Source organism: Dactylosporangium thailandense, assembly GCF_059739745.1.
The window spans coordinates 2,049,359-2,107,029 of sequence record NZ_AP029195.1 but is presented as its reverse complement, the minus strand read 5'-3'; the positions used below and the strand labels follow the sequence as shown (position 1 = coordinate 2,107,029).

The following is a 57,671-nucleotide window of genomic DNA, read 5'->3' as shown; positions in this document are numbered from 1 at the left end:
CGCACGTGGCGAGGGCGGAGCTGCCGTGGCTCGACACGCGGCACGGCGAGCTCGTGGCCCGGGGCATGCGCGTCCTTCCGCCCGCTACGATGTCGGCCTGATGAGAATTCTGGTCACCGGGTCGACGGACGGCATCGGGCTGCAGACGGCCCGCACCCTGCAGGAGCTCGGGCACGACGTGGTCTTCCACGCCCGCAGCGAGCAACGCGCCGCGGCGCTCGACGGTTCGCCGGAGGTGCTCGTCGGCGACCTCGCGGACCTGGAGCAGACCCGCGCGATTGGCCGGGCGGCCGGCGCGTTCGACGTGGTGATCCACAACGCCGGGATCGGCGGGCAGGACGAGCGCCGCGAGACCGGCGACGGGATCGAGCGCATCTTCCAGGTCAACGTGCTCGCGCCCTACGTGCTCACCGCGCTCATGCCCCGTCCCCGGCGCATCGTGTACCTCACCAGCGGCCTCGAGTCCGTGGGCGTGGCCGACCTCGAGGACCTGCAGTACGAGCGCAAGCCGTGGCACGGGATGCAGGCGTACAGCGACTCCAAGCTGCACGACGTGGCCCTCGCGTTCGCGGTCGCCCGGCGGTGGCCCGAGGTCTGCTCCAACGCCGTCGACCCCGGCTGGATCCGCACGAAGCTCGGCGGCCCCAACGCGACCGACGACCTGCCCGAGGGCGCCGAGACGCAGGTGTGGCTGGCCACCGGGGACGGCGACGCGCTCGTCACCGGGCGATACTTCAAGCGCCGCCAGGACCTCAAGCCCAACGCGGCCGCGCGGGACGTGCGCTACCAGGACGGGCTGCTCGCCGCGTGCGCCCGGCTGAGCGGCGTGGAACTGCCCGGCTAGTGCTCTGACCGGATACTATGAGCGTCGCTCGTTGGCTGATCATTGCCGGCATGGTTCTCGGGATCCTCGTCGGCGCGATGATCGGGCTCGGGGCGCTGTTTCTGGCGCAGGATCGGGCGCGGGAGGCGCAGGCGTTCCCCGGGTGTTTCCAGCGGGCCGCGTTCGATGCGTTCGTCCAGGGGCTGCCGGCGCCGCGCGGCGGGGAGGACCTGTTCGAACCGGTCACGGTGCCCAACCTGATCGGAGCGTGCAAGATCGGCAGTGCGTACGCCGTCGACGGCGGCTACATCTTCTACGCCGGCGAATACGAGACGCTGCTGGGCTTCGACGATGTCGGCTGGGGGTACTTCCCCGGCGGCTTCGGCACCGGGCTTGGCAACGGCGCCTGGGAGGGGCCGCGGTTCCGGATGCTCGACGGACCCTGGTACACCTGGTCCGCGAGCTGGTAAGTCCGCTCAGCACCAGAGGCGTACGCGTTCTGGTGAACGTCCTGGTCTACGTTCCCGGTCTGCCGTCCGGCGGGGTTCACGCTGTTGGGATGGCGGAACCTGTGCGTGCCCGTCGGCTCAGTGATGACGAGGGCCGGCGACTCCAGATCGTGCGGCGCGGGACCGGGTCGCCGATCCGAGCACTAGTGTTCGGCGGCGGCGTCGCCCCGCTTGAGGCCGGCGATCAGCCTGGCGCACGCGAGCCACTTGCCCGCGCGGGCCAGGCGGGTGGCCTCGTCGTGCGCCTCGGCCTGGCGGTTCGTCCTGGCGAGGATGAAGCCCAGCGCCCCATAGGCGCGCAGCTCGCCGTCGGCGATCGCGGTCCGGGTCTCGTGGATCGCCTCGTCCACACGGCCCTGATCGAGCAGCAGCCGCGCCAGCCGGGCACGGACGTGGGTCTCGCCGGCCGCCACGGACGCGCGATAGACCTCGAGGGCCTCGCCGGGGCGGCCGTGCCGCTCCAGCAGCTCGCCTAGGGGCCAGGACGACGCCGCCCGCTCGCCGAGCACCGCGCGGAGCTCCGCGACGGCCTCGTCGACCCGGCCCGCTTCGGCCAGGCGGTCGGCGCGGTCGAGGAGGTCGTCGGTCACGCCGTGACTCTAGGCGTTCGCGGCGCGGCGGGCGCGGTACGACGCGGCCTTCACGCGGTTGCCGCACTCCTCCATGCCGCACCAGGTGCGGTTGCCCGCGCGCGAGCGGTCCACGAACAGGCGGGTGCAGTCCTCGCCCGCGCACTCGCGGATCGGCGGGCGGGACTCCAGCAGGGTCAGGGCCGCGCCCGCGATCGCGGCGGCCAGGGCGGACGCGTCGCCGGTGCGGCGCACGCCGTCGGAGGTCAGGGACGGGCGGGGGCCGGGGTGGGCCGCGGCCCGGTTCAGCACGCGCACGTCGGACGGGCGGGGCGGGGCCGCGTCCGGGTGCAGCAGCCGGTAGACGGACTCACGCAGGGTGAGCAGGTCGCGCAGGTCCTCGGGGCCGACGCGCGGCGGGCGGGTCAGCACGCCCGCCTCGACGGACCAGCGAGCCAGGTCGGCGCCGGTCGGCAGCAGCTCGTCGGGGTCGGGGCGGCGGCGCCACTTGCGGGTCGCGGCGAAGTCCAGCGCGAGGTCGCCGCTCACGAACACGAAGCTCACGTCACCACCTTGACAGGGTCGCGGCGAAGTCCAGGGCCAGGTCGCCGCTCACGAACACAAAAGCTCACGTCACCACCTTGACAGGTGATGACAGGTCGGCGCAAGCTTCCCCCGTCACCGGCTCAGACGGTGACGCAGGAGAAGGGGGCGGCCGTGATCACCGTCGGGGAATATCTGGGCGCGACCGGGCGGGCGCTCGACGGCATGGCCGGGATCGTGGCCGGGCTCGGGGACGAGCTGGCCAACGTGCGGCCGCCCGTGCAGGGGGCCAGCTCGCCGTACGCGCTGCTGACGCACTGTCTCGGCGTGGTCGGGTACTGGGCCGGCGGGCTCGTCGCCGGGCGGGTCGTCGAGCGGGACCGCGAGGCCGAGTTCACCAGCTCGGGGCCGGTCGCGCCGCTGCTCGAACGGGTCCGGCAGGCCCGGGAACAGCTCGCGGCCGACGTGCGCGGCGCCGACTTCGCGGGGCCGTTGCGCACGACGCCGGACCCGGACTTTCTCGGGCCCGCCGGGATCGCGACGCAGGGGGCGGCGCTGCTGCACGTGTACGAGGAGCTGGCGCAGCACCACGGGCAGATGGAGATCCTGCGCGACCTGCTGCGGCCCAAGGAGGGCATCCGGCGCGGCACCGGGGTCAAGTGGGGCGCGGTCGGGCCGGACACGATCGGGGCCTGGGTCGCGGACATGGATCTCGGCGTGGCGCCGGCCGTCCGGCACGCCCTGCTCGACGCCGTGGACCGCGAGGACTTCGGGTATCCGCACTGGCCCGGCGGCGACCCGGTGCCGGCCGCGTTCGAGGCGTGGATGGCCGAGCGGCACGGGTGGGAGCCCAGCGCCGGGCACACCCGCGTCTTCACCGACGTGCTGCAGATCCTGCAGGTCGTGATCGAGCAGACCACCCGGCCCGGCGACGGGGTGGCGATCCACGTGCCGGCCTATCCCCCGTTCCTGGCCGCGATCCGGCGCAGCGGGCGGCGGATCGTCCCCATCGGACGGTCCCCGATGGACGGTGTACGGCTCCTGGTGCTCGTCAACCCGCAGAACCCGAGCGGGCGGGTGTTCCGGCGCGCGGAGCTGGAGGCGCTGCTGGAGCTGGCCGAGCGGCACGACCTGCCGGTGCTGGCGGACGAGATCCACGCCGACCTGGTGTACGCCCCGCACCGGCACATCCCGTTCGCGTCGCTCGGTTCGCGGGCGGCCCGCCGTACCATCACCGCCACCTCGGCGACGAAGGCCTTCAACCTCGCCGGGCTGCGCTGCGCGGTCGCGCACGTGGGGCCGGCGGACCTGCGCGCGAGGCTGGACGCGATGCCGCCGGACATCTTCGGCACCCCGAGCACGCTCGGCCGCCTCGCGACGGTGGCCGCGTGGCGCGACGGCGCCGGCTGGCTGGAGGGGCTGCGGGCCACGCTCACCGCGAACCGGGCCGCGATCGGCGCCTGGGCGACCGGGATGCCGCTGCGGTACCGCGAGCCGGAGGGCACCTACCTCGCCTGGCTCGGCGGCCTGCGGGGGCCCGAGCCGGCGGCCCGGCTGGAGCGGACCGCTCTGGTGCGGCTCAGCGAGGGGGCGGAGTTCTCCGAGGGGACCGACGTGGAGACCGGCGACTGCGTGCGCCTGAACTTCGCGACCAGCCCCGCGGTGCTGGCCGAGATCCTCCGGCGCCTCACCCCGCGGCTTGGCTAGGGGGAGCGTCCAGTGCGGTGCCGTGCCCTGGACGCTCCCGCACGTGACACTGTACGGTTACCCGCCGGTCAGCGCAGCACCCGGCTCATCCACACGGAGTCCTCGGCCGCGAACCCGTGCCGCGCGTAGAAGCCGCGGACGCGCTCGTTGTGCGCCTCGGTCTCCAGGAACATGACCGCGGCGCCCGCCTCGGCCGCGGCCGCGACCACCCGCCGCAGCAGGTGCGCCCCGGTGCCGTTGCCGCGCTCGCGCACGTAGATCTCGTCGAGCAGCGCCTCGCGGCCGCCCGACTCGAGGCTCCACCCCCACGTGACGACGGCGTACCCGGCCGCCTCCGCGGCCAGCCACACCTGGCCGTGCTCGTCGTCGCGCAGCAGCGGCACGAGCGCGCGGGTGACCCGCGCCTCGTCGAAGTCATGCCCGTCCTCGGCGCAGAACTCCACCACGAGCGGGAGGATCGCCGGGAGGTCGGCGGGCTCGGCGCGGTACACCCGGATGTCGGCCACGGCGGCCAGACTACGCGTGGGAGACTCGTCCGGTGCCCGCACCACTGATCGTGGCCCTGGTCATCGCCTTCGCGTACGCGGGGCTGATCGCCGCGCACGCCCGGCTCATCCGCCGCGACCGGCGCCACGGCGCCTACGAGCCGCGGGCCGCGCTCTGGCTCGCGTCCCGGTTCGGCCCGCTGCCGCCGCCGCGCTCCCCCGACGCCCTCGACCGTCTCGAGGCCGAGGCGATCGAGCGGCTGCTGCGCGGGGAGCTCGAGCCGGCGGCGTACCGCGCGACGATGGCCGACGTCGCCGCCCGCGCCGCCCGCTAGCCGCCCTGGAGGGCGCCCTCGATCCAGGAGCGCAGGGCGGCCGCCGAGGCGGCCCCGGCCTGGCGCGCGATCACCGTGCCGTCCCGCACGATCAGCAGCGTCGGGACCGCGCGCACGTCGAAGCGGCGCTGCAGGCCGGGCGCGTCGTCGATGTTGACCTTCACGAGCTTGACGGCGCCGGCCAGCTCGCCCGCGACCTGCTCCAGGGCCGGGCCGACCATCCGGCACGGGCCGCACCACGGCGCCCACAGGTCCACCAGAACCGGGGTCGAGGAGCGCTCGGCCACCTCGCCGAAGTCGGCCTCGCCGGCGTCGACGATCCACGGCACCGCCGCGCGGCACTTGCCGCACACCGGCTTCCCGCTCGCCGCGGCGGGCACGCGGTTGCGCTGCCCGCACTGGACACAGGACACGATCCGCGAACTCATGCCGAGTACGACGCCGCGGTGCGCCCGGGCATTCCCGGCCGGCGTGCGTCCGGGGTGAGTACGGCCGGGTCAGAGGCGCGCGGGGTCGACGCTCAGGGCCACCCCGCGGCGCGCGATCGCGGCGGTCAGGGCCGACGCGATGCCAAGGGGCTGGCCCATCGAGCGCAGGCGGGCCAGCTCGCGCAGGGCCGGCACGGTGCTGAACCGCTCCAGGGCGTGAATGCCCGCGTGCGCGATCATCTGGCTGCGGGGGCCGTGGCCGGGGACCTTCTCCGCGCAGTGCTGGACCAGCCGGCCCACGGCCGCGGTGTCGTCGTCGTGCGGCGGGGTCACGGCGAGCAGGTACAGCAGCCCGCGCAGGGCCCGCGCGTTGTACGCGTCCGGGATCTCGTTCGGGTCCCAACGATCGTCGAGCGGGCGCAGCGCGATGGTGCGGGGGTGCGGGACGAGGGCGAACCAGCCGCGGATCAGGGCACGGGTCTCGTCGCCGCCGAGCTCGGGCAGCAGCGCGCGGGCCCGCCGGGTCCAGCGCGACGCGGGCTTGGCGCCGGACGCGGCGAGGGCGTGGGCGAGCAGCGCCGGGCCGGGCGTCGCGGCGTTCGCGGCCTCGGCCCACGGCTCGCCGACGTTGAGCCGTCCGGCGGCGCGGTCGAGCCAGGGCTGGATCGGGGCGCGGTACCAGGCCGGCCAGTGCTTGTCGCCCTCGTGGGCGGTGCGCCGCATGACCGCGAGCAGCGCGGGCGGGCACTCGCCGGTCTCGCGCTCGGCGACGGCGGCCAGCACGGCGAGGGTCTCGGGGGCGGCGGCGACCCGGGTGGAGGCGGCGTCGATGAGGTACCGGCCGGCCCGCCAGGACACCGCGTCGGCCGGGAGGCCCTCCAGCAGGTGCAGCAGCAGCGCCTCGGGCGGGGCCGGGGCGCGCTCGATCAGGCGCAGGATCAGGGCGCAGCGGCGGCCGTCGGGCAGAGCCTGCAGTGCCTGCAGCGCCTGCAGTTCCTTCAAGGCCTGCGGCTCCGTGCGCACCTCGGCGCCGTCGTAGCGCCAGACGTCGCCGTTGACCGCCGCGAGCTCGACCAGCTCGCCGGTGAGGCCGTCGTCGTCGCCCGCCTCGACCAGGCCGTGGATGCGGGCGACGCGGTGCGGATACGAGTCCCGGGACGCCAGGGGCCTGTCGAGCATGGCGGCAAGCATAAGCCTCGTAAGCGTCGATGTACTGGGCCGAACAGCGCCGAACCGTCCCACTGTCGGATCAAATTTGGTTACGTTTCGTACATCTGATCGAAGCTCTACGGTATCGTGCTGACATGACGAGCCCGCGCCAGCAGAGCATCCTGACGGTGATCCGCGAGTCGATCGAGAAGCGTGGCTATCCGCCGACGGTGCGGGAGATCGGCGCGGCGATCGGGCTCGGGTCGCCGTCCTCCGTCGCCCACCACCTCAAGGCGATGGAGAAGAGCGGGCTCATCCGCCGCGACGCGCACGGGCCGCGGGCGGTCGACATCCGCGGGCCCTACGACGGCGCCGGGCGCGGGGCCGACCCGGGCGTGCCGGTGCCGCTGGTCGGCACGATCGCCGCCGGTGGGCCGATCCTGGCCGAGCAGCAGGTGCCCGACGACGAGCTGACGCTGCCGACGACGCTGGTCGGGCACGGCACGCTCTTCGCCCTCAACGTCAAGGGCGACTCGATGATCGAGGCGGCGATCTGCGACGGCGACATCGTGGTCGTGCGCCAGCAGCAGGTGGCCGAGAACGGCGACATCGTCGCGGCGATGCTCGACGGCGAGGCGACCGTGAAGGCCTACCGCAACCGCGACGGGCACGTGGAGCTCGTGCCGCGCAACCCGGCCTACCAGGTCATCCCCGGCGACGACGCCACGATCCTCGGCAAGGTCGTGGCCGTCCTGCGCCGCGTCTGAACAAGCAGGACAAGCCGCGTCTGAACAAGCAGGACAACCGGCCGGCATGATCCGGCGTCTTGTGTGCACCCACATCCCCCGAGAGGGAAAGGAGCACACGCCATGCGCCGATCACTGCTCGCCGCGGCGGCCTGCGCCGGGCTGGTGGTGGCCCTGCCGGTCGCCGCCCAGGCCGCGGACCTGCCCGCCCCGACGAGCACCTCCCCCATCGCCGGCGACCCGTCCGGCTCCGGCCGACCGGTGCTGACCGGCATCCGCACCGGACGGCACGACGAGTACGACCGCACCGTCTTCGACTTCAGCGGCGGCACGCCCGGCTGGCGGGTCGCGTACGCCCCGCTGGTCGAGCAGGGCCGCGGGAACACCATCCCCGTCGCGGGCGCGGCGACCCTGCTCGTCGTGTTCACCGACGCGGGCACGCCGGCGGTCGACCTCGGCACCGTGTACGACGTGAACCTGCCCACGCTGCGGCAGATCAAGTCCGGCGGCTTCTTCGAGGGCCGCGCGAGCTTCGGCCTCGGCGTGCGCGACCGGACCGGGTTCCGGGTGCTGGTGCTGCACGGGCCCGATCGCATCGCCGTGGACGTGGCCCACCAGCCCACCCAGGCGTTCACCGCCGAGCCGTTCTCCCACACCGGCGACGCCTCCGGCACCGTCGTGCGGGCCGTGCGGGCGGGCGGCCACCCCGGCTACGACCGGATCGTCTTCGACCTGGCCGGGACCGGATGGCCGACGCTGGAGGCGGCGTACCTCGGCTCCGGCCCGACGATCCGGGTCCGCTTCACCGGCACCGAGCGCGCCGCGGGCGTCCCGGCGGCGATCACGTTCGGCCGGCCCGCGCTGCGATCGGTCACCGTCGGCCGGGACGGCGCGACGACTACCCCGGACATCATGACCGCGGACATCACGACGGCGTACGCGCGGGGCTTCCGGGTGATGCTCCTGGACAGCCCGGCCCGCGTGGTCGTGGACGTCGCCTCCTGATGTGCACGGCCCCCGCCCGGCAGGACGGGGGGCCGTGGTCCGAATGCCTCAGTTCCCGGCGGAGAAGAAGCCGGAGACCTCCGACGCCGACAGGGCGCGACTGTAGAGCCGGACGCTGTCGATGGCGCCCTTGAGGTACGGGTCGGCGTACTGCGAGCGGCCGAGCCAGTTCTGCGTGGTGTTGCCCAGGCTCGACGGGCTCAGGGTCATGGCGGTGTTGCGGGCGACCTCGGCGCCGTTGACGTACAGGATGCCGAGGTTGCCGCTGCGGGTCACGGCGACGTGGGTCCAGGCGCCGGCCGGCAGGGCCGCGGGGGCGTCGATGCGCTGCTCGCCGCCGGAGCCGCCGGTGGTGATGGCGAATCGGGCGGTGCCGCTGCCCGACTGCGGGGTGAGGAACATGTTGACGCCGGTGCCGGTGCCGAAGTCGAAGACCCGGGTCCAGGCGGCGAGGGTGTCGACGCGGACCCACAGCGCGATGGAGAACGCGGTGGCGCCGTTGAGGATCCCGGCCGGCAGCGACACGTATCCGTTGGTGCCGTTGAGGCTCACGGCGGAGCCGGTGCGGCCGGTGACATAGCTGGTGCCGGACAGCGTCGCCGTTTTGCCGTTGCCGGTGGCGTCGGCGGGGCTGTTGTCGAAGGGGTAGTGGGCGACGAACGCGGGCAGGGTCTGGCCGCCGGTGACGGACCAGTAGACCGAGTACCGCTGGCCGTGCACCTTGTAGAAGGGCTGGAGGGTCACGCCGTTCGCGGTGTACTGCAGCGGCGTGCTCGTCGCCGTGAGCGTCGCGGGGTCGAGCACGGGCAGGGCGGAGAGGTTGCTGGAGCCGAACAGCCCGCCGAGCACGATCGGGCCGACCTTCACGGCCTGCACGGTGCTGTTGTCGTTGGCGGACTCGCGGGTCAGGGCCATCGGCAGCGTCACGTTCACGACGTCGCCGGAGGCCCAGGTGCGGCTGATGGTGGCGTAGGTGCCGGGCTGCGGCGCGGCCTGGGCCGTGCCGTTCACCGTGATCGCGGCGCCGGTGGCCCAGGCCGGGATGCGCACCTTGACCGTGAACGTTCCCGCGCCGGTCACGGTGAGCTTGGTGGCGCCCGCGTCCGGGAACGTGGTGTCCTGGCGGACGGTGACGCCGCGGGCGGACCAGGTCAGCACGGACGGGATGAACAGATTGACGTACAGCGTGCTGCCGCCGTCGTGGAAGTAGATGGAGTCGCCGTACTTGGTGTTGCTCTCCATCCCGGTGCCGTGGCAGCACACGAAGCTGTTGTAGTCGTTGCTGTACGTCTTGATGCCGCCCGCCCGCAGGGGCACGTAGTAGCACTGGAACCCGTGCGCGGAGTTCGGGTCCTGGGAGGCGAGCGTGTGGTTGTAGAGCGCCTTCTCGTAGAAGTCCATGTAGTCGGCGCGGGCGGGGTTGGTGAGGAACAGCTGGCGGGTGAGCTTGAGCATGTTGTAGGTGTTGCAGCACTCCGCGGTCGTGTCCGACAGCTCGCTGGCGATGCGGTCGGGGGCCTTGAAGTACTCGCCGTTGGAGTTGCCGCCGATCGCGTACGTGTGGTGCCGGGTGACGATGTCCCAGAAGTTCACGGCGATGTCGCGGTAGCGGGTCGTGCCGGTGGCGTGGTACTCGCGGATCGCCCCGATGATCTTCGGGATCTGGGTGTTGGCGTGGTAGTTGTTCAGCGCGTCGGTGTTGCTCGCCAGCGGGTCGAAGATCTCGGCGTGGTCGAACTGCTGGGCGGCGGCGAGGTGGTTGGCGTCGCCGGTGAGCTGGTACAGGTTGGTGAGCACCTCGTTCATGCCGCCGAACTCGGTGTCGAGCATGTTCTGGCGCTGGGTCTGCGTCAGCCGGTCGTTGCGGAACTTGACCCAGGACGCCATGCCGGTCAGCACGGTGAGCGCCTGCGCGTTGCCCGCGAGCAGGTGCATGTCGAGCAGCCCGGCCATGATCTTGTGCAGGGTGTAGTACGGCGCCCAGACGGACTGCCGCGCCTCGACCCGGTCGATGAAGCTCTCCGGGAACGCGCTGAGGTAGCCGGTGTTGAAGCCCGCTGTGGCGGCGCGGGCCTGGCACTGGGCGAGCACGGTCACGAGCGCGTCGCCCTTGGTCTTGAACGCGGTGTTGCCCGAGCTTGCGTACGCCTGGGCGAGGGCGCTGAGCAGGTGGCCGGTCGAGTGCCCGCGCAGCTCGGTGGTCGGGGACTCCCAGCCGCCACAGGCGGTGGCGCCGGAGCTGAGCCCGACGTTGAGCCGGAACGTGTGCAGCATCCGGTCGTTGTCGAGGAACAGCAGGTAGGACTGCGTGCGTGCGGTGTTGGCGGTGAACGGGCTGGACACCAGTTGGACCGCGGACAGTGGGAAGGCGTAGGCCGAGACTCCGGTGTCCGGCCTGGACGCCGCCTGGGCCAGACCAGGCTTCACCAGTGCGATGGCGGTCGCACCGGCCGAGGCCGCGAGGATGGTGCGGCGGGTGGGCATAGCTCCTCCAAGACCAGGTCAGCCGCGCAGCGCCCCCGACATGAAGCCGCGGACGTAGCTGCGCTGCAGGATGAGGAACAGCACCAGACAAGGCACCGCCATGAACGTGACGCCGGCCTCCAATGCGGCGTAGTCGATGGCTCCGAACGTGGCGGTGCGCATGTTCACCACGGCGAGCATCATGGTGAACTTGTCGGTCGAATTGAGCAGGATCAGTGGGGCGAAGAACTCGCTCCACGAGGTGAGAAAGGCGAAGAGCCCGACGGTGATGAGGCCCGGCTGCACCGCGGGCAGCATGATGCGGGTCAGGGCGCGGAAGCTGCCGCAGCCGTCGAGCAGCGCGGCCTCCTCGAGCTCCTTGGGCACCGCCTCGAACGAGTTGCGCATCATGAACACCGAGAACGGCAGCTGGAACATGATGAGTACCAGGCTGAGCCCGATGATCGAGTCCTGCAGGCCGATCCAGCCCAGCAGGACGTACAGCGCGATGAGAATGGTCGCGTAGGGCACCATGAGGATCGCGAGCGTGAGCAGGAACAACGCGTTCTTGCCCGGGAACTCGAAGCGGCCGAAGGCGTAGCCGCCGAGGGTGCTCACGAGCAGTGTCCCGCCGACGGTGAGCAGGCTGACCGCGATGGAGTTGAACACGTGCTCGGCATGGATGCCGTTGTCGGAGGTGAACAGCCGCGCGTAGTTCTCCAGCCCGAACCCGCTCTTCGTGCGCACGGAGGCGAACGCGCTCCAGGCGAGCGGGAACAGGAACAGGATCGCCAGGGCGGCGCCGGTGAGCCGTCGCATGTCAGCCCCTTCTGCGCAGCATGCCGAGCTGCACCACGTTGAACACGATGAGGACGAAGAGGAGCACGACCGAGATCGCCGCGGCCGAGCCGAGGTCGAGCTCGATGAACGCCTTGCGGTAGATGACCATCACCAGCGAGGTGGTGCTGTTGTCGGGGCCACCGCGGGTGAGGATCCAGAACTGGTCGAAGGCGAGCAGCGAGCCGGTAACCATCAGGGTGAGCACGAGCGCGAGGGTGGGGCGCATCAGCGGCACGGTGATCCGGCGGAACGTCTGCCAGCGGCCGGCGCCGTCGAGGCGGGCGGCCTCGTACACCTCGACCGGGATCGACTGCAGCCCGGTGAGCAGGATGAGCATGTTGAAGCCGGCGAAGCGCCACAGCACGAGCCCGACCGCGGAGCCCAGGGCGGTGTCGGGGCTGCCGCTGGTGAACGACACGTAGCCGTCGACGATCCCCAGCGAGCGCAGGATGTCGTTGACCGGCCCGATCTCGTCGCTGAGCATGCCCAGGAACAGCAGCGAGGCGCTGGCGAAGCCGACCGCGGCGGGGATGAAGTACGCGGTGCGCAGCAGGCCGATGCCGCGGCCGGGGTGTTGCACGAGCAGTGCCAGCCCGAACGACAGCGCGAAGAGCAGGACCGTGACCACGACGGTGTACTTGAGCGTGAACCAGGCCGCGGTGGCGAGCAGCTCGTCGTCGGCCATGCCGGCGTAGTTCTCCGGCGCGTTGATCTCCGGTGCGCCGAGCAGCGGCCAGTGGTGCAGCGACATGTACGCGACCAGGCCCAGCGGGACGAGGAAGAACAGGCCGACCATGAACGCGGTGGGTGCGGCGTAGAGCGCGCCCACCCAGCGGCGGGCGCGCCGGCGGGGCCGGGCGGCCGGCGGGGTGACCGCCGGCCGCTCGTCGAGGAGCAGGGTCATCGTGTCTCTTATTTCTTCAGCGAGGCCGTCAGCGCGGTGGCGCCGTCGTCGAGGGACTTCTTCGCGTCGCCGTACAGCGCGCCGCGGAAGGCGGTCACCCACGGGCTCTGGGGGTCGTTGTAGGTGGCGTTGAAGTTCTTGGCGTAGGGGGTCTTGCCCTTGCCCATCAGGCTGTTGATCTTCACGACGCGGGGGTCGGCGGAGGAGTACTTGTTCTCCGCCAGGTCGGTGCGCACCGGCACGCCCTTGCCCTTGGCGATGACCTCGACCTGGGCCTCGTCGCCGAGGGTCCAGGACAGGAAGTCCCACGCCTCGGTGGCGTGCTTGGTGGTGGCGCCGATGCCGATCGCGTCGCCGCCGACGAAGGTCGACTCGCCGCCGTTGAGGCCGCTGATCGGGGCCACGCCGAGCTTGAAGCTGGCCTTCTCCTCGATCAGGCCGAGCCACGCGGCCGGGCCGGGGGCGATGCCGATCTTGCCGCTCTGCAGGGCGCCGAGCCAGGTCGGGCCGGCCTCGTCCTTGGACGCGGGGGCGGCCACGCCCTCCTCGTAGAGCTTGCGGTACAGCGCGAAGACGTCCGACATCTCCTTGCCGTTGATGCTGCTGGTGGTGCCGTCCTCGTTCATGACGTCGCCGCCCGCGGCCCACACCGACGGCCACAGGGTGAACACGTTGCAGCCGCCGCAGTTGCCGCCGAAGTAGGTGCCGTTGATGTCCCCGCCGAGCTTGTCCACGGCGCGGGCGTCGTCGGCGAACTCCTGCAGCGTCGTCGGCGGCTTCTCCGGGTCGAGGCCGGCCTTGGTGAACAGGTCCTTGTTGTAGAGCATCACCGACATGTCGATGGTGTGCGGGACCGCGTAGACCTTCTTGTTCCAGGTGCCGTTGCGCACGTGCGCGGGGGCGACCTTGTCCTTGAACGGCAGCGCGTTGAACTTGTCGGTGATGTCGGTCCACAGGCCCTGGGAGGCGTACTGCGGCGCGAAGACGACGTCCGAGGCGAACAGGTCCGGCAGGGCCTTGGCGCCCGCGGCGGAGGCGAGCTTGGCCGGGTACTCCTCGTTCGGGTACGCGGTGACCTGGACCTGGTTCTTGTGCGTGGCGTTGTACGCGGCCGCGTAGGCCTTCGACTGGGTCTCGGTGGCGGCGCGCGTCCAGAGGGTGAGCGTTGCCCCACTGTCCGCAGTGGCCGGGGTGTCGGCCGCCTTGTCCTCGCCGCACGCGGCGGCGCCGAGCACTAACGTCGCAGCGACGATGCTGCCCATCCAGCGTTTCACGATCATTCCTTCCCTAGGCCATTCATTGTTTGTGAGCGTTCTCAAGAAGCAAGGGGTGTCGCGGTGGAACTGCGCACGATCAGGCTCGGCGCCGAGCGGAACTGCTCGCCGCCGCGGGAGCCTGTCGAGATCTGGTCGACGAGCAGGGCCAGGCTGTGCCGGCCCAGCTCGGCGAAGTCCTGCCGCACGGTGGTCAGCGGCGGCAGGAGGTAGGGCGCCTCGGGCACGTCGTCGAAGCCCACGACGCTGACGTCGCGGGGCACCTGGCGACCGGCCTCATGCAGGGCGCGCAGCACCCCGATCGCCATCTGGTCGTTGGCGCAGAACACGGCGGTCACCTCGGGCTGCTGGGCGAGGGTGAGCCCGGCGGCGTACCCGGCCGCCGCGCTCCAGTCCCCGGCCAGCGGCGCGGGGGCCGGGCGCCCCGCGTCCTCCAGCGCGGCCCGCCACCCGGCCTGCCGCTCGCGGGCCTCCGGCCAGTTGGCCGGGCCGGCGACGTGGTGCACCGTGCGGTGCCCCAGCTGCAGCAGGTGCCGGGTGGCCAGGGCCGCGCCGGCGGCGTTGTCGATCGCGACCATCGGCACGTCGGCCTCCTCGCCGTCGACGCCGACGATGCCGAGCCCGACGATCGGCACGTCGAGCGGCTCCTGGCGCAGCGCCGTCCAGGCCGCCGCGACCGGCGTGAGCGTCACGATGCCCTCGACGGCCTGCTCGCGCAGGCGCCGGATGGCGTCGCGGACCTGTGGCACATCGGGCTCCCGGGCGCTGGCGATGCTGACGAAGTAGCCGGCCTCCCGGGCCGCCCGCTCGATGGCATGCACCATGAACGAGGGCCCGAAGAGGGTGGTGTCGAACGTGACGAGGCCGACCGTCTGGCTCCGGTTGGTGGCCAGGGTCCGGGCCGCGACGTTGGGCTGGTAGTCCAGCGCCCGCATCGCGGCCAGCACCCTGGCCCGGGTCTCCGACCGGACGTTGGGGTGGTCGTTGACCACCCGCGAGACGGTCTGGTGGGAGACCCCGGCGAGGTGGGCGACGTCCCGCATCGCCGGTGGTCTCCGCACGGTGTGCATGATCAGCGCCGCACCTTCATCAACCCAGCGCCTTGACCTCGAGCAGCCCCAGGGAGGCGGTGCCCGTCGCGGTCAGCGAGACCCGCAGCCGGGTCGTGGAGACCCCGGTGAAGGTGACGGTGTTGTACGCGTTCTTCGTCAGCGTGTACGAGCTCGCGCCCGGCACGTCGACGTAGGCGGAGCCGTTCCAGTACTGCAGCTTCCACGCCGAGGGCATGTCGATGCCGCCCTCGTCGTCGAAGAAGTACACCTGCGCCTTGTTGACCGACTGCGCCGTCGACCACTGCAGCTCGGCGGTCTGGGTGCCGGTCTGCGGCCAGGTGCCCCAGCGGGAACCGTCGTTCGCGGCGCCGATGTTCGAGCTCGCCGGCTCGTCACCGTTGTTGATCGCGGCGCAGCTCTCCCACGAGGACGTGAAGGAGCACACCGGGGTCGCGCTCAGGGCGAGGTTGGTCACCGGGGGCGGCTGGGTGCCGCCGCGGTTGTAGACCTTCACCTCGGTGAGCCCGGTCTTGGCCCCGGAGGCGTTGGTGGCCAGCACCCGGACCCGCTGGGCGCTCACCGCCGGGAACGTGACGAGGTTGTAGTTGCCCCTCGGGGTGCTCGGGTTCTTCGCCTGGCTGGCGACGCTGACCCAGGTGCTGCCGTTGTAGTACTGGATGTCGTACGACGACGGCGCCCGGTACGTGGCCGAGGCCGGGCGGCTGTCCTTGAAGTACAGCCGGACCTCGTTGAACGTGCGGGCCTGGCCGAAGTTGACCTCGTACCAGTCCTGGGCGTTCGGCGACCCGCCGGCGCCCCAGAAGGGCTCGTTGGTCGGGTAGCCGTCGACCGCGCCGCCGGTGGACGAGCCGGAGCCGGTGTAGGACGCGGAGACGGTCGCCCCGGCGGCGAGGTTGGTCGGCGCGCTGGTGGCGTCGTCCACGCCGGCCTTGGCCATGATGTCCACGACCCGGCTGTCGGTCTGCACGACCTGGGTGGGCGCCTGCAGTCCGGCGTAGGCCTGGCTGTAGGCGACCGTGCCGGTGGTGGTGACCGTGCCGGTGGCGGGGTCCCAGGTGAACGGCACGAGCGAGTTGACGGTGGCCACCCGCGTGCCGTTGATGAAGATGGAGTACCCCTGGGGCACGCCCGGGTAGCGGGTCACGCCGTCGGCCGGGTCGTCCCACACGATGGTCAGGTCGGCGTTGCGGTACCGCAGGTTGTTGACGGTGAAGTGGTCCCACCCGATGTTGATCGGGGACAGCTCGACCTTGGCGTCGTTGCGCGGCCGCAGCCCGGCGACGTCCTCGATGACGGTCCAGTTGCTGCTGCCCAGGATGTTGTGGTGGATCCACGAGCGGTACGTGATCGACGAGCCGTTCCAGTTCGCCCAGAACTCGTTGGCGTCGGGGTAGGCGACGTTGCCGTTGACGTACTGCGCCCAGGCGTTCCAGTACAGCAGCTTCTTGTACCAGTCGTTGGTGAGGTACGTGGTCGGGTAGTTGCGCAGGGCCGAGCTCAGCAGCCGGAACTGCACCGTGGAGTTGATGGTCGAGAAGTTGTTGCTGCCGGTGCCCGAGGCCGCCTTGTCCGCCTGGTTGGCGGTGTAGAAGGGGAAGATCGGGTACTGCGCCGGGTCGTCGAACAGCCGCAGCGCCTGCTTGTACTGCGTGGTGTTCGGGATGGCGCCCACCGCGAACGGGTAGTAGATGTTGATCTCTTTCCAGGGGTTGAACGCCCCGTCGGAGGCCATCCGGTTCTCGAACAGGTTGTGGCTGGGGTTCCACAGCACGCTGACGATCGCGTTGCCGATCTGGTCGGCGAGCGCGTTCATCTCGTTCGCCTTGGCCGTGTTGCCCACCGCCGCGTACGCCTGGGCCGCCGCCCGGGCCCCGCTGTACTGGTAGGCCGCCTCGCCGCGGTCCATCTTGCCGGCCCGCCAGTGGAAGGACACCGCGTCGGCGTCGTTGCCGGTGAGCGCGCCCCAGTCGTACTCGATGAGCTTGTTGTTGTTGCTGTCGTACGTCGCGAGCTGGCCCTTGACGTCGCCCTCGGCGTACTTCGCGAGGTTGGCCGCGAGCGCCGGCTGGCCGCCGTGGATCTGGTAGCTGCGCCAGGCCGCCTCGGCGATGTACTGGGTGTAGCTGTTCGACCAGTTCTCCGGGTCGCCGGGGTTGTCGACGAACCGGCCGTTCTTGGACACCTGCCCGACGGAGAGCCAGTCGCCGTACGCGTACAGCGGCGTGCGCAGGTACTTCAGGTCGTCGATGTGCATGGGCTGGGTCAGCGCGATGGCGTTGTTGTAGCCGAGCGCGCCCTCGACGGAGGTCGGGAACTGGTACGTCTGCCCGGGCATGTTCGCGTCGAGGTTGTTGAACCGCATGAGCCACCAGCGGTAGAAGTAGTTCTTCGTCAGCGCCGGCTCGGGCGAGTCGAAGAACGGGATGTTGTCCGCCCACCACTTGTTGTAGGCGCGCACGTGGGTGGCGAAGGCGGTCGCGTTGTCGTAGCCGGCGTACGCCGAGTACTCCGTCGAGGACTCCGGGAGCTCGGCGGCGATGAAGCCCATGACGACCTTCGCCGTGGCGGTGGCGCCGGCCGCGATGGTGATCGACCGGTTCAGCCCGCCGGAGGAGACGCTGAACCCGTCGCCGGAGAGCTTGGTCGTGAGCGTGGTGAGGCCGTTCTTGACCCCGGTCGAGCCGGTCAGCTCGTTGCCGCTGCCGCTGGTCGCGTAGGGCGAGACGGCCCGCAGCGAGATCGTGGTCGACGCGGTGCCGTTGTTCTTGATGGACAGGTTCGTCACCGCGACGTTGTTGTTGGTGATGAACTTCTGCTGCGTGATCGCGACCGAGCCGCTGCTGAACACGCTCTTGGCGTAGGAGGGCGCCTGGAAGCGCTGCGAGGGCTGCTCGGTGAACGTGCCGGGGCTCGCCGTGATCGAGTACGCGTTCGCGTCGCTGATGCTCTCCCAGTAGGCCACGTGCCCGGCGAATCCGAGCACGCCGGGGTTGTACGTCTTCATGAACACCGCCCGGCCGCGGGTCATGAGGATGGCGCCGTCGGCGTCGGCGGGGTCGCTGGCGCCGCTGCGGCCGAGCATGCGGTCGACCCAGAAGTCGGTGCCGCCGCTCTCCGCGTTGTAGATCGTCTGCATCATGTTGCCGGTGGTGTAGCCGACCGGCGCGGCCGGGACCGAGCCGGTGAACGTGGGGTAGCCGATGGTCTGGGCCGCTGCCGCCGGCGTGGCGGTCGTGACGGCAACGGCGCCGGACGCGGTCAGTGCGGTCGTCAACGCGAGTGCCAGCCTGGATTTCCAGCGGGGGTGTGGCATCGCGTCACCTCCAATGCGGTCGGTGTTACGACGGTGTGGTGGGCAGCCAGACCCGCATGGTGGACGGGCCGCGGCGGGCCCAGCGGTGGTACGGCACGAGCGGCACGACGATCGGCTCGGGGCGCTCGGTCGTCGTGGTGCGGTCGCGGTACGGCCAGGCGTGCTCGACCGGCCGGATGGCGCGTCCCTTCACCGCGCCGGACTCGGGGGCGACCGCCGTGTCGACCTGCAGCTCGTCGAGGTTGACGCCGTCTTCCTGGTCGATCGACTCGGCGCACATGACGACCGGGCCGACCTCGACGGCGGCACACCCGCGCACGGCGTCGACGCGCGGGTCGGGGAACGTCCAGCGGGGGCGCACGGGCAGGTCGAGGCGGATCTGCTCGCCGGCGGCGAAGACCCGCCGCTCGGTGTGCCGCCCGCCGCCGGCCCATCCGGGCACGCGCAGGGTGATGGTGCGCTCCCCCGCCGGGGCTTGCAGGACGGTGACGGTGACGGCGCCGTCCTCGGGGTAGGCGGTGGCGACCTCGAGGCGTAAGCCGGCGGCCTCGATGGTCATCGGGGCGTACTGGTGGATCTGGACACCCTCGTCGTCCTCGGTGACGAAGTAGGTGCCCAGGGACGCGACGAGCCGGGCGACGTTGTTGAGGCAGCACGACACCTCGAACCAGGGCGCGCGCTGGCCGCCGCCGAAGCGCAGCTGCTCGTGCTCGGCCGGGGGCACCTCGGCGCGGGTGCGCTGGTGCAGGGTGTGCGCGTAGAAGAAGGCGCGGCCGTCGTCGGCGACCGCGGCCGCGACGACGTTGTGCAGCACCCGGTCGACGATGTCGCCGTAGCGGATGTCGCCGGTGGCGAGCAGGAGCCGGTGGGCGAGCATGACGGTGGCCACGCCGGCGCAGGTCTCGGAGTAGGCGCGGTCCGGCGGGAGGGCGAAGTCGTCGCCGAAGGCCTCGTCGAGGTGGCGCGAGCCCATGCCGCCGGTGATGTAGGTGCGCCGGGCGAGGGTCCGGTCGAACTGCCGGACGATGGCCGCGAGCAGCTCCTCGTCGCCGGTCTCCACCGCCACGTCGACGGCGCCGCAGGCCAGGTAGAGCGCGCGGACCGCGTGGCCGCCGAACACCTCGGCGTCGCGGATCGGGGTGTCGTCCTGGAAGTACCGCCACCCGAACTCGTGCTCGGGCAGGCTGCGGTGCCCGCGCCGGTCGATGAAGGCCGCGGCCATCTCGAGGTACCGGCGCTCGCCGGTGAGCCGGTACAGCTCGACGAGCCCGGGCTCGACCTCGGGGTGGCCGTCGAAGCCCTCCGCCGCGAAACGTTCACAGACGTGGTCGGCGACCCGGCGGGCGACCGGCAGCAGCCCGGGGGCGGCGCCGGTGCGGGCGCCGGCCACGGCGGCCTGCAGCAGGTGCCCGGCGCAGTAGAGGTCGTGGCCGAAGTTGAGGTCGCCGTAGCGCTCCGGCTGCCCCGGCCGCCCGTAGGCGGTGTGCAGGTAGCCGTCGGCGTCCTGGGCCCCGGCGATCAGCTCGGTGAGCTCGGCCAGCAGCGCGGTGTGGTCGGTGCCGCCGGGCCGGGCGGACTCCCAGCTCGCGGCCTCGGCGAGCTTGTAGACCTCGGAGTCGGAGAACTCGCGGCCGCGGCGGCGCAGCGCGGCCTCGGGGTCGCGGAAGTTGCCCGTCCAGCCGAGCCGGTCCAGCCAGAACTTCGAGTGCTCGATGGTGGCGGTGCCGTTGACCGCCTGGCGCTGTCCCCAGAACCCGCCGGTGAGCCGCACCTGGTGCGTTCCGACGGGCCGCAGCGCCCCGCGCGCGGGCGCGACAGGTCCCGGATGGACTGTCACGGCCACCACCTTTCTCGACAATCTCGAAAACCTTTTCGGGAATGGTGGCAGCAGGTTACAGACCTGTCAACGGTCTATTTCCCGTGCTCGCATCTGTGTGACAGTTGTGACGACGTCCACTCGTTCGCTATAGTCTTCGAAAAGTTTTCGAGAGGATGCGTCTGACGTGGGCAGAAAGCGCGCGCAGGTCACCCTGACCGACGTCGCCAAGCGGGCCGGGGTGTCGATCGCGACGGCGTCGAAGGCGCTCAACTCGCGCGGCGAGGTGGCCCCGGCGACCCGCCGGAGGGTGCAGCAGGCCGCCGAGGAGCTGTCGTTCCAGCCCAACGTGCTGGCACGCGGCCTGATCTCGGGCAACACCCGCACCATCGGGCTGCTCACCGACGAGCTGTCCGCGGCCCGCTTCGCCATCCCCGTGCTGCTCGGCGCCGAGAACGCGCTGGGCAACGAGCAGATGAGCGTGCTGCTGTGCGACGCCCGCGGCGACGCGATCCGCCGCCGGCACTACATCCGCACGCTGCTGGCCCGGCAGGTGGACGGCTTCATCATCCTCGGCGACGCCAACGACCTGCGCCCGTCGCTGACCCGCGACATCCCGGTGCCGGTCGTGTACGCGTACTGCGAGTCCGACGACCCCAATGACATCTCGGTCATCGCCGACGACGCCGGCGGCGCCCGCCTGGCCGCCGAGCACCTCGTGTCGCTGGGCCGCAAGCGGATCGCCCACATCACCGGCGACCCCGGCTACCGGGCCGCCCGCGACCGCGCCGCCGCGTTCGCCGAGGTCCTGGACGCGGCCGGGCTCGCCCCGGCCGGGGAGCCACTGTTCGGGCAGTGGTCACAGCGCTGGGGCCGCCACGCGGGCGCCCGGCTGCTGGCCGCCCACCCGGACGTCGACGCGATCTTCTGCGGCAACGACCAGATCGCCTCGGGCGTCGCCGAGGCGCTGCGCGAGCTGGGCCGCTCGGTCCCCGACGACGTGGCCCTCGTCGGCTACGACAACTGGGAGGTCTTCGCGACCGAGTGCCGGCCGCCGCTGACCACAGTGGACCTGAACCTGGAGCAGCTGGGGGCGCAGGCGGTGCAGCACCTGTTCGCGGTGCTGGACGGCGAGCAGCATTCGGGTGTCGTACGCCAGCCGGGCCGGCTCGTGGTCCGCGAGTCGACGGGTGTGGCGCCGGCCCGCTGAAAACTTTTCGGTCGTTTCAGGGCTTCGAATCGAGGTAGGCGAGGACGGCCAGGACCCGGCGATGGGTGTCCGGGGACTGGTCGAGCCCGAGCTTCGCGAAGATCTGCGTCGTGTACTTGCTCACCGAGCCCTCGCTCAGGAACAGCCGCCGGCCGATGACCGCGTTGGACAGCCCCTGCGCCATGAGCGCGAGGACGTCCAGCTCCCGCTCGGTCAGGCCGGCCGGGGCACGCCCGGGCGCGAGCAGCTTCGCGATGACGTCGGGGTCGACGGCCGTCCCGCCCGCGGCCACGCGCCGCAGCGCGTCCACGAACTCGTCGGTGTCGGACACACGGTCCTTGAGCAGGTAGCCGACGCCACCACCGCCGGCGAGCAGCTCGCGCGCGTACAGCTGCTGCACGTATTGCGACAGGATCAGCACCGGCAGCCCGGGCACCTCGCGGCGGGCGGCGAGCGCGGCCCGCAGCCCCTCGTCGGTGTTGGTCGGGGGCAGCCGCACGTCGACGACGGCGACGTCGGGCCGGTGCTCCAGCAGGGCCGCGAGCAGGTCCGGGCCGTTGTCGACGGCGGCGACGACCTCGAACCCGTAGGCGGTCAGCATCCGCTCGATGCCGGTCCTCAGCAGGTAGAGGTCCTCGGCGAGGACAACACGCACGGCACCTCCAGGGTCGCGCTCGTGGGACCACCGGGCGGACTGTCGACGGTGAGCGTACCGTCGAACGGCCGCAGCCGCCGCCGCACGCCCTCCAGCCCCGTGCCGCCCGCCGGATCCGCGCCGCCGATCCCGTCGTCGGACACGGCGAGCCGCAACGTCCCTCCACTGTGGACCAAAGACAGCGCCACGGTACCGGCCCGCGCGTGCTTGGCCACGTTGGTGAGCAGTTCCGCGGCGGCGAAGTACACCGCGGACTCCAGCGGCGGGGCGGGCCGTCCGGGCAGGTCCGCGGTCACCGTCACCGCGCCCGGGTGCTCCAGCGCCAGCAGCCGCAGGGCGTCGACCAGGCCGCGCTCGGTCAGCACCGGCGGGCGGATCCCGTGCACGAGGTCACGCAGCTGCCGTACCGCCTCCGCCGCCGTCTCCCGCGCCTCGCGCACGAGCTCGTCGGCGCCGTCGGGGTCCTCCCGCAGCCGCCGCCGGGCCAGGCCCAGCGTGAGCTGGATGGCCACGAGCCGCGCCTGGGCCCCGTCGTGCAGGTCGCGCTCGATGCGCTCGAGCTCGGCGGCCTGCGCGTCGAGGGCCTCGGCGCGGGTGTCGGTGAGCTGCCGCACGCGCGCGCTGAGCCGGGCGCTGCCGGCCGGGGCGAGCAGCGCCCTCGTCCACGCCGCGTGCGCCTTCAGCCCGGCCGGCAGCAGCACGGTGCCGATCACGGGGTCCGCCGCGAGCCACAGCAGGTCGCGCCACGTCGCCGGGTCGCGCCCGACCCAGTTGAACCACAGGCTCACCACGGCCATCGGGCGCCGGCGGTGGTAGTCGTAGCCGGTCCAGTACCAGCCTTGCTCGGTCCGCTCGACGACGGGCCGCGGCGGGTAGGGCCGCTCGATGTCCGTGCCGGTCCAGCGCCGGTGCAGGACCCGGCTCACGTCGGCGAGGCGGCGGGAGCCGGCGACGAGCACGACGAGCGCGGGAAACGACAGCGCGGCGTAGAAGTGGGTGAAGGCGAGCGGCGGCACGGCCAGCAGCGCCACCGCGGGCACCTTGAGGCCCAGCAGGGCGAGGCTCACCCGAACGCGCCGCACGCCGCCACCCCGACTCGCCGCCGACCGGTCGACCGACCTTCGCCACCACCGTACGGCGCCCAGAACCGCCCTGCGCGCCGCCGATCGGCCGAAGCGATTCCGGCACGGGCCGACCTACGATCCTCCTTGTGGGGCTGATCACAGATTCCTGTCACGGCCACCACGCTCCGTCGATACCTGTCGCTTCCCGGCATCTGCCCAGCTCCGCCGGTGGCCAGGCCTGGCCCGCCCGGCGTACTCGGCTGTGAACGTACCGGACCGAGCGACGGAGCGAACGGTGATCGGATACCTCGGCGCAGCCGCCGTCGCGGTGTGCCTCAGTGAACTGATGTTCGAGCCGCAGGACACCGCGTACTGGCGGCTCTGGCTCGGCCGGCGCCGCTACTACGCCCGCCGGCTGGCCCTCAGCGCGGTCCCGGTGCTGGCCGGCCTGCTCGCGGCCTGGCCGGTCGTGACCGGCACGACGGTCATCGAGCAGCTCGGCCAGGGCATGCTGGCCGGGGTGGCCGCGGCCGCGCTGCTGCGGGCCCGGGTCGGCCGCACGCACCTGCGCCCCGGGCCGCCGCGCGAGCGCGACTCCACCGGCGGCTCGGCCCGCGTCGACTCGGCGCTGGCGTGGGTGTACGAGCGGATGTGCCGGCGCATGGACGCGGAGTCCGCCCAGCGCATCCATGCCGAGCTCAGACGGCTCAAGCTGGACCCGTCCGGATACCCCCGGCTGCTGGCCAGCGCCGAGGAGCTCGCCGTGGTCCTCGGCCGGGAGTCGCGCAACGGCGCCCGCAAGACGCAGAAGGATCACGCGCTGGACTGCCTGACCGAGCTGCGCCGGGGCATGGACGTCGTCACCGACCGGCTGGCCACGACGCACCAGCGGCAGGTCGCGGCCTACGAGGTCGCCGAGATCCTGACGGTGGAGTTCGAACGGCGGCGCTGGGACCGGCACACCAAGGTTGATCGAGGGAAGGGGCCCACGTGACCGCGGCCGACAGGAAGACCGGCTTCACGGAGCAGTGCGTGACGCTGGTGCGGCTGATTCTCGAGCAGGACCGGCATCGGCTCGACGCCGAGCAGGAGGAGCAGTACGCGGCCGCTCTCCGGTCCGTCACCGACGGCCTGCCCCGGCTCATCCGCCGGGACGACCGTCCCGGCCTGGAGCCCGAGGACATCGCCCAGCAGGCGCTGCTGAAGTTCATCAACGCGATCCGGTCCGGCCGGGTCGACCCGGACCGCTCGCCGTCCGGCTACCTGCTCAAGATCGCCACGACCGTGGCGAGCGACCTGAAACGCCCCGGGCTGCCGCCGTCGCCGATCCCCGACGCCGATCTCGAGCGGATCTGGTCGGGCGTCGGCGACGACGAGGCCGATCGCCTGATCGAGCAGCTCGCCTCCGAGGGCCAGGTGCGCTCGGCGCTCGCGCTGGCCGTGCAACGCCGGGACATGTCGGTCGTGAACGTCGTGCACGAGTGGTTGAACCAGGCGCGCCGGACCGACGCCGACGCCACCCAGCGCGCCGTCGCGGAGGCGGTCGGGATGAGCAAGAGCGCGGTCGGCAAGTGCCTGGCCCGGCTCGAGCAGTACCTCGTCGAGGTCGCGTGAGCCGGCGATGAACATTTTTTCCGCGCACCGGCGGTGGCCACGGAGGTCCACGCATGCGTACTAGGGGAAGAGAGGCGCGGCCCAACTCAGCGCCGCGCACCGACCGCAATGACAAGGTGTCGCACATGACTGGTCGCGATCACTTCGGTGAGTCGGCGTCGAGCATGCCGGAGGAGAACGCCGCCGTCCTGGCCGCGCTCCCCGGTTCACTGGCCCAGTTCCTGGCCCGGCTGGATCTGCTGTCGCCGGCCGGGCAGAGCATCGCCCTGGAGGGTGTCGGTCCCGGCTCGCGGCTGCTGCTGGAGGCCCTGAAGGTGCTCGAGCACAACCGGCCCGCGCTGACCGAGCTGGGGTTGCAGATCGTCCGGCGGCTCGCCGAGGACGAAGCCGCCGAGGACGCGCCGTCCGCGAGCATCATCCAGTTCCGGCCGCGGGCCCGGCCCGTCGACCGGATCGTCACCGTTGCCTACGACGACGACACGCGCGCGCTCGTCGCGTCCGTCGCCACCCAGCAGCAGCACATCGCCCGCTACAACCTGCTGGAGGACGCCGCCCCGGCCGCACGCATCGAGGTCGCCCGGGCCCGCGGCCGGCTCCGGCTGTGGCAGCTGCCCGGAATCGGCAAGGCCACCGTCGTCTTCCACCCGACCATGGAGCCGCTGCCGATGCTGGGCGAGCCCGAGCTGGCGGTGCCCAACCCGGACGGGCTGCCGCCGTCGGCCCTGCTGCGCGACGTGCTCTGGCTGGTCGACGACACCGGCGCCGGCGAGCACTCCGAGCCGCACGAGGGCCGGGACCATGAGTAGGTCCGCGCCGCGGCCGGCCTGCCCTTCGGCGCTGCGCCTGCAGGCCGCGCTGCTCGACCTCGACCAGCGGGTCCGCCACGCCGCGCCGGACGCCCAGCCGGCCGCCCTGGCCGAGAAGGTCCGCGCCTGCCTCGACGCGGTGTACAACGAGCTGCAGACCGCGCTCCTCGACGAGGATCCGGCCGCCCCGAACCGGCTGCCGGCGTGGCTGCAGCCGGGCAATCCCGAGGCCGGCCTGGGGCTGCTGCGCGGGTCGCTCGGCCGGGAGGGCGATCCGTGGCCGGCGTTCGCACAGCACCTCGGCACGCTCGGCGGTGTGACGCGGCTGGCCAACATCGAGGAGGACTGGCCGGCCGACGAGGCCGTGCCACCGGCCCCGGACGCGTTGCCGGGACCGGAGCCGGCCGGCGGGCAACGCACCATGATCCGGATACCGATCCCGGTCGTGGTCGGGCGTTCGGCGAACGGGCTGACCGTCGAGCTGATCCTCGCCGCCGGCACCGATGCCGCGCCCGACGAGGCGGACCTTCCGGAGCTGACCCGGCCGTTCCTCGACGCGGTCCAGGCCGGCCTGCGCGCCGGCCTCGACCTGGCCGCCTATCTGGGCTGCCGGCCGGAGTCGATCGAGCCCTGGGAGTCGATGACACCGGTCGCCGTGTTCGGCGTGCCCAAGGGCTACCGGCTGGAGGACCGGTCGGCCGCCGCGCCGACGGCGGTCGCGATCGTCGGCGCGCTGCTCGATCTGCCCGCCACCACGACCGTCGTCACCGGCGACGTCGTCGACGGCCGGATCGAGCCGATCGAGGACAGCCAGTGGCACGCCAAGCAGGAGGCGGTGCGGCGCGGCGGGCGGACGCTCGCCGCCTACATCGCCCCGGCGCCGCTGGACGAGGCGTGCGCGCAGCTGTGGCCGCAGCTCTGGGACCGTGTCGTGCGGCGGACCGCACTGGCCGGGCTGGAGGCGCAGGGCCACGAGCTGTCGGCGGTCACCGACATCGGCACGAACATCTCCCAGGACGGGACCCCCTTCACGCTGGTGGAGTGGACCCGGACCACGACGGAGGCGCATCGGCGCCTCGACGTCGGCGAGCGCGTCCTCGTCATCGGCGGCCCCACCTCGTCCGGGCGGACCACCGCCGCGCGGCAGGTCGCGCTGGCGTGGAGCGGGCGGCATCGCGTGCCGGTGCTGGAGCTGCAGCTCAAGGACGGCCGCCTGCCGGACGAGACGCAGCTGCGGCACCTCGTCGACCTGGCCCGCCTGGCCCACGGCCACGCCCCGGACCAGGAGATCGTCGTCATCCTCGAGGACCTCGTGCCGCACGAGGACTCCGTCGACCTCGACACGGTGCTGACCGCCGTCGCCGAGGACTCCGCGACGCTGCTGATCGCGGTCTGCGTCTACAGCGGGCGCGGCGCGGCCCGCTGGCGCACCGATCAGGTGGCGACCGCGCCGGCCGTCAGCCGCCGCGACCACGTCCGGCAGTTCGCCGAGCAGTTCGTCGACGCCAACGCGCTGCCGAAGCCGAACCCCGGGACGCTGGGGCTGCTGTGCCGCGCCGCCAGCGGCGACCTGTGGTATCTGACGCGCCTGCTCCTCGAGCCGGCGCCGGGCCGCGCCGAGCCCGCCGCGGACCAGCGGGTGCGGGCGGCGACCTCCGCCCTGGCCGCGGACCCGGTCGACGAGGCAACCGACATCCGGCGGGTCGTCGAGCTGCGCAACCAGTACGCGGCCAAGTGGAGCTACGGGATCTCCGCGGGCGACCTCAACGAGATCCGCATCGTCGCGGCGAGCAGCCTGCTGCGCATCGCCGTGCCGGACTCGATGCTGCGGGGCTCGACGCGCGAGCGGCTGCCCAAGGCGGGCGCGATGCGTGACGGCAGCAACCGCTGGTACATCCCGCGCAGCGCGATGTGCCGGGCGCTGCTGACGCCGCGCAGCGGATATCCGCTGACCGCCGAGGGCGAGGCCGTGTGGCGGCGCACGACCGAGCAGCAGGCCGACGCGCTGCTGCCGTTCCTGCAGCACATCCTCGAGTCCGGCGACCCGGTGGCGGTCGGCTACACCACCGCCCTGCTGACCGCCGCCGCGTCCCTGGACCAGAAGCTGCACCGCCGGCTGCTGCCGCAGATCGCCGAGTCGATGATCGCCGCCCTGGGGCCGGGCTCGCCGCCGACCCTCATCGCCCGGGCCCTGCTCGGCGGCGACGAGCAGTACAGCCAGGCCTACCGGATCACCCTGTTCCGGGTCCTGCTCGAGGCGCTGAAGGCCCAGGGCTGGGAGCGGCTCAGCGCCCGGGAGGTCTCGACGTGCCTCAACGCCATCCGGTCCTGCCGCGACCTGCACACCGGCCCGGAGGTCGGCCAGCACAACCTCAACGGTCTCTACATCCACGTCCGCAACGCCATCAGCACCGGCGTGCGCCGCGGGCTGGCCCGCAGCAGTCCCGTGCAGGGCGTCCTGGTCATCTACGAGCTGGGGCAGTTCTACGAGCAGGAGACGGCCAAGCACATCACCGAGCTCGCCACCCTCGCGACCGCCCGGTGCAACCCGCGCCGGCTGGAGGACTACGCGGCGGCGATCTCGCTGGTCCAGGCGGCGGTGCGGTTCGGCCGCTACGGCGCCTTGCGCACCGAGATCACCGAGGCGTTCGCCGACGCCGAGGGCGTGCAGCGGCTCATCACGTACGACGCCCACCGCGACGCCGGCGCGCTGCTGGCCCGCGCCGCGCTGAACCTCCTCGTCAACGAGCGGGCCGAGCCCGACACCACCGCCCTGCACGAGCGCGTGGCGGACGAGGTCCGCGAAGCCCTGGAGCGCTCCGGGCCGGGCCGGGTCGCCTTCGGCCTCGAGCAGCTGCGCCGGGTCGACATCGTCTCGGCCCGCCAGATCGTGCGCCGCGTCGTCATGGCGCCGTGGCTGCGCTCGACGCTGGGCCGCATCGACGAGCGGACCGGCGGCTGGGGCAGCACCACGCGCCGCCACGCCTCGCCGTGGGAAGCGGCGGAGCTGATCCGCAAGGTCACGGCGACCAACTGGCAGACCGTGGCCGAGGCGTTGTACGGGCCGGACCGCGACTGCGCCGACGGCATGGTCGTCGAGGGGCTCGCCCGGCGGGTCATCGACACCGGCGACGTGAAGGGCGTCGGTCACATCCTGTCCGCCCTGGCCGCGTTCGACACCCTGTGGGGCCCGGGCGGCAGCAGCAACGCCAGCGCGCAGCTGTGTGCCCGGCTGGTCGCCTTCGTCGGCCAGGCCTTCAACGGAGAGCTGCGCGGCAGCGTCGTCTACAAGACGATGGAGGCGCTGATCAACGCCGACATCTCCACCGAGCACCTCCGGCCGTTCCTCGAGCGGTGCGCCGACATCGTGGTGTCCGAGGCGAGCGACCACGACAAGGACCACACGCCCCGGCTCGCGCTGCTGCTCGGCGCGCACGAGTCCGCCGGCCCGACCTTCCTGGCGGCCCTCTACGAGCGTCTCGACGAAGGGGTGCTGCTGCGGCACATCAGCCAGAGCCAGACCGCGGACGCCCGCATCGGCTACATCCGGCTCGCCGCCGCGCTGCGCCTGATGCGGGAGGGCAACTTCGTCGTCGACTTCTCCACCGGCTACCGCAAGGGCCTGACGGAGCTGATCCGCAAGGGCAACGTCCTCGACGCGCTCAAGACCATCGACGTCTACGCCGAGGTGCTCAAGGACGCCGAGGACGTCGACATCAGCGCGTTCGAGCTCATCGAGCACGTCAGCACCAGCCCGCAGGTCTGGGCGGCGCGCATCCAGGCCCTGCACCATCCGGGCAAGATGGCGCACGCGCTCGTGCTGCTGCGGCGCCTGGCCCCCCGGGCGTTCACCGCCGACTGCGTCTCCCGGCTCGACGACCTGCTGGTGGGCCGGACCATCGCCCCGGCCACCCCGCGCGTGCCGCAGCAGCGCACCGGCGGGCCGGCCGCGGCGGCGGCCCCGTCGGCCCGGCCGAGCCCGTCGGACCTGGCCCGCAACGCGGGCCGCGGGCGCGCACCCCAGCTGCGTGGCATCCTGTCCGTGGTACGGCGCGGCTTCTTCCCGCCCGCCGAGGCCATCGAGCTCATCCGGGCGATCGACGCCATCAACGACGACTGGGCGCGGGTCGTCGGCGAGGCCCTGGCCAAGGAGCCCCTCTGGCCGCAGCGGGCGCGCGCGCTCATGGACAGCGACAACCCCGTGCTGATCGGGGACCTGATGCGCAAGACGGCCGAGGTGCGGGTGCTGCCGCCCGAGACGGTGGCGAACAAGGTCCTGCGGTCCTGGAACGCCCAGGCGGAGCACCTGCGCTCCCCGAACGCGGTGCAGAGCCTGCTGCGCGGCTTCGCCGCGTTCTTCTACCTCGAGCAGGTGGCCGAGGAGTGGGCGGAGCAGCTGCGCATCGACCGCATCGCCGCCCGCATCCGCAACGGCTACGCCTCGGACCTCAAGCGCGTGCCGGTGCTGATCCACGCGCTGCACCAGTGGGGCCCGCGGCACGCCGCCGACGAGATCGCCGCCGCCGTGCCGCTGCACGCGACCCAGGTCGTCGACGCGCACTCGGCGACCTCGCTGCTCGCGGCGCTCGACCTCTGCGACCGCCGGCTCGGCTACCGCCACGCGCGGGAGGCCGCCGCCACCCTGGGCGCGCTCGCCGCCCGGACCTTCGTCGTCTCGCCGGACCGGCACTGGCAGGAGTTCGGCTGGCTGGCCCGCACGATCAGGCGCCTCGGCGTCGGGCTCGACCGCGGGCTCGCCGAGCTCGGCGCGGTCGATGAGATCGCCAACGACGTGACCCGGGCCTGGGTGCACAGCAGTCTCGGCAGCAGCAAGGCCGACGAGGTCTTCGCCGCCGGCGACAGCGACCTCTTCGCCGGCTGGACACCGATCGACCACGCGGCCCGGCTGACGGCGCGCTGCGCGGCCGGCACGATCGACGCCGACGACCTGGCGCGCATGGAGTCCATCCTGGGCCACCTGCCGCCGCGCTGGCAGGTGGAGCTGCTGCGCTGCGCCACGGCCGGCCCGGAGGCCGCGGCGCTGCTGCGGCCCGCCGACATCACGTTCTACCGGGACGAGGCCACCTACGCGCTGTCGATCGGCCAGCCCTACGGCGCCGAGATCTCCCGGCTGCTGGCCCAGGTCCCGCCCGGCGTGGCGGAGCCGGTCAGCTGACCCGGCGGGCGATCCACACGGTGCGGGCGGCGCGGACGGTGAGGTCGGCCCGGCGGCGCAGCGCGCGGGGGCCGTCGCCGAGCAGCGCGTCCAGCGCGGCCACGTCGGCGGGGTCGAGCAGGTCGGCGAGGCCCTGCCTGGTGCGGCTCAGCGACGCCTGCGCGTAGCGGGCGGCCGCCTCCGGCAGCGGTGCGCTCAGCGCCGCCTCGAAGCGCCGCTCGGCCTCGACCTTCAGGCCCGCCCCGGCCAGGGCCGCGGCCCAGTCGTCGCCCATGTGCGGCATGTCCTGCTCGCGGCGGCGGGCCATCGCCGCGTGGCAGCGCTCCTCCAGGCCGCCCTCGGCACCCTCGGGCAGGAACCTCGGGAACGAGTCGAGCTCGGCCAGGGCCAGCAGCCCGTCGGGGGCGAGGGCGGCGCGGATGTCGGCGAGCACGCGCGCCGGGTCGGCCATGTGGTGCATCGAGTTGGCCGCCCACACCAGGTCCAGCCCGTCGAGCCCGGCGGGCCAGCCGGCGTCGAGGTCGGCCCGCAGCGTGCGGACCCGCTCGCCTTCGCCGCGGGCGGCGGCGTTGCCGGCGAGGCGGTGCAGCATGGCCTCGTCGGCGTCGACGGCGGTGACGGTCGCGCCGGGGAACTGCGCGAGCAGCCCGAGGGTGCCGGCGCCGGTGCCCGCCCCGAGGTCGGCGACGCTGCGGACGCGGCCGGACGGGTCGTGTGCGCGGACCCAGCCGAAGATGCCGGTGTGGTAGTCGTGCAGGACCTCGGCGTCGAGCTCGAGCAGCTCCGCGAGCCCCTCGTTGTGCTCGTGCCCATGATGCCCGTGGCCATGACCGTGGGCGTGGCCGTGGGCGTGACCGTGGGTATGGCCGTGGGTATGGCCGGATTGGGGGTGACTGTGCGTGTGCATGCGACCGACTGTAGCCGCGTCTTGCCGCAATCGCATAGCATCTTGCGTATGAAGCAAGAAACAGATGACGGGGACCTCGACACGCTCGTCCGCAAGCGGATCCGGGGGCTGCGCGCCGCGCTCGGCATGTCACTCGACGACCTGGCCGCCGCGTGCTTCATCAGCCCGTCCACGCTCAGCCGCATCGAGACCGGGCACCGGCGCATCAGCCTCGACCAGCTCACCGCGATCGCCCGGGCGCTCGGCACGAGCCTCGACCAGCTCGTCGAGTCCGCCGACGCCGACGTCGTCATCCGGCCCCGGCACGAGCCCGCCCGCGGCATCACGACCTGGACCCTGCGGCACGAGGCGGGCCCGGGCGGCACGACCGTCGCGAAGATGCGCATCGACCGGCCGCTCCCGGGGCCCGACCAGCTCAAGGCCCATCCCGGCTTCGAATGGTTCACGGTGCTGTCCGGCACCATCGCGCTGCGCCTCGCCGAGCGCCTCATCATCGTCGAGACCGGCGAGGCCGCCGAATTCTCCACGATGGTCCCGCACGCGTTCGGCAGCCACGAGGGCCCGGCCGAGATCCTCGGCATCTTCGACCACGACGGCCGCCGCACCCACCTGCGCAAACTGCCCTAGATCACGTCCCACGCAACGCTCGCCTCGGCGTCGGCGACCGCACGCATCAGCGCGGCGTCGACACCGAAGCGCACGTCGTCGACCGCCACCACCGGGGCCACCCCGATGGAGTTGGCGACGAACGCCGCACGGAACGCACCCAGGTCCGCAAGCGCCACCCGCGCGTCGACGGACCGCAGCAACGGCTTCAGCAGCTGCATCGCGATCCCCGGCAGGTGCGGGGAGGAAGGCCACGTCACGACGGTACCGTCGAAGAACGCGACGTTGGCGATGGCCGCCTCGCACACCGCACCCCCCGCGTCGACCAGCAGCGCGTCGTCGAAGCCCTCGGCCCGGGCGCGCAGGCCGAAGTAGCTCTGCCCGAAGCCGCCCACGTGCTTCAGATGCGCCGCCGGCCGCACATACGGCACCGAGCGCAGCCGCAGCGGACCCGCCGGCGGGACGGCCGGCGGCCGCACGGAGACCACGGTCATCAGCTCTTCGCGCCGGTACACATTGACGCGCACAGAAGCGTCCGGCACCCCGCGAATCGCCTGCCCGAGATAGCCCCGCACGAGCCCCGCGTCCAGGGACGCGCCGAACAGCTCCCGGGACGCGTCCGCAAGGCGGCTCAGGTGCAGCTCCAGGCCGCGGACCCGGCCGCCGCGCACCTGCATCGCGGTGAAGTGGCCGTAGTTGGACAGCAGCGCGTGGGACAGCTCGGCGACCGTCGGCTCCCGGCCGTCAATCTCCACCCGGATCGGCTCCACGATCGCCAACCATAGTGCGGGCGAACTCCTCCAGATCCAGCCGGGCGAGCATCCGGGCGCCGATCTTCACCAGCGGGCTGCCGGCCAGCGTCGTCGGCGCCGGGCCCTCGCCGGCGATCCGCTCCTCCCACGTCGACTCCTCGATCGCGCGCAGCGCCGGCACGATGAACCCGACCCCGCCGACGAGCAGCACCCGCGCCGCCGCCGGGTCGATGTCGGCCCGCTCACCGAGCAGCGCCGGCAGGTCCACCAGCGGCACCGACGTGCGGTGGTGCGTGAACACGCCGCGCAGCGGGCCGCCGCCGACGAACGGGATCACGTCGTCCGGGTGCGGCACGATCTCGGCGATCTGCGCCAGCGCCGTGGCCACCTCCGGCCCGGCGAGGTACGTGAGGTACTTGCGGACCCGATGCTCGATGACCCGCCCGTCCTGCGGCGGCGCCTCGTGCCGCGGCGCCGCCCCCGAACCCCCGACCGGCGTGCCGAGCCCGGCCAGGGTGCCGAGCTCCCCGTCGGCCCGCAGCCGCGCCCCGTCGAACACCAGATACGAACCGCCGTCCTGGCCGGGCAGGATGCCGACCGCGTACTGCGACGCCGGCAGCCCGAAGCTCGGCATCGGCAGCACGTCGCCGTCGGCCACCGGGACGATCGACACCACCTCGGTCACCGCGAACGTCAGCAGCCCCCGCTCGTAGGCCAGCGCCACGCCCCGCTTCACGTCGACCGGGGCCAGCGCGCCCAGCCCCAGCACCGCCAGCGCGTCCACGGCCGGCACGTAGTGCCCGGCGAGCTCGATGACACCCTGGATGATGCCGCCGTCGATCGGCGAGGACTTCAGCACCAGCTCCGGCACGACCGAGTGGATGTGCGACACGTCCACGCACAGGCCGATCTCGCCGGCCCGCAGCAGCATCATCATGCGGCGACTGCCCGTACCACCGTCGCGCTTCTGCTCCTGCGCCTGCGCCATCGCACCGCTCGGGCCGCCCGTGTCGGTCGCGAGGACCATGCCCGGCAGGCGCTGGATCGCCACGCAGTCCAGCACGCACACGACCGCACCGTCATCCGGCCGCTCGAACGTGCGCGCGAACACCTGCGGCAGCTCGCTGTTGACCGAGATCCCCAGCTGCTCGCGCTCCTCGACCTGCACCACGCCCCGCACCGCGTCGGCGAGCAGCCCGAACACCGACCCCTCGTGGGAGGCGACCACGACCACGTCCTGCCCCGACGGCGACTCCACCCCGAGCATCCGGCGCAGATCCAGCACCGGGATCACCTGGTGACGCAGGTTCACCGCGCCGACCAGGCCGGGCGCCGTGGCCAGCAGCGGGTTGAACGACGACGGGCACGGCATGACCTCGCGCAGCTCCGACAGCGGCAGCGCGACGTGCACGTCCGCGACCATGAAGACCCCGTACAGGATCCCGCCGCTCATCCCTCGATGCCGATTTCGGCCTGCGGCGCCGCCCCCACCAGGTCGCCGATGAGCGAGTTCACGGTACGCGACGCGTCCTGCTGCATCTGCGTCTGCGTCACGATGTGGTGGATCGACTCCGCGGTCTTGCCGACGCTGCGCAGGATCTCCTCGAACGCGTCCTGCGCCCGCTGCGCCACCTGCGACCCCTGGTTGATCCGGGCCGCCGACTCCTGGATGAGCCGGCTGATCTCCCGCGCCGAGTCCGACGACCGCTCGGCCAGCTTGCGCACCTCACCGGCCACGACCGAGAACCCGACCCCGTGCTCACCGGCCCGGGCCGCCTCGATCGAGGCGTTGAACGCCAGCAGGTTCGTCTGCGAAGCGATCTCCCCGATCACCTGCACGATCCCGGCGATCTGGTCCGAGGAGCGCTCCATCAGGTCGATCGCCTCGATGGACTTGCGCAGCTCCTCGAAGCCCCGCTGCGCGTTCGTCTGCGTCTCCCCCGCCAGCTCGCTGGCCTGCCCGGCGTTGCCGACGATGGTGGCGATCGACGTGCTCAGCTCGTCGATCGCCTTGCTCATCTCGCGGCTCTTGACGCTCAGCCGCTGCTCCAGCTCGACCTGCTGGGTGACGTCGGTGGCGAACTTGATCACCTTCACCGGGTCGCCCTTGAGGTCGAAGATCGGGTTGTACGTCGCCTGCAGGTACACGTCCCGGCCGTACTTGCCGATCCGGTGGAACCGCCCGCTCAGGATCTCGCCCCGCCCCAGCCGCAGCCAGAAGTCGCGGTACTCCTGCGACGTGATGTACTCCTGCGTGCAGAACATGCTGTGGTGCTGGGCCAAAATCTCCCGCATCGAGTAGCCCATGGTGCGCAGGAAGTTGTCGTTGGCGACGAGCACGTTGCCGTCGAGATCGAACTCGATCACCGCCTGCGCCCGGTTGATCGCCGCGACCTTCCCCTCGAACTCGGCCGTGCGCAGCTTCGCCAGCGTCACGTCGGCCGCGAACTTCACGATCTTGTAGGGCCGGCCGTCGAGATCCAGGATCGGGTTGTACGTCGCCTGAATCCACACCTCGCGCCCGTCCTTGCCGACCCGCTTGTACTCCCCCGAGTCGAACTCACCGCGCCGCAGCCGCTCCCAGAAGTCCTCGTACTGCTCCGACTGCGCCTCCTGCGGGTCCACGAAGAGCCGGTGGTGCTTGCCCCGGATCTCCTCTAGCCCGTAGCCCAGCAGGTCCAGGAAGTTCCGGTTGGCGTCGAGCACCACGCCGTTCGTGTCGAACTCGATGACCGCCTGCGACCGGTTCATCGCGGCGACCTTGCCCTCGAACTCCGCGTTGCGCGCCTTCTGCTCGGTGACGTCGACGGCGTACTTCACCACCTTGTACGGCCGGCCCTCGAGATCGAAGATCGGGTTGTACGTCGCCTGCAGCCACACCTCCCGGCCGCCCTTGCCGAACCGCTTGTACTCCCCCGACTCGAACTCCCCGCGGGCCAGCCGCTGCCAGAACAGCCGGTAGTCCTCCGACGCGGCCACGATCGGGTCCACGAAGATCCGGTGGTGCTTGCCCTTGAGCTCGTCGGGCGAGCCGTAGTTCATCGTCTCCAGGAAGTTCCGGTTCGCCGCCAGGATCATCCCGTCGAGGTCGAACTCGATGACCGCCTGCGCCCGGTCGATCGCGGCGACCTTCCCCTCGAACTCGGCGTTGCGGTTCTTGGTGTCGGTGATGTCGGTGGCGTACTTCACCACCTTGTACGGCCGCCCGTCGAGGTCGAAGATCGGGTTGTAGCTGGCCTGCAGCCACACCTCGCGGCCGTTCTTGCCGTAGCGCTTGTACTCCCCGGACTCGAACTGCCCCTTGGACAGCCGCTGCCAGAAGCCCCGGTAGGCGTTGGAGCGGGCCTCGTCCTCGCTCACCAGCATCTTGTGGTGGCGCCCGACGAGCTCGTCGGGCTCGTAGCCGGTGACGTTGCAGAAGTTCCGGTTGACCGCCTTGATCGTGCCGTCGAGGTCGAACTCGATGACCGCCTGCGCCCGGTCGACGGCCGCGACCTTGCCGATGAACTCCGCGTTGGTGAGCTTGGTGTCGGTGATGTCCAGCGCGTACTTCACGATCTTGTACGGCCGGCCCTCGAGATCGAAGATCGGGTTGTACGTCGCACGCAGCCACACCTCGCGACCGCCCCGGCCGATCCGCTTGTACTCCCCGCTCTCCACCTCGCCGTGCGCGAGCTTCGCCCAGAACTCCGCGTACTCGGCGCTGTTGGCGGTCCCCTCCTCGACGAACATCCGGTGGTGCTGCCTGACGATGTCGCCGAGCGCGTAGCCGGTGAGCGTCAGGAAGTTCTCGTTCGCGGTCAGGATCTCGCCGTTGAGGTCGAACTCGATGACCGCCTGGGCCCGGTCCACCGCCGAGTACTTCCCGCGCAGCTCCGCCACCAGCCGCCGGTCGTTGGTGATGTCGTAGGCGGTGATGAGGATCGCCTCGGTCTCACGCCCCGCCCCGCCGACCGGCCCGCAGTTGAACCGCAGCCAGCGCTGGCGCCCGCCGCTGTCGACGATCGAGTTGACCATCTCGATGAACTTGCGCTCCCGCGCGGCGTCGAGGAGCTGGTCGACCGTCTGCGACTGCAGCTTCCAGATGTCCTCGAGCCGCCGCCCGACGATCTCCTCGATCGGCGCGTCGGTGGTCTCCAGCACCCGGTCGTTGACCGAGATGACGGCGCCGTTCTTCGCGTTGAGCACGATGACCAGGCGCTCCTGCACCAGCAGCGCGATCGCGGCCTGAGCCAGCGCGGGCGTCGCGTTGTCGTTGACGAGACCGGTGGATTCGGGCACGGGTTGCTCCTCGGGTGCCGCCGCCTTGCTGATCACCGGCCTGTTCGGCGGCTTTCGTCCCGCCTTGAGACAACCGTCCGCCCCGCCACACCCCCTACGCTGTCCTAGGAAACTAGGTCATAGCCCGCTACGGACGGTTCTGCCGGTAGTAGCTGAGCAGCTTGGCGACGAGGGCGGCCAGCGTGGAGTCGCGCATCGCGTGCTTGCGGATGTGCAGCTTCCAGCGGCCGTCCCTGTCGCGGGTGAGGTCGACGTCGGTCTGCAGGACGGCCACGACCAGCGCACCGACGAGCAGGCCGGTGGGGTCGAACCGGGTGTTGCCGGCCGGGATCGCGGCGGCCGCGGAGAGCGCGGGCGTGCCCTCCGGCGTGGTGGCGAGGTAGGCGAGCGCGGCGCGCGCGAGGTCGCCGTCGGTGACCGCGTCCCCGAAGTCGGCGGTGACGTCGGCGGCGGCCTCGCCGAGGCGGTCGGCGGTCCGGCGCTGGTGGGCGAGGTCCGGCAGCGCGCTGGCGTAGTCGGCGACGAGCGCGAGCAGCCGCACGGCGTCGATGTCGGGCAGGGCGGTCAGATCCGGCAGGGATGCGGTCACGTGGTCTCCTCGGCGTTGCGGGCGGCGTCGTTGAGGCGTTCGAGCACGGCGGCGGCGATGCGGGTGTCGGTCGGGTCCAGTCCGGCCAGGAGCTGTCGCGGGTCCCGGGCACCGGCGATGATGCGGTGCAGGACGCCGGCGAGGGAAGCCCATTCGTTGCGGGCGGCCAGTTCGTCGAGGAATCCGGCGATGCCGCCGCCGGCGGTCCCGTCGCCGCTCGCGGCGGCGGCCACGGCGGCGATGATGGCCGGCCACGGCTCGACGGTGGCCGGATCGGTGCCGGCGGGCGGGATGCTGACGGGGCGCAGGGTGATCCGGCCGGCGAGCGCGTCCAAGGCCCGGGTGGCGATGGCGGTGTCGATCGGGTCGAGCCCGGGCAGCAGCCGGTCGGGATCGCGCTCGCCGCCGAGGATCCGGCGCAGCACCGCGGCCAGGGACGCCCAGTCCTCGCTCCGCGCGAGCCCGGCGAGGATCGCGTCGATGGTCGCGGCGGCGTTCTGGTCACCGCGGACGGCGGCGACCAGGAGGGCGAGCTCCGGCTCCCACTCGTTGCGATGACGCTGCACGTCGTAGGCGTCGTCGGCCGGCAGGGTGCGGGCGGCGTCGAGCACGGTGGCGAGTGCGTGCGCGGCGATGCCGGAGTCACTCGTGAGCGCGGCCGTCAGGGCGGCGAACCGGGCGCCCTCGACCCGTTCGACGGTGAGCGCCAGGTCCGCGATGGTGGCCGGGACCGCCGCGCCGGGATGTTCCCGCATCTCGCGAGCCAGCGCCCGCACCGTGCCGGTGAACCCGTGGTTCTGCCCGATCAGATGGCGAATGGTAGCGGCCGCGATCCAGTGCGCGATCCGGTCGGCCGGATCGGCACCGGCGCGGACCAGGTAGCCGGCCAGGTTGTTGTGCGACATGGCGATCGCGTCGGGGAACGGGCTGGCGTACGTGAGACGGAGGGCGGCGTGCTCGAGCTCGACCGCCTGATCGTGGCGGCCGCGCCGGTTCGCCAGGTCGGCCCGGCCGCCGAAGACCCGGGCCAGGCCGACGATGTCCTGGTAGTCCTCGAAGACCTGCTGGCAGGACGTCAGCAGCAGTTCCGCCTCGTCCAACCGGCCCAGCCGGATCAGCGACGAGTACTCGTTGAACCTGACGACGGTGACCGCGTGGTCGCCGGCGCCCCGGGCCCGCATGCTCGCGAGCTGGTCGGCGCTGAAGTCCAGCGCCTCCTGCCAGTGCCCCAGCGAGGCGGCGGCCGCGACGCCGAGGTTGAGCAGGCCCTCCCGCACCGTGAACGGGTTGACGGTCTCGTTCGCGCCCTTCTGCTCCGGGAGCCGGGCCATGTCGGCGACGAGGCGGCGGGCCTCGGCGAGCACCTCCTCCGGCTGGCCCATCAGATACGCGATCTGCAACCGCTGCCCCTGGACCGACAGCCGGGTCCACGGCCCCAGCCCGGCCCGCTCGGCGATCTCCACCTTGCGGTCGGCGAGCTCGAGCGCCTCCTGCAGCCGCCCGGAGTCGCGCAGCAGGTTGACCAGCTCCCCCGCGATGGCGCTGGCGGTTCGATGGTCCTCGGCCGCGACCGCCCGCTCCAGCCCGGCCCGCACCAGCCGCTCACCCGCCGCGGCGTCGATGCGGCCGGTCGCGCGGCCCAGCGTGGCGATGTCGTCCGGTGCCCCGGTGGCGTCCGCGACGCGGCGCAGGTAGGCGACCGCCACCTGCGCGACGCCGGCCGTCTCGTCGCGCATCAGGGCCAGTTCCACCACCCAGGCGGCGGTGTCCCAGTCGGCGAGCCGGAGCAGGTACGGGGCGGCGGCGAGCCCGGCCCGCACCACGGTCGCGGTGTCCTCGCCGCCCTCCCGTCCGATCTGCGCGCGGATCAGCCCGGTCCAGAAGCCGGAGAGCACGGTGTCGACGGCGGTGCGGACCCCGGCCGGGGTCAGCGCCCGCACCGTCTCCGCGACACCGGGATGCAGCCCGTATCGCCACCCCACCCGGTCGGCCCCGCCGGGGGGCGGGGCGAGCTCGCGCTGCTCGACCAGCGCCGCGGCCAGCAGCGGGGCGGCCGCGACGCCGAAGTCCCCGCCGGGGCCGGCGAGCCCCAGCATCTGGCGCAGCCCGGCCCACGCGAGGTCGGCCAGGATCAGCAGCCGGTCGTCCTCTTCCATGCCGGCCAGCAGCTGCAGGAGCAACCGGGCGTCGTCGGGCAGGGTCTGCATGGCGCTGGTGGTCCACGAGGCGAGCACCCGCGTGAAGCCGCTGTCGTCCAGGGTGGACTCGCCCCGGGCGAAGAACGCCGCGAGCGGCTGCCCTCCGGCCGCGTCCTCGGCCGCTTCCAGGTGCGCGACCAGCGTCGCCTCGTCCGCCGCCGCGCGGTCCGCCAGCTCCAGCAGCTTGGGATGGCCCTGGACCAGCTGCAGCACCCGCCGGACCCGGCCGCGGTCCGCGTCGACCTGGACCGGGCTCGCGCGTTGCGGGCCGGGCTCGGCGTGCAGCAGCCGCCGCAGGTTCGGCAGCTCCCGGGCCAGCAGCACCGTCTCGTCGCGGGACAGGGCGTGCACCGGCTCCACCAGCATCCCGGACAGTCCCGCGGGCACGACGCGGCTGGTCAGCACCAGCCGCGAGAGGCCGCCGTGCCCGGACAGCACCTCGATCAGGTCCGCCCAGCGCGGGTCGCGCCACCCACCGTCCGGCGTCAGCAACGTCTCGAGGTTGTCCAGGACGACCAGGAGCCCGTTGGTGCGCAGCAGCGCCCGCAGCTGGGGCAGGAACCGGGCCAGGCCGTCCGCGGTGCCGACCTTGTCCACCATCGCGAACCCGCGCTCGGCAAGCTGGTTCTCCAGTGCCAGGGCGAGGCTGGTCAGGGCGGTGGGCCACTCCTCGTCCCGCAGCGGCGCCCGCCACCACACCGGCTGGTCGAAACGATCCTGATGCCGGTACGCCACCTCCAGCGCGCACCACGTCTTGCCCCCGCCGGCCATCCCGTGGAACAGCACCCCGCCGCGGTCGCTGTCGCTGGCCAGCGACCGGCTGGCCCGCGCCATCGGGCCCGTGCGGCCGACGAACCGTTCCGGCTCGTCCGGGAACGCCGCCATCCGCACCTCGGCCGGGTCGAGCGGCGGGCGGCCACGCGGCGGCGCCAGGAGCAATCCGCCGGCCGGGCCGAGCAGCGTCGGGGTCGCGATCGACAGCGCCGGCCGCGCCGGGGACGCCTCCGTTCCCGCCGCCACCGGCAGCGCTCGCCGCAGCGCCGCGTCCACCGCGAGATCCAGGTCGAACAGGCCCTCGTACAACGACGACGTCAAGGCGATCGCGAAGTCGTCCACCACCGGATACCGCATCGCCACCACCGCGCACCCGACCCGGCTGGCCACCATCCGCGCCAGGCCCGTCACCACCTCGGCCCCGTCCGCCTCCGCGTCCGCCGTCGCCTGCGCCGCGTCGGCCGCCTCGTCCAGCCGCAGCCATCGCAGGGTCTCCGCCGTCGACGCCGCGGCCGACTGGCAGGCGGACAGCACGACCAGCCGCAGCCGGCCCCGCGCCGCGGCCAGAACCTTCACCAGGTCCCCGGCCTCCACCGGGTCGGCGCCCCCGTCCGCCGTTTCGAGCAGCACCATCCCGGAGCCGCCGTGCCCGGACAGGTGCACCACGTCCGGGCCGCCGCCCGCGGCCACCCGCCGCTCGAGCAGCTCCCGGGTCACCCCGTACTGCAGCACCTCCAGCTCGACCATCCGCCGCGACCGAGCCGCCAGCGCCCGCACCTGCTGCACCAGCTCGTACCGCTCCCGCCGCAGCGCCAGCGCCGTGCTCTGCGTCGGCAGGCTGAACACCGCCACCATCCGCAGCCGATCCGCCCCGGCCGCACGGGCGACCGGCGGGCCGCCGACGTCGAAGACCAGGCTCACGTCACCGCGCCGCGCCAGCGGCACACCACCCACGTGCGCCAGCTCCAGCGGCGCGTACACCAGGAAATCGGCCTCGGCCGGCACGCGCACCCGCACGGTCACCGGCGCCGCGGCGAGGATCCGGGCCGCGATCGACGGTCCGAGGACCCGCTCGCCGATCCACGCGCCCAGCCGGTCGACGAGCGCCGCCTCCGACTCGACCCGCCGGTCGGGCTCCGCGTTCCACCGCAGGAACCGCGGCAGGTCCCGGAACGCCTCGACCTCGCGGCCGTCCCGCTCCTCGAAGCTCACCGTGTGGTCGGCCAGCGGGGTGCGGGTCGCCTCGTCGGACAGCAGCCACCGCCACCGCGACCGGCCCGTCACGGTCACGGCCTCCAGCAGCAGTCCCACGCCCCGAACCCCCATTCAGCCGCGTCACCGGAACCGACGGTAATGGCCCGGACACCGGAACGGCACCGCCGAACGGACAGCCGCGGTCAGAGCGACTGGTCGATCTCCGCGGCCAGCCCGGCACTGCCCTGGCGCAGGGCCGTGCCCGACGGCGTCGTGAAGAGCAGGCGGTGGCAGCCGTCCAGCTCGGCGTACACCTCGCCGCCGACGCCGTCCGGGGCGCAACAGCGCGAAGCGGCTCGCGTGCGCGGGGCACGGCACCGCCGGGCCGGCCGCCAGCAGCTCCGCGCGCAGGGCGGTCCAGCGGGCCTCGGGCAGCAGGCCGCCCCGGGCGAAGTCGCCGGCCGGCTTGCCGCTGCCCTGCTCCGACGCCGGCACGGTGTACACGCACAGCCGCACCGGGCCCCGCGGCGCGTCCGGCGCGCCGGTCGGCGAGGCCGAGTCGGCCGCGACCGCGCCGGCCATGTCGCTCCACCCCTGCTCGCACCCGCTCTTCGCCGCGGCCGAGGACTTCATCTCGCCCAGCACCGTCGTGCGGACCGTCGTCAGGGTCAGGTGCTCCAGCGCGTCGCGCACCTCGATGCGGGGCTTGCCGCACGCGTCCGCGGCCACGCCCGGGCGCAGCCAGCGGCCGGTCGCGTCGAGGACCGCGAACCAGACCACGCCGACGAGGCTCAGGTCGCAGGCCCCGGCGGTCCGCGGCGCGCTCGGCAGGCTCAGGGCCGCGGTCAGGGCGGCGCCGCCGGAGCCGCGGCGTTCGCGGCGCACCTGGTCCTCGCCGCCGTCGTCGCGGGTCTGCGGGCCGTCCGCGCAGACGACCACCTCGGCGGGGACGAAGCCGGTGGGGAGCCGGGGCAGGCCGAGCGCATCCGTGGGGTCGCCCTCACCGGCCGGGCACGCCACCCAGGCCGGGTGAATCTCGGGCGGCGCGGCCGGCGGTGCCGGGGCGGCCGGCGGGCGGGCGCAGGCGGCGAGCACGAGCAGGGCGACGGCGAGGACGGCAGCGCTTCGCATGGCCCTACGACGCGGCGGGCGCTCCCGCGGTTCCCGGGCGGTAGTCGAGCAGGACCAGGCGGCCGTCGAGCACCCGGGACTCGGCGAGCTCGTAGCCCACGCGGGGCAGCTCGATGTGCTCGCGGCCGTCGGCGCCCATGGTCACCGGGAACACCATCAGCCGCAGGTGGTCCACCAGGCCCGCCGCCAGGAGCCCGGCCACCAGCCGCAGGCTGCCGATGGTGCGGATCGGGCCGTCCGAGCCGGCCTTGAACGCGGTGACCGCCCGGGCCAGGTCGCCGCTGAGCAGCCGCGCGGAGCCGGCGGAGGTGAGCGTGTTGGAGTAGACCGCGGCGGCCAGGTCCGGGAAGGCCTCGTAGGTGTTGCGGCCCATGAGGATCCGATCCTGGCCCGCCGAGGCGATCCAGGCCTGCAGATCCGGGCCGTCGTAGCCGAAGAAGGCCTCGGTGTTGTCGCCGGCCGCGTAGCCGTCGGCGCTCACGAACAGGTCGCAGGTCAGCTCAGCCACGCCCACAGCCTAGCCTCGGCGCCCGGCCCCGGCGCGGCGTGACTCACCCGAGTGTCTCGAGGAACGCGCGGGCCCACCGGTCGACGTCGTGCGCCTGCACGTGCTCGCGCATCCGGCGCATCCGCCCGGCCAGGTCCGCGGGGCCGGCCGCGATCGCCGCGGCGATGCCGCGCTTGAGGTCGTCGACGTCGTACGGGTTCACCGAGAACGCGCCGCCGGACGCCTCGCTCAGCTCCGAGTGGGCGCCGGTGAACTCGCTGAGCACCAGCGCGCCGCCCTCGTCCCGGCGGGCGGCCACGTACTCCTTGGCCACCAGGTTCATCCCGTCGCGCAGCGGGGTGACGAGCATGATGTCGGCGGCGAGATAGAGCGCGACCAGCTCGGCCCGGGTCCGCGTCTGGAACAGGTAGTGCAGCGGCACCCGGCCGACGTCGCCGAACTCCCCGTTGATCCGGCCCACCTCGCGCTCGACCCGCTCGCGCAGCTGCCGGTACTGCTCGACCCGCATCCGGCTCGGGGTGGCGACCTGCACCAGGACGGCCTCGTCGTTGGTGATGGTGCCGTCGGCGAGCAGCTCGCCGTAGGCCTCGATGCGCTGGTCGATGCCCTTGGTGTAGTCGAGCCGGTCGACGCCGAGCAGCAACAGCCGGCGGTCGCCGCCGAGGTCCTTGCGCAGCCGCCGGGCATCGTCCTGGACGGCGGGGTCGGCCGCCAGCGTCTCGATCTCGGCCACGTCGATCGAGATCGGGAACGCCCGGGCCGTGACCGTGCGCCCCTCGTACTCCACCCGCTCACCATCCGGGTGCAGCCCGAGCAGCTGCGCGGTGAGGCGCAGGAAGTTCTGCGCGGCGAGCGGCTGCTGAAAGCCCACCAGGTCCGCCCCGAGCATCCCGCGCAGGAACTCGGCCCGCCGCGGCAGCTGCATGAACAGCTCGACCGGCGGGAAGGGGATGTGCAGGAAGAACCCGATACGCAGGTCGGGCCGCAGCTCGCGCAGCATCCCGGGCACGAGCAACAGCTGGTAGTCGTGCACCCAGACCGTCGCCCCCTTCGCCGAGGCGGCCGCGGCGGCCTCGGCGAAGCGCCGGTTGACCTGCTCGTACGCCACCCGCCAGGCCCGCCGGTGCACGGGCGGCTCGACGCTGTCGTGGAACAGCGGCCAGATCGTCGAGTTGGACTGCCCCTCGTAGTACCGGTCCACGTCGTCGCCGCTGAGCTCGACGGGGTGAATGCGCACGCCCTCGTGCTCGAACGGCTCGGGCCGCTCGTCGGGCTCACCGGTCCAGCCCACCCAGGCCCCGCCCGAGCTGCGGGCGATCGGCTGCAGGGCGCTGACCAGGCCACCGGGGCTCGCGTCCACCGGCAGCCGATTGGCCACCACCACGAAAGGCGTCACGACTGCCCCTGTACCGCACGATCGCCCGCTGAAACGTCCGCACACGGGCGGAGGGCCCCCGGGTGACCGGGAGCCCTCCTGGACGTGCGATGGAGCCGTGTGGCGTTTCGTGACGCCGCGGCCGGCTAGAGCGCCGGGTACGCGTTCTGCATCAGCTGCTGGAACTGCGCGGAGAACCACGCACCGGAGACCGGGGCGTTCGGCAGCGCGCCGCTCAGGCTGTTGCCGTTGCGACCGTTACCCGTGTAGGTCGGGTCGCACATGCGGTCGAAGCCCTTGCCACCCGGGTTGTTCGGGCCGGTCGGGACCAGCGAGCTGGAGCCGTCGGACTCGCCCGGGGGCTTGATCCACACGTAGGCGTCGATGCCGGCGGCCGGGGTCGCCCGCGGACGCTCGCCGAGACCCGCACCGCTCTGGTTGCACCAGTTACCGGCGTGGATGCGCCGGTCGATGCGGGAGGCGTCGACGTAGGTGTTGATGTCGGTCGAGGTGCTCGCCGCGGTCGGCCGGGCCGAGCCGCCCCAGCCGTTGCGGGAGGTGTCGATCAGCATGCCGATGTTCGAGTTGAAGCCCTGCGAGACCAGCTGGTTGCGGAAGGCCTGCGCGAAGGTCAGCTCGTCGGTGTACTGGTTCCAGTCCACCCACTTCGACTGGCGGATGTTCTGGCCGCCGACCGTGGTCGTCGGCTGCACCCACGGCTCGGACAGGGCCGAGTAGTTCGCCGTGTTGGTGATGAAGCCGTCGACCGTGTTGACGCCACCGACAGCACCCTTGGCGGTGCTGGCGAACAGCGCGGCCGAGGGGTTGAAGTTGCTGTCCCAGCCGATCCAGCCGTGGTGCGCGGCGTCGATGTAGTTGTAGGTGTTCGTGCCCGCGGCGTGCAGCTTGCTCAGGGCGTACTGGATGCCCGTCACGTAGTTGCCGTTGGCCTTCATCGTCGCGCAGGCCGCCGTGGCACCGGCCTGGCCGTCCGCGTTGGTCACGAGGTTCGGCAGCGAGTCGATCTCGATGATGTTGATGATGCGGATGCCCGCGTACTTCGGGTTCGCCTCGATCGCGGCGATCGGGTCGATGTACTCGGTCTTGTAGCGGTCGATCTCGGTCGGGCCGAGCTCGCCGTTGGAGGCCAGCGCCGCGCAGTCACGGCCGGGCAGGTCGTAGATCACGAACTGCGCCGCCGTCGCGCCCTGGGCGATCGCGTTGTCCAGGTGCTTGGCCATGCTGGTGGTGTAGCCCGAGCCCGTCGGCGCCGTGATGGCGGCGATGGAGTCCAGCCAGACACCGGTGGGCTGGTTGGAGATCCGGCTGCCGCCGGACTCCGCGGCGGCCTTGGCCGACCAGTCCGGGTTCACGTAGACCTTGGCGCCCACGTAGGGGTTGTCCACGTGGGTGCCGTTGTTGCCGCCCCCGGTGGTCACGCTGATCGCCGCCGAGGAGCTGGTGGCGGTCTGGTTGGCCGCGGTGTACGCCTTCGCGCTCACCGTGTAGTTGCCGGCCGCGACGTTCGTCCAGCTGTAGGTGTACGGCGCGCTGGTGTCGGTGCCCAGCAGCGTCGTGCCGTTGTAGAACTCGACCTTGCTGATGGTGCTGCCGGTGACGCTCGCGTTGGCGGCCAGGCTGACCGTGGCCGGCGCGGTGAACGTCGAGCCGGTGGTCGGGCTGGTCAGCGTCACGCTCGGGATGCCGCTGGGGTTCGACGGCGAGGTCGACGGGGACGGCGACTGCGACGACGGGCCGCCGGTGGTGCCGCCCGTGCAGGCGGTGCCGTTGACCGTGAAGTTGGTCCCGGCCGGGTTGCTGCCGCTCCACGCACCCGTGAAGCCGAACGAGATCACGCCGTTGGTGGCGACGCTCCCGTTGTAGCTCAGGCTGGTGGCGTTGACGTGCACACCGGACTGGGTCTTGTTGGCGTTCCAGATCTGGGTGATCGTCTGCGAGCTGTTGCCGAAGTCCCAGCCGACGTTCCAGCTGGTGAGCGCGTCACCGAGGTTGGTGACGTCGACCTGGGCCTGGAACCCGCCCGGCCATGAGCCCACGATCGTGTACTTGGCCGAACACCCGGCGGCCGCGAACGCCTGATTGGCGACCACGACGGTACCGGCGGTCGCCACGACGGCGGCGGCCGATATGAGGGCGATCTTGCGCCTCATCGACTCTCCTAACATTGACGGGTCGGAATCGAGGTGCGATTACCGTCCGTACCGTCCCGGGACCGCGTCAAGGTGATCGTCGGCGAGGACCGCGTTTACCTCGTAAGTGCCTGGTAGCGGGCCTGAAACTTACGCCGGAAAGATCCGCCGGGACGCCCGGGAGGGGTGGCGGCGTGGAGCCCTCGGAAGATCAGCTTTCGCCAGAACGCCCGTCTCCCCACGTGAGGGCTCCACGTGGCTGAGGATGCTGCCACGAATCGCGGGACCCGGAAATGTCGATCAAGCCCGCCGCGGGACGGTCTCCGGGACTTTGGAGATCCATCGATGGCTGACAACGGCTCTCCCAGTCGAAGCGCTTCCGGGCCCAAGCACGAGGGCCATGAAAGTTACGCAGCGCTGTCCCGGGGCCGTCCCGCGGGCGCCCAGACGCCGGCGCCGGGGGCGGGCCGGCCGCTCTTCGCGCCGAACATATTGACCGCCGTCGCAGTAAGGCGAAGACTGACAACGTTGACGTCCCAGTCCGCGGCTTATGACCGCGGCTCCAGCGGGCCGGTTTTGACAACGTTGTCAAAGCACGGTTCGCGATTCCGGCCGCCACCGGGAGGGCCATCATGAGAAGACGCCTGCTGTCCTGTGCCGCCGGGCTGCTGCTGGCCGTGGCCGCGCTCGTCGCGCTGCCGCCCGCCGCCGCCTCCGCCGGCACCGTCGCCGACTATCCCGAGTTCCCCTATCCGGCCACCGCGTACGACGAGCCGCTGCGCGGCCAGTTCCATTTCAGCCCGCGCGCCGGCTGGATGAACGACCCGAACGGCATGGTCTACTACCGCGGCACCTACCACCTGTTCTTCCAGCACAATCCGCACGGCCTGGCCTGGGACACCATGCACTGGGGCCACGCCACGAGCCCCGACATGGTCCACTGGACCCAGCGCCCGATCGCCCTCGAGCCCGGCGTGCACCCCGGCGACCTGTGGTCCGGCAACGGTGTCGTCGACACCGCGAACGTCACCGGGCTCAAGAGCGGCGACGACGACCCGATCCTCGTGTTCGCGGGCACCGACGGCGTCACCGTGCACTACAGCACCGACGGCGCCCGGACGTTCCAGAGCTTCGACCACGGGCGCAAGGTCGTCGTGCCGGGCGGGACGAGCCGCGATCCGCACGTGTTCTGGCACGCCGCCTCGAACCGGTGGGTGATGGTGGTCTGGAACGACGGCGGGGGCAACGGAGCCTCGTTCTACACCTCGCCGAACCTGCTGGACTGGACCTTCGCGAGCCGCTTCCCGGCCGGCTGGTTCTTCGAGTGCCCGGACATGTTCCCGCTGGCCGTGGACGGCAACCCGGCGAACCAGAAATGGGTGCTCACCGACGCCTCGGGCGAGTACGTGATCGGCAGCTTCGACGGCACGACGTTCCGCTCCGACTGGTCGTCGCCGCAGCGGATGGACATGGGCGCGAACACCGCCGACGGCACGTTCTACGCGGGGCAGACCTTCACCGGGGTCCCCGACGGGCGGCGCATCCAGATGAGCTGGCAGCCCGGCAACCACGGCAGCACCTGGACCGGCGACCAGACCTTCCCGGCGCAGCTGGCGCTCAAGACGTTCCCCGAGGGCGTGCGCCTGACCCGCAACCCGATCGGCGAGATCTCCACCCTGCGCTCCGGCGGCGTGTCCTACGCGAACCGGGCCGTCGGCGCGGGCAGCCCGCTCACGGTCGCGACCGCGGACACCTACGAGGTGACCGCCGAGTTCGACGTCAACGGCGCCACCGCGAGCGCGTTCGGCCTGCGGCTGCACACCCGCGCCGACGGCTCCTACGACCGGTCCGTCGGCTACGACCGGGCGGCGCAGACGTTGTACGGCCGGGCCCTGTCGCCCGTGAACGGCCGGGTGAAGATGCGCGTGCTGGTCGACCGCGGGCAGCTGGAGGTGTTCGGCAACGACGGCCGGCTCTCGGTCAGCGACAACGTCGGCTTCAACTCCGCGCCGACGAGCCAGGGCATCCAGGTGTACGCCGAGGGCGGCACCGTCAACCTGGTGTCCCTGCAGTTCTACCGCCTGGGCAGGGCCTGGGGCACCGCCGAGTCCACACTGGACAGCAACCTGGCCGGCCCCTGGAGCGCCGCCGGCGGCACGTGGACCGACACCGCCGGCGGCAAACAGGGCACCGCGGCGGGCGACGCGTTCTACCTCAGCGGTACGACCGCCGCCGACTTCACCTACGAGGGCGACATCAAGATCGTCAGCGGAACCGCCGCCGCCCTGACGTTCCGCGCCAGCGCCGACGGCACCCAGCACTACACCGCGAACATCGACACCACCGGCGTGGTCAAGCTGTGGCGCCCGGGCCGCGAGATCGCCACCTACGCGACCCCGATCGCGACGGGCCGCTTCTACCACCTCAAGGTCGTGACGACGGGTTCGCGGATCCGCGTGTACCTCGACCACGGCGCCGCTCCCGTGATCGACGCCACGGACACGACGTACACCTCCGGGCGCCTGGGCCTGAACGTCTTCCACGGCACCGCGGTCCTGGCCGGCCCGACCCTGAACGGCGTGGGCCTGCGCACCAACCTGGCCGGCCCCTGGCACCCGGCCGCGGGCACCTGGACCGTGCCGGCCACCGGCCTGAAGGGCAACGCCGCCGGCGACGCCTTCTACCTCAGCGCCTCGACGGCCGCGGACCTGACGTACGAGGGCGACGTGCGGGTCGTCAACGGCGTGGCCGCGGCCCTGACCTTCCGCGCGAGCGCCGACGGCACCCAGCACTACACCGCGAACGTCGACACCGGCGGCCTGGTGAAGCTGTGGCGCCCCGGGCGCGACATCGCCGTCTACGCGACCCCGATCCTGGAGGGCCGCACGTACCACCTCAAGGTCGTCGCCCGCGGGCCGAGCATCGCCGTGTACCTCAACGGCACGAAGGTGATCGACGCCTCGGACGCCACGTTCGGCTCGGGCTCCGTGGGCGTGAACACCTACAACGGCACCGCCACGTTCCAGAACCTCACCCTGTCCGCGTAGCGGGCGCTCGGCCCGGCGCCGTCAGGTCCTCGGGCGGACCGGGCGGCCCGGGCGGCCGAGGCGCAGCAGGGCACCGAGGGCGATCGCCAGCGGCGCGGTGGCGAGCGGCCCGCTGAGGTCGCGACCGGTGGTGGCGAGCGTCGTGGTGCCGCTCGCACCGGCGGCCGTGACCGTGACGGCCAGTTGCATGCTGCGCGTGGTGCCGTCGGGGGCGACGCCGAGGGCGACGACGTCGTGCCCGCCGGTGGCGACGGCCAATTCCCGGGTGACCTTCAACGAGATCCACGCGCATGCCAGTAGTCCGGCTGAGCCGGCCACCTTCATCTGACTCGCGGAGCATTCAGTGCAGGCGCAAGCTTCCGAGGTAGCCGTCGCTCGCGGCGGCCTTGAGCATCTTGTTCTGCCTGGCGGCGACGTCGGGCGGCCGCACGTGGCGGAGCAGGGCGTTGACGCCGGGGTCGAGGCTGCGGGTCACGATCGCCGCGGGTGAGATCTGGCGGACCACCTCACGGCCGGCCGTCGTGGTGAGCGGGCCGAGCCGCAGCCCAGCGAGCTCCGGCGGGATCACCGTCGGCATGGAGTGCCAGACGGCTGCGTCCACGTCGCCGGCCAGGACGGCCGCCGGTGCGAGGACGAACGGGCACTCGACGTATTCGGGCTGCCGATCGCGGAACTCGGCCTCGCTGAGCCGCTGGTGGTCGTACGAGTTGCGGTCGATGCCCACCCGCAGCGGTGTGCGCGGCGCGCGGGTGGCGTGCTCGACGACGACGAGCGAGCCGTTGGAGTAGAAGGTCCCCGGGCCGAGGTCGAGGCCGGTCAGGCCTGGCAGGTTCTCCCGGTGCCGGGCCAGCGCGCCGGCCGACGTGACGGTGGCGTGGACCCGCTCGTGGTAGACGTCCTCGAGCCGGGTGAGCGCGCCGGGCCGGAAGCTGACGACGACGGAGACGCCCACCGCGTGCAGGGCGTCCTGGAGGACGTCGAGGATGCCCTGTTGCTCCAGCGGCCCCTGCGGCGGCAGGACCATGCGGAAGTTGCCGAGCCCGGCCGTGTTCCACAGCTGCCCGACGTCGCGGCTGACCACGACGGTGCCCTGGTGCCCGCGGGCGGTCAGTGTGACCGCACCGGTGTCCTGCAGGGTGCGCAGCGCCTTGACCACGGTGCCGGTGCCGGCGCCGGTGCTGGCCTGCATCTCCTGCACGGTCGGGATGCGCTGGCCGACCTCCCGGGTCAGCAGTAACCGGGCGACGTAGGCGCGGACGTCGGGTTTCGAGGACGTCAAGGCCGCGGTCCGAATCCGAGTTTGCCGGGGTTGAGCAGCTGCGCGCGGTCGAGGCTCTCCTTCAGCCTGCGCAGCACCGGGAAGCCGGTGCCGAGCGACTCCTCGACCCAGGCCTGGCGGGCCAGGCCACCGCCGTGGTGGTGGGAGATTTCGCCGTCGTGCGCGACGACGACCTTCATGGCGCGCGCCCAGATCTCCTGCAGCCGGCTCAGCGCGGTCTCGTCGTCGGGCGCACGGCCGAGCAGGATGACGTACAGCGACGATCCCTGCTCGTAGACGTGGGAGAAGTGCCCGAGGACCTCGCCGGCCAGAGGCGCCAGCTCGTGCTTCAGTTCGGCGTACATCGGCGCGAGACGACTCCAGACGTTGGCCACCTCGACCGTCTCCGCGTATCCGCCGTGCTCGGCGAGCAGGCGCTCCACGGTGGAGAAGTCGAAGCGGCGCTCGAGCCAGGCGTCGACCGGTGCCGCCCCCATGCTCGTCCCTCCCAGCGACTCGACGATCGTCGTAGCAGCGGCGTGCTCGGCGACGGCGACGGCGGTCATGCCTTCATGCCCAAGGAACAATACCGGTCCGGCGGCCGGCATGCCGGGCACCGCGTGTGCCGCCTCGTCCCGATCGTAGAAACGGACCAGGAACGGCCGAAGGCCCGCCTGGCTGATGTGTCGCATTGCCGCCAGCCCGGCCTCGACGTCCGGCAGCGTGAACGCCTCGACGATCCGGTGCTCGGGCAGCGCGTACACCTTGAGCGTGACCCGGGTGACGATGCCCAGGGTGCCCTCGGAGCCGATGAAGAGCTGCTTGAGATCGGGTCCGGTGGCGGAGCGCGGGCGCTGGCCGAGGTCCGTGACTGTCCCGTCGGCGAGCACCACCTGACAGCCCACGAGCAGCTGCTCGATGCCGCCGTAGCGGGAGGAGAACTGGCCGGTGGCACGGGTGGCGACCCAGCCGCCGACGGTAGAGCGGCCGAGCGACTGCGGGAAGTGGTTCAGCGTGCGGCCGCGCTCGTTGAGCCAGGCCTCGAGGTCGCTGCCGCGCAGCCCGGCTGCGACCGTCACCGTCCGGTCGGTCTCGTTGAGCTCCGGCTCGGTGACGTACCCGGACAGATCCAGCACGATGCCGCCGCGCACCGGCAGCGGCTGGCCGGTCACCGAGGACCCCAGGCCCCACGCGGTGACCGGTGTGCCGGTCGCGGCGGCGATGCGCAGCGTCTCGACGACGTCGGACAGGCCGCGGGCGAGCACCACGGCGTCCGGCCGGTACGGATGGCGGCCGAGCTTCGCCCAGACCGTCGCGACCGGCCAGGTGTCGTGGCTGCGGGCATCGAGATCGGCGTCGTCGATGCGGACCGCGTCGGGGCCGAGTGACCGGCGCAGCGCGTCGATCACTGGGGAAAGGGGGTGGCTCGATGGGTCGGACATGCGCTCACTCAATCCTCAAAAAACTGAACTGTCAAGGACTGGGCGAGGTGCAATCTCGTGCTTGACACGCTCCGATCATCGCTCCTAGCCTCGGCTCAACAAACAGATTTCTGAATTTTCGCCGATGGTCCGACGGCCCGGCTCCCAGACGGGAAGGTGAGAAGCGGTGACAGCAACCCCACTGCTCGAGGCACGCGGGATCAGGAAACGGTTCGGCGCCGTGGAGGCGCTGCGCGGCGCCAGCTTCTCGGTGAACGCGGGCGAGGTGGTGGCGCTGATGGGAGACAACGGGGCCGGCAAGAGCACGCTGGTCAAGACGATCTGCGGCGTGCACGCACCCGACGAGGGCGAGATCTTGTTCCGCGGCCGGTCCATCGCCGGGCTCACACCGAGCCAGATCCACGGCCTCGGCATCGAGACCGTGTACCAGGACCTCGCGCTGGCCCCGGACCTGGACACCGCGGCCAACCTCTTCCTCGGCCGCGAAGAGCTCGCCCGGGGCTTGCTCGGCCGGCTCGGCGTGCTCGCCAAGCGCCGCATGGCCGACCGGACCCGCGAGGTGCTCGCCGAGCTCAAGGTGAACATCAAGGACCCGGCGGCGCCCGTTGCCACGCTTTCCGGGGGTCAGCAGCAGAGCGTCGCGGTGGCCCGGGCGGTCACGTGGGCCGACCAGCTGGTGCTCATGGACGAGCCGACGGCGGCGCTCGGGGTGCCGCAGACCCGCGCCGTGCTCGACCTGATCCGCCAGGTCCGCGACTCCGGCCGAGGCGTGGTGCTGATCAGCCACAGCCTGCCCGACGTGATGGCCGTCTCCGACCGCATCGAGGTACTCCGGCTCGGGCGGCGCGTCGCGCGGCTCGTCACCAGGGACACCAACGAGCAGCAGGTCGTCGCCGCGATGACCGGCGCCTTCACGAGCGAGGACGCAGCATGACCACGACGGGCACCACAACCGAGGCGCCGGCCGGATCGCCGGTCCGCGGCCGCGGCCGCCGGCTGCTGCTCGGCTCGGCCACGGACATCACCGCGATCCTGCTGGTCATCGTGGTCATCTTCGGCGCTCTCAACCCGGGCGCGTTCCTGACCAGCGCCAACCTCATCAACGTGCTGATCAACGCGTCCCTGCTGATCGTGATGGCGGCCGGCGCGACATTCGTCCTGGTCGCCGGCGGCGTCGACCTGTCGGTCGGCTCGGTGCTCGTCTTCTCCGGCGTCATCGCGGGCAAGGTCATGGTCGCGATGGGCCCGCACGGCTGGGCCGCGAGCATCGTCGGCATCGCCGTCTCGCTGCTCGCCGGCGCGGTCTGGGGCGCGATCAACGGCATCGTCATCACCAAGCTGCGGGTACCGCCGCTGATCGCCACCCTCGGCTCGTTCGGCGCCGCGCAGGGCCTGGCCCAGATCGTCACGGACGGCAACGATCTCAAGGACATCCCCAACGAGCTCATCGACACCCTCGGCGTCGGCCGGCTCCTAGGGCTGCCCTGGCTGGTCATCGTGGCGCTGCTCATGGCACTGGCCGGCGGCGGCATTCTCGCCTTCACGCGGTACGGCCGGCGCACCTACGCGATCGGCTCGAACCTCGAGGCCGCCCGCCGCGCCGGCATCAACGTCGACCGCCACCTCATCAGCGTCTACGCCCTGGCCGGCCTGCTGTCCGGCCTCGCCGGAATCATGAGCTACGCCGAGTTCGGCTCCACCACGCTCAGTGGGCACAGCACCGACAACCTCGCGGTGATCGCCGCGGTCGTCATCGGCGGCACCAGCCTCTTCGGCGGCATCGGCACGATGTGGGGAACCCTGGTCGGCACCATGATCCCCGCCGTCCTCGCCAACGGCCTGGTCATCGTCGGCCTCAACTCTTTCTGGCGGGACTTCACCGTCGGCGTCGTGCTGGTCGTCGCGGTCTACCTCGACCAACTCCGCCGCCGCTCCCGCACCAAACGCTAGCCCCTCGGTCGAAAGGACACCCCCATGCGTATGCTTCGATGGAGCGCAACCGCCGCCGCGGCACTGCTCCTGACCTCCCTGGCCGCCTGCGGAGCCGACTCCGGCAACGGCGGCGGCGACGGCAAGACCGGCGCCTTCAAGATCGCGCTGATCCCCGGCGTCGCCAACGACGCCTACTACGGTTCAGTCGCCTGCGGCGTCCAGGCCGCGGCCAAGGCCACCGGCTCCACCGTCGACGTGCAGGCGCCCAAGACGTTCAGCCCGACCGACCAGATCCCGATCCTGCAGGCGGTCATCGCCAAGAAGCCGGACGTCATCATCATCGCGCCGACCGACAGCAAGGCCCTCTACGCGCCGCTCAAGCAGGCCACCGCGCAGGGCATCAAGGTGGTCCTGGTCGACACCACGCTGGAGGACCCGTCGATCGCCGAGGCGGAGGTCAGCTCCGACAACATCGAGGCCGGCAAGACCGCCGCCGCGAAGCTGATCGAGCTGCTCGGCGGCAAGTCCGGCTCGGTGCTCACGGTGAACCTCTCGGCCGGGGTCACCACCACGGACGACCGGTTCAAGGGCTTCGCCGAGGGCCTGAAGGCCGCGCCCGCGCTCAAGGACCTCGGCCAGCAGTACTCCAACAACAGTGTGCAGACCGCGTCCTCGATCGTCTCCTCGACCGTCGCCGCGCACCCCGACCTGGTCGGCATCTTCTCCACCGCCGCGTTCAACACCGAGGGCGCGGTCGCGGCGCTGCGGGCGAGAAACGACAACAACGTCACCATCGTCGGCTTCGACGCCAACCCGCCCGGCGTCAAGCAGATCCAGGACGGTGAGGTCGCGGCGCAGGTCGTGCTCAAGCCGTACGACGAAGGTGTGAGCGCCGGCGAACAGGCGATCAACGCGCTCACCGGCAAGCCCGTCACCAAGAAGATCTCGACCGGCGCGGTCGTGGCGACCAAGGACAACCTCAACTCGCCTGAGGTGCAGAAGTACCTCTACAGCTTCACCTGCCCCGCGGCGTGAGCACCCTGCCCGGGCGGCCGGAGCCGCCCGGGCCACTCAAGAGAGGCAAGACATGGATTCCCGTACGGGCAAGAGGATCAGGCTCGGCCGGCTGCTGGACCCGAGCACCGGCAAGGCAATCGTCGTGGCCGCCTCGCACGGCGTGATGAGCGGGCCGCCGGCCGGGCTGCGGACCCGCGGCGAGATCGAGTCGGTGTTCGCCAGGCTCGCCACCGCCGACGGCGTGATGGTGACGCCGGGCATGCTCCCGCTGGTCGAGGACACCTTCGTCGGCCGTGACCGGCCGGCCCTCGTGCTCCATCTCGACTGGAAGAATCACGGCCGCCGTATCTACACACCGGGCCAGGACGGGCGCAGCGAGGGCGTGCTCGCCCAGCTGGCGACGCTCGACGAGGTCGCCGCCGCCGGGGTCGACGCCGTCATGACATACCTCTACATCGGCCAGCGCGACAGCCGGCTGGAACGCGCCGAGATCGAGCGCAACGCCCGCATCGTCCGGGACGCGGCGCGGGTCGGCGTCGCGGTGATCATCGAGCCGCGCTCGGCGCTCGAGGCGGAGGGCGCCGAGGCGCTCGGGACCGATGTTCTCTCGCTGTACTGCCGGATCTCCGCCGACATCGGCGCCGACCTGGTCAAGGCGGTCTGGAACGGCTCAGTCGAGGCGTTCGCGCCGGTCGCGGAGAGCTGCTACGCACCGATCCTGGTCGCCGGCGGCCCCGGCGGCGACGACGAGAGCGACACGATGCGGCTCGCCGCCGATTCGATGGCCGCCGGCGCCGCGGGCGTGATGTTCGGCCGCCGGGTGTTCCGCGCCGAGCGCCCCGAGGCCGTCCTGGCCGGGCTGCGGACGATCGTGCACGGCGGCCACCCCGTGGACACGGACACGGCCGGGCGTTGAGGATGAACCCATGCTGCTGATCGTGGGCGAGGCCATCGTCGCGTACCAGCGCGACGTCACGGCCGACTCGGACGCGCCCTACACCGGGCCGTGGGCCAGCGGCTCGCCGGCGATCGCCGCGTACGTGGCCGGGCGGCTCGGCGTGCCGGTGAGCTTCGTCGGCGGCGTCGGCCGCGACCCTCTGGGCAAGGTGATGGCCGACGGCCTCGCGGCCGGTCACGTCGCCATCGACCGGCTGGCGGTCAGCGACGACGCGCCGACCGCCACGGCCTACATCACGTACCGTGGCGAGCACCGCGAGTTCGACTTCCGGGTGGCGGGCACGGCCGCCGCCCGGGTCACCGTCGCGGACCTCGCCGACTTGCCAGAGCGGGCGGCCTGGTTGCACATGTCCGGCTCGGCGCTGATCTTCGGCGAGCCGCTGGCCAGCACCGCGCTGACGGCCCTGGCCCGGGCCCACGCGGCCGGCGCGCGGATCTCCGTCGACCCCAACGTGCGACCGGAGGCGCTCGACCCCGCCTCGCGGGCGGCGCTCGTCGACGCGCTGCGGCTCGCGCACGTGCTGCTGCCCAGCGAAGGCGAGTTGGAGGCGCTCGGCGTCGACGCCGGGGCCCTCGTCGCGGCCGGCGCGACCGTGTGCACGACATCCGGGGCGGGCGGCGCATCGGTGGCCGGGGCCTCCGGCACGACCCACGTCCCCGCCCTGGCCGTGGAGCCGGTCGACACCGACGGGGCGGGCGACGCATTCGCGGCGGGCTTCATCGCCGCGGCCCTCGCCGGCGCCGACCCGGTCGCGGCGGCCCGGGCCGGTGTCCGCGTCGCCGCCGCCGCGATCCGCACCGAGGGTCCGATGACCGTGGTGCCCGACCCCGCCCTGCTCGCCGGGTGAGCCGCCTGCTCGTCGTCGGCCTGGCGACGTCACTGGACCGGTACGCGTGGCTGCCGCAGACGCGGCTCGGCGCGATCAACCGGCCCCGCGAGATCCTGGTCCAGGCCGGAGGCAAGGGCCTCAACGCGGCCCGCGCGGCGGCCGGGCTCGGCGTGCGGGTCCGGTCGGTGTCCCTGGTCGGTGGCGAGACCGGCCGCA

General features: G+C 72.4%; 47 protein-coding genes (2 of these 47 running past the window's edge). 20 read left to right on the top strand and 27 right to left on the bottom strand.

Going from position 1 to position 57,671, the window contains the following annotated elements; genetic code table 11:
• The 3 genes in view from AC6JBM_RS09200 to AC6JBM_RS09190 are tightly spaced (at most 50 nt apart) and all read left to right on the top strand, a layout consistent with a single transcriptional unit that may run on beyond the window.
• Positions 1 to 101 carry the 3' portion of an effector-associated domain EAD1-containing protein gene (locus tag AC6JBM_RS09200; protein ID WP_497983167.1) on the top strand. It extends 850 nt beyond the left edge of the window, so only the last 101 of its 951 coding nucleotides appear in the window; its start codon lies off the left edge, out of view; it ends in the stop codon at positions 99 to 101.
• A complete protein-coding gene (locus AC6JBM_RS09195) occupies positions 101 to 844 on the top strand; it encodes an SDR family NAD(P)-dependent oxidoreductase (protein WP_497983166.1) in 744 nt (247 codons plus the stop codon). The genes AC6JBM_RS09200 and AC6JBM_RS09195 overlap by 1 nt, the downstream gene beginning before the upstream one ends.
• 50 nt (positions 845 to 894) lie before the next feature.
• Positions 895 to 1,293, top strand: a complete 399-nt coding sequence (locus tag AC6JBM_RS09190) for a hypothetical protein (RefSeq protein ID WP_497983165.1) — start codon at positions 895 to 897, stop codon at positions 1,291 to 1,293.
• 182 nt (positions 1,294 to 1,475) lie between these two features.
• Here AC6JBM_RS09190 and AC6JBM_RS09185 read toward each other — a convergent pair whose 3' ends face one another.
• Positions 1,476 to 1,922: a tetratricopeptide repeat protein gene (locus AC6JBM_RS09185; RefSeq protein ID WP_497983164.1), complete on the bottom strand. Its 447-nt coding sequence runs from the start codon at positions 1,920 to 1,922 to the stop codon at positions 1,476 to 1,478.
• A 9-nt stretch (positions 1,923 to 1,931) separates the two neighbouring features.
• Positions 1,932 to 2,465, bottom strand: coding sequence for a CGNR zinc finger domain-containing protein (locus AC6JBM_RS09180; RefSeq protein ID WP_497983163.1), 534 nt, complete (start codon positions 2,463 to 2,465; stop codon positions 1,932 to 1,934).
• A gap of 129 nt (positions 2,466 to 2,594) precedes the next feature.
• Here AC6JBM_RS09180 and AC6JBM_RS09175 point away from each other — a divergent pair, with 129 nt between their 5' ends.
• Positions 2,595 to 4,151 carry an aminotransferase class I/II-fold pyridoxal phosphate-dependent enzyme gene (locus AC6JBM_RS09175; RefSeq protein ID WP_497983162.1) on the top strand — a complete coding sequence of 519 codons (1,557 nt, stop codon included), beginning with the start codon at positions 2,595 to 2,597 and terminating at the stop codon, positions 4,149 to 4,151.
• Between the two features lie 68 nt (positions 4,152 to 4,219).
• On the opposite strand, the gene AC6JBM_RS09170 is transcribed toward AC6JBM_RS09175, so the two are convergent.
• Positions 4,220 to 4,657 (bottom strand): GNAT family N-acetyltransferase, encoded by a 438-nt coding sequence (locus AC6JBM_RS09170; RefSeq protein ID WP_497983161.1) that lies wholly within the window; start codon positions 4,655 to 4,657, stop codon positions 4,220 to 4,222.
• A gap of 32 nt (positions 4,658 to 4,689) precedes the next feature.
• Between AC6JBM_RS09170 and AC6JBM_RS09165 the strand changes: the two genes are divergently transcribed.
• Entirely contained in the window at positions 4,690 to 4,971 is a 282-nt protein-coding gene (locus AC6JBM_RS09165) for a hypothetical protein (protein ID WP_497983160.1), read from the top strand.
• On the opposite strand, the gene trxA is transcribed toward AC6JBM_RS09165, so the two are convergent.
• Both trxA and AC6JBM_RS09155 read right to left on the bottom strand, forming a co-directional pair.
• Entirely contained in the window at positions 4,968 to 5,399 is a 432-nt protein-coding gene (gene trxA, locus AC6JBM_RS09160; RefSeq protein WP_497983159.1) for a thioredoxin, read from the bottom strand. The two genes, AC6JBM_RS09165 and trxA, sit on opposite strands and share 4 nt — an antisense overlap.
• A 69-nt stretch (positions 5,400 to 5,468) precedes the next feature.
• Positions 5,469 to 6,578 carry a hypothetical protein gene (locus AC6JBM_RS09155; RefSeq protein ID WP_497983158.1) on the bottom strand — a complete coding sequence of 370 codons (1,110 nt, stop codon included), beginning with the start codon at positions 6,576 to 6,578 and terminating at the stop codon, positions 5,469 to 5,471.
• 125 nt (positions 6,579 to 6,703) lie between these two features.
• Here AC6JBM_RS09155 and lexA point away from each other — a divergent pair, with 125 nt between their 5' ends.
• Entirely contained in the window at positions 6,704 to 7,315 is a 612-nt protein-coding gene (gene lexA, locus AC6JBM_RS09150) for a transcriptional repressor LexA (RefSeq protein ID WP_350622384.1), read from the top strand.
• Positions 7,316 to 7,417: 102 nt separating this feature from the next.
• Positions 7,418 to 8,299 carry an AMIN-like domain-containing (lipo)protein gene (locus tag AC6JBM_RS09145; protein WP_497983157.1) on the top strand — a complete coding sequence of 294 codons (882 nt, stop codon included), beginning with the start codon at positions 7,418 to 7,420 and terminating at the stop codon, positions 8,297 to 8,299.
• A 48-nt stretch (positions 8,300 to 8,347) separates the two neighbouring features.
• On the opposite strand, the gene AC6JBM_RS09140 is transcribed toward AC6JBM_RS09145, so the two are convergent.
• The 7 genes from AC6JBM_RS09140 to AC6JBM_RS09110 all read right to left on the bottom strand — a co-directional run bounded on the left by AC6JBM_RS09140 (position 8,348) and on the right by AC6JBM_RS09110 (position 20,003).
• Positions 8,348 to 10,783, bottom strand: coding sequence for a glycoside hydrolase family 127 protein (locus AC6JBM_RS09140; RefSeq protein WP_497983156.1), 2,436 nt, complete (start codon positions 10,781 to 10,783; stop codon positions 8,348 to 8,350).
• Between the two features lie 18 nt (positions 10,784 to 10,801).
• Positions 10,802 to 11,581 carry a carbohydrate ABC transporter permease gene (locus AC6JBM_RS09135; protein WP_350622390.1) on the bottom strand — a complete coding sequence of 260 codons (780 nt, stop codon included), beginning with the start codon at positions 11,579 to 11,581 and terminating at the stop codon, positions 10,802 to 10,804.
• Between the two features lies 1 nt (position 11,582).
• Entirely contained in the window at positions 11,583 to 12,506 is a 924-nt protein-coding gene (locus tag AC6JBM_RS09130) for a carbohydrate ABC transporter permease (RefSeq protein WP_497983155.1), read from the bottom strand.
• Positions 12,507 to 12,514: 8 nt separating this feature from the next.
• Complete coding sequence (locus AC6JBM_RS09125) at positions 12,515 to 13,780, bottom strand: ABC transporter substrate-binding protein (RefSeq protein WP_497983154.1); 1,266 nt, start codon at positions 13,778 to 13,780, stop codon at positions 12,515 to 12,517.
• Between the two features lie 41 nt (positions 13,781 to 13,821).
• Entirely contained in the window at positions 13,822 to 14,850 is a 1,029-nt protein-coding gene (locus AC6JBM_RS09120; protein ID WP_497983153.1) for a LacI family DNA-binding transcriptional regulator, read from the bottom strand.
• 19 nt (positions 14,851 to 14,869) lie between these two features.
• The gene (locus tag AC6JBM_RS09115; protein WP_497983152.1) at positions 14,870 to 18,127 is read right to left on the bottom strand and encodes a discoidin domain-containing protein; all 3,258 of its coding nucleotides are present in this window, start codon (positions 18,125 to 18,127) and stop codon (positions 14,870 to 14,872) included.
• A 64-nt stretch (positions 18,128 to 18,191) separates the two neighbouring features.
• Positions 18,192 to 20,003, bottom strand: coding sequence for a glycoside hydrolase family 127 protein (locus tag AC6JBM_RS09110; RefSeq protein WP_497983151.1), 1,812 nt, complete (start codon positions 20,001 to 20,003; stop codon positions 18,192 to 18,194).
• A gap of 166 nt (positions 20,004 to 20,169) precedes the next feature.
• Between AC6JBM_RS09110 and AC6JBM_RS09105 the strand changes: the two genes are divergently transcribed.
• Entirely contained in the window at positions 20,170 to 21,192 is a 1,023-nt protein-coding gene (locus AC6JBM_RS09105; protein WP_497983150.1) for a LacI family DNA-binding transcriptional regulator, read from the top strand.
• Positions 21,193 to 21,208: 16 nt separating this feature from the next.
• Here AC6JBM_RS09105 and AC6JBM_RS09100 read toward each other — a convergent pair whose 3' ends face one another.
• Both AC6JBM_RS09100 and AC6JBM_RS09095 read right to left on the bottom strand, forming a co-directional pair.
• On the bottom strand, positions 21,209 to 21,847 hold the full coding sequence (locus tag AC6JBM_RS09100; protein ID WP_497983149.1) for a response regulator transcription factor: 639 nt from the start codon (positions 21,845 to 21,847) through the stop codon (positions 21,209 to 21,211).
• Positions 21,811 to 22,929 carry a sensor histidine kinase gene (locus AC6JBM_RS09095; RefSeq protein ID WP_497983148.1) on the bottom strand — a complete coding sequence of 373 codons (1,119 nt, stop codon included), beginning with the start codon at positions 22,927 to 22,929 and terminating at the stop codon, positions 21,811 to 21,813. The genes AC6JBM_RS09100 and AC6JBM_RS09095 overlap by 37 nt, the downstream gene beginning before the upstream one ends.
• 277 nt (positions 22,930 to 23,206) lie before the next feature.
• Between AC6JBM_RS09095 and AC6JBM_RS09090 the strand changes: the two genes are divergently transcribed.
• From AC6JBM_RS09090 to AC6JBM_RS09075, 4 genes are all read left to right on the top strand, one after another.
• On the top strand, positions 23,207 to 23,905 hold the full coding sequence (locus AC6JBM_RS09090; RefSeq protein WP_497983147.1) for a hypothetical protein: 699 nt from the start codon (positions 23,207 to 23,209) through the stop codon (positions 23,903 to 23,905).
• Complete coding sequence (locus tag AC6JBM_RS09085; RefSeq protein ID WP_497983146.1) at positions 23,902 to 24,525, top strand: sigma factor; 624 nt, start codon at positions 23,902 to 23,904, stop codon at positions 24,523 to 24,525. The genes AC6JBM_RS09090 and AC6JBM_RS09085 overlap by 4 nt, the downstream gene beginning before the upstream one ends.
• Positions 24,526 to 24,650: 125 nt before the next feature.
• Positions 24,651 to 25,331 carry a hypothetical protein gene (locus tag AC6JBM_RS09080; protein WP_497983145.1) on the top strand — a complete coding sequence of 227 codons (681 nt, stop codon included), beginning with the start codon at positions 24,651 to 24,653 and terminating at the stop codon, positions 25,329 to 25,331.
• Positions 25,324 to 30,507, top strand: a complete 5,184-nt coding sequence (locus AC6JBM_RS09075) for a hypothetical protein (protein WP_497983144.1) — start codon at positions 25,324 to 25,326, stop codon at positions 30,505 to 30,507. Before AC6JBM_RS09080 ends, AC6JBM_RS09075 begins: the two co-directional genes overlap by 8 nt.
• Here AC6JBM_RS09075 and AC6JBM_RS09070 read toward each other — a convergent pair.
• A complete protein-coding gene (locus tag AC6JBM_RS09070) occupies positions 30,500 to 31,414 on the bottom strand; it encodes a class I SAM-dependent methyltransferase (RefSeq protein WP_497983143.1) in 915 nt (304 codons plus the stop codon). The genes AC6JBM_RS09075 and AC6JBM_RS09070 overlap by 8 nt on opposite strands.
• Before the next feature lie 48 nt (positions 31,415 to 31,462).
• Between AC6JBM_RS09070 and AC6JBM_RS09065 the strand changes: the two genes are divergently transcribed.
• Positions 31,463 to 32,041 (top strand): helix-turn-helix domain-containing protein, encoded by a 579-nt coding sequence (locus tag AC6JBM_RS09065; RefSeq protein ID WP_497983142.1) that lies wholly within the window; start codon positions 31,463 to 31,465, stop codon positions 32,039 to 32,041.
• Here the strand turns inward: AC6JBM_RS09065 and AC6JBM_RS09060 are convergent.
• The 9 genes from AC6JBM_RS09060 to AC6JBM_RS09020 all read right to left on the bottom strand — a co-directional run bounded on the left by AC6JBM_RS09060 (position 32,038) and on the right by AC6JBM_RS09020 (position 46,993).
• Positions 32,038 to 32,790 carry an aminotransferase class IV gene (locus tag AC6JBM_RS09060; protein ID WP_497983141.1) on the bottom strand — a complete coding sequence of 251 codons (753 nt, stop codon included), beginning with the start codon at positions 32,788 to 32,790 and terminating at the stop codon, positions 32,038 to 32,040. The genes AC6JBM_RS09065 and AC6JBM_RS09060 overlap by 4 nt on opposite strands.
• A complete protein-coding gene (locus tag AC6JBM_RS09055) occupies positions 32,765 to 34,225 on the bottom strand; it encodes a chemotaxis protein CheW (RefSeq protein ID WP_497983140.1) in 1,461 nt (486 codons plus the stop codon). Before AC6JBM_RS09055 ends, AC6JBM_RS09060 begins: the two co-directional genes overlap by 26 nt.
• Positions 34,222 to 37,053, bottom strand: coding sequence for a methyl-accepting chemotaxis protein (locus tag AC6JBM_RS09050; RefSeq protein WP_497983139.1), 2,832 nt, complete (start codon positions 37,051 to 37,053; stop codon positions 34,222 to 34,224). The genes AC6JBM_RS09055 and AC6JBM_RS09050 overlap by 4 nt, the downstream gene beginning before the upstream one ends.
• 127 nt (positions 37,054 to 37,180) lie before the next feature.
• The gene (locus AC6JBM_RS09045) at positions 37,181 to 37,642 is read right to left on the bottom strand and encodes a hypothetical protein (protein WP_497983138.1); all 462 of its coding nucleotides are present in this window, start codon (positions 37,640 to 37,642) and stop codon (positions 37,181 to 37,183) included.
• Positions 37,639 to 41,925 carry a CHAT domain-containing protein gene (locus AC6JBM_RS09040; protein ID WP_497983137.1) on the bottom strand — a complete coding sequence of 1,429 codons (4,287 nt, stop codon included), beginning with the start codon at positions 41,923 to 41,925 and terminating at the stop codon, positions 37,639 to 37,641. The genes AC6JBM_RS09045 and AC6JBM_RS09040 overlap by 4 nt, the downstream gene beginning before the upstream one ends.
• A gap of 24 nt (positions 41,926 to 41,949) precedes the next feature.
• The gene (locus tag AC6JBM_RS09035; RefSeq protein WP_497983136.1) at positions 41,950 to 42,939 is read right to left on the bottom strand and encodes a hypothetical protein; all 990 of its coding nucleotides are present in this window, start codon (positions 42,937 to 42,939) and stop codon (positions 41,950 to 41,952) included.
• Positions 42,940 to 42,943: 4 nt separating this feature from the next.
• Positions 42,944 to 43,447 carry a dihydrofolate reductase family protein gene (locus AC6JBM_RS09030; RefSeq protein WP_497983135.1) on the bottom strand — a complete coding sequence of 168 codons (504 nt, stop codon included), beginning with the start codon at positions 43,445 to 43,447 and terminating at the stop codon, positions 42,944 to 42,946.
• A 43-nt stretch (positions 43,448 to 43,490) separates the two neighbouring features.
• Positions 43,491 to 44,843: an alpha,alpha-trehalose-phosphate synthase (UDP-forming) gene (locus AC6JBM_RS09025; RefSeq protein ID WP_497983134.1), complete on the bottom strand. Its 1,353-nt coding sequence runs from the start codon at positions 44,841 to 44,843 to the stop codon at positions 43,491 to 43,493.
• 125 nt (positions 44,844 to 44,968) lie between these two features.
• Complete coding sequence (locus AC6JBM_RS09020; RefSeq protein WP_497983133.1) at positions 44,969 to 46,993, bottom strand: glycoside hydrolase family 6 protein; 2,025 nt, start codon at positions 46,991 to 46,993, stop codon at positions 44,969 to 44,971.
• Positions 46,994 to 47,604: 611 nt separating this feature from the next.
• Between AC6JBM_RS09020 and AC6JBM_RS09015 the strand changes: the two genes are divergently transcribed.
• Positions 47,605 to 50,019, top strand: a complete 2,415-nt coding sequence (locus tag AC6JBM_RS09015; protein WP_497983132.1) for a glycoside hydrolase family 32 protein — start codon at positions 47,605 to 47,607, stop codon at positions 50,017 to 50,019.
• A gap of 21 nt (positions 50,020 to 50,040) precedes the next feature.
• Here the strand turns inward: AC6JBM_RS09015 and AC6JBM_RS09010 are convergent, their stop codons facing one another.
• From AC6JBM_RS09010 to AC6JBM_RS09000, 3 genes are all read right to left on the bottom strand, one after another.
• Positions 50,041 to 50,277, bottom strand: coding sequence for a hypothetical protein (locus tag AC6JBM_RS09010; protein ID WP_497983131.1), 237 nt, complete (start codon positions 50,275 to 50,277; stop codon positions 50,041 to 50,043).
• An 82-nt stretch (positions 50,278 to 50,359) separates the two neighbouring features.
• Complete coding sequence (locus AC6JBM_RS09005; RefSeq protein WP_497983130.1) at positions 50,360 to 51,298, bottom strand: YhfZ family protein; 939 nt, start codon at positions 51,296 to 51,298, stop codon at positions 50,360 to 50,362.
• A complete protein-coding gene (locus tag AC6JBM_RS09000; protein WP_497983129.1) occupies positions 51,295 to 52,719 on the bottom strand; it encodes an FAD-binding oxidoreductase in 1,425 nt (474 codons plus the stop codon). Before AC6JBM_RS09000 ends, AC6JBM_RS09005 begins: the two co-directional genes overlap by 4 nt.
• 166 nt (positions 52,720 to 52,885) lie before the next feature.
• Here AC6JBM_RS09000 and AC6JBM_RS08995 point away from each other — a divergent pair, with 166 nt between their 5' ends.
• The 6 genes in view from AC6JBM_RS08995 to AC6JBM_RS08970 are tightly spaced (at most 52 nt apart) and all read left to right on the top strand, a layout consistent with a single transcriptional unit that may run on beyond the window.
• Positions 52,886 to 53,653 carry an ATP-binding cassette domain-containing protein gene (locus AC6JBM_RS08995; RefSeq protein ID WP_497983128.1) on the top strand — a complete coding sequence of 256 codons (768 nt, stop codon included), beginning with the start codon at positions 52,886 to 52,888 and terminating at the stop codon, positions 53,651 to 53,653.
• On the top strand, positions 53,650 to 54,669 hold the full coding sequence (locus tag AC6JBM_RS08990) for an ABC transporter permease (protein WP_497983127.1): 1,020 nt from the start codon (positions 53,650 to 53,652) through the stop codon (positions 54,667 to 54,669). Before AC6JBM_RS08995 ends, AC6JBM_RS08990 begins: the two co-directional genes overlap by 4 nt.
• Before the next feature lie 24 nt (positions 54,670 to 54,693).
• Entirely contained in the window at positions 54,694 to 55,686 is a 993-nt protein-coding gene (locus tag AC6JBM_RS08985) for an ABC transporter substrate-binding protein (RefSeq protein WP_497983126.1), read from the top strand.
• A 52-nt stretch (positions 55,687 to 55,738) separates the two neighbouring features.
• Positions 55,739 to 56,584, top strand: a complete 846-nt coding sequence (locus AC6JBM_RS08980) for a class I fructose-bisphosphate aldolase (protein ID WP_350622449.1) — start codon at positions 55,739 to 55,741, stop codon at positions 56,582 to 56,584.
• A gap of 10 nt (positions 56,585 to 56,594) precedes the next feature.
• A complete protein-coding gene (locus tag AC6JBM_RS08975) occupies positions 56,595 to 57,473 on the top strand; it encodes a carbohydrate kinase family protein (protein WP_497983125.1) in 879 nt (292 codons plus the stop codon).
• Positions 57,470 to 57,671, top strand: partial view of a PfkB family carbohydrate kinase gene (locus tag AC6JBM_RS08970; RefSeq protein ID WP_497983124.1) — the 5' portion only. Its footprint extends 740 nt past the window's final position; only the first 202 of its 942 coding nucleotides appear in the window; it begins with the start codon at positions 57,470 to 57,472; its stop codon lies off the right edge, out of view. The genes AC6JBM_RS08975 and AC6JBM_RS08970 overlap by 4 nt, the downstream gene beginning before the upstream one ends.

Bases quoted from the DNA above. Each gene is read 5' to 3' on its own strand.
- AC6JBM_RS09065 (WP_497983142.1), top strand. From the start codon at position 31,463: ATGAAGCAAGAAACAGATGACGGGGACCTCGACACGCTCGTCCGCAAG.
- AC6JBM_RS09135 (WP_350622390.1), bottom strand. From the start codon at position 11,581: ATGCGACGGCTCACCGGCGCCGCCCTGGCGATCCTGTTCCTGTTCCCG.
- AC6JBM_RS09130 (WP_497983155.1), bottom strand. From the start codon at position 12,506: ATGACCCTGCTCCTCGACGAGCGGCCGGCGGTCACCCCGCCGGCCGCC.
- AC6JBM_RS09075 (WP_497983144.1), top strand. From the start codon at position 25,324: ATGAGTAGGTCCGCGCCGCGGCCGGCCTGCCCTTCGGCGCTGCGCCTG.
- AC6JBM_RS09155 (WP_497983158.1), bottom strand. From the start codon at position 6,578: ATGCTCGACAGGCCCCTGGCGTCCCGGGACTCGTATCCGCACCGCGTC.
- AC6JBM_RS09070 (WP_497983143.1), bottom strand. From the start codon at position 31,414: ATGCACACGCACAGTCACCCCCAATCCGGCCATACCCACGGCCATACC.
- AC6JBM_RS09140 (WP_497983156.1), bottom strand. From the start codon at position 10,783: ATGCCCACCCGCCGCACCATCCTCGCGGCCTCGGCCGGTGCGACCGCC.
- AC6JBM_RS08975 (WP_497983125.1), top strand. From the start codon at position 56,595: ATGCTGCTGATCGTGGGCGAGGCCATCGTCGCGTACCAGCGCGACGTC.
- AC6JBM_RS09145 (WP_497983157.1), top strand. From the start codon at position 7,418: ATGCGCCGATCACTGCTCGCCGCGGCGGCCTGCGCCGGGCTGGTGGTG.
- AC6JBM_RS08990 (WP_497983127.1), top strand. From the start codon at position 53,650: ATGACCACGACGGGCACCACAACCGAGGCGCCGGCCGGATCGCCGGTC.
- AC6JBM_RS09055 (WP_497983140.1), bottom strand. From the start codon at position 34,225: ATGAGCGGCGGGATCCTGTACGGGGTCTTCATGGTCGCGGACGTGCAC.
- AC6JBM_RS08980 (WP_350622449.1), top strand. From the start codon at position 55,739: ATGGATTCCCGTACGGGCAAGAGGATCAGGCTCGGCCGGCTGCTGGAC.
- trxA (WP_497983159.1), bottom strand. From the start codon at position 5,399: ATGAGTTCGCGGATCGTGTCCTGTGTCCAGTGCGGGCAGCGCAACCGC.
- AC6JBM_RS09190 (WP_497983165.1), top strand. From the start codon at position 895: ATGGTTCTCGGGATCCTCGTCGGCGCGATGATCGGGCTCGGGGCGCTG.
- AC6JBM_RS09015 (WP_497983132.1), top strand. From the start codon at position 47,605: ATGAGAAGACGCCTGCTGTCCTGTGCCGCCGGGCTGCTGCTGGCCGTG.
- AC6JBM_RS09000 (WP_497983129.1), bottom strand. From the start codon at position 52,719: ATGTCCGACCCATCGAGCCACCCCCTTTCCCCAGTGATCGACGCGCTG.
- AC6JBM_RS09120 (WP_497983153.1), bottom strand. From the start codon at position 14,850: ATGCACACCGTGCGGAGACCACCGGCGATGCGGGACGTCGCCCACCTC.
- AC6JBM_RS09195 (WP_497983166.1), top strand. From the start codon at position 101: ATGAGAATTCTGGTCACCGGGTCGACGGACGGCATCGGGCTGCAGACG.
- AC6JBM_RS09080 (WP_497983145.1), top strand. From the start codon at position 24,651: ATGACTGGTCGCGATCACTTCGGTGAGTCGGCGTCGAGCATGCCGGAG.
- AC6JBM_RS09020 (WP_497983133.1), bottom strand. From the start codon at position 46,993: ATGAGGCGCAAGATCGCCCTCATATCGGCCGCCGCCGTCGTGGCGACC.
- lexA (WP_350622384.1), top strand. From the start codon at position 6,704: ATGACGAGCCCGCGCCAGCAGAGCATCCTGACGGTGATCCGCGAGTCG.
- AC6JBM_RS08985 (WP_497983126.1), top strand. From the start codon at position 54,694: ATGCGTATGCTTCGATGGAGCGCAACCGCCGCCGCGGCACTGCTCCTG.
- AC6JBM_RS09035 (WP_497983136.1), bottom strand. From the start codon at position 42,939: ATGCGAAGCGCTGCCGTCCTCGCCGTCGCCCTGCTCGTGCTCGCCGCC.